The sequence below is a fragment of the Amnibacterium sp. genome, from assembly GCF_025463795.1.
Taxonomy (GTDB): Bacteria; Actinomycetota; Actinomycetes; order Actinomycetales; family Microbacteriaceae; genus Amnibacterium.
The window spans coordinates 1-50466 of record NZ_JAODBE010000026.1; the positions used below are offsets into that span (position 1 = coordinate 1).

Here is a 50466-nt window from a genome sequence, read left to right on the forward strand (position 1 = left end):
TGGTCCGGTTCCCGCTCGCCCCGTTCCTCGGGCTCATCGGGGTCGCCGTCGCCGGCGAGGAACGGGCCCACTCCGTGCCGCCCGGCGCGCACGGCGGCAACCTCGACATCCGCCTCCGCGTGCCCGGCACCCCCCTCTTCCTGCCCGTGCAGGTGCCGGACGCGCTCGTGTATGTGGGCGACCCCCACTTCGCCCAGGGCGACGGCGAGGTCGCCCTCACGGCGATGGAGGCGCCGCTGCGCGCCACGCTCCGCCTCGGCGTGCTGCCGGAGGACGAGGCGCACGCCGAGTTCGGCCGGGTGACCGGTCCCCTGATCCTCACCCCGGACCACCTCGTGCCCACCGGCCTCAGCGAGGACCTCGACGAGGCGGTGCAGCACTGCGTGCGGGCCGCCATCGAGCTGCTCCATGCCCGCTTCGGCATGGACCGCCCCAACGCGCTCGCCTACCTCAGCGCCGCGACGGACTTCCACATCTCGCAGGTCGTGGATCTCGTGAAGGGCGTCCACGCGCGCATCCGTCTCGCCGACTTCGATGCCTGACGCCGCCGTCTGGCGGGTCACGGGCTCGCCGCTCGTCGCCGGGGAGCCCGGGGGACCGCTCACCGGCGTCCGCGTCGCGGTGAAGGACCTCTTCGCCCTGCGGGGCCACCGGATCGGCGCGGGCGTGCCGCGGTACCTGGCGGAGGCGGACGCGGAGGACCGCACCGCGCCGGCCGTGTCGGCGCTGCTCGCGGCCGGGGCGAACGTCGTCGGGATCGCGCAGACCGACGAGTTCGCGTACAGCATCGCGGGCGCCAACCCCCACTACGGGACCCCGCCGAACGCCGCGGTGCCCGGGGCGCTGCCGGGCGGATCGTCGAGCGGGCCGGCGTCGGCCGTGGCTCTCCGCGAGGCGGACGTGGGCCTCGCGACCGACACCGGCGGCTCGATCCGGGTGCCCGCGTCCTACCAGGGCCTCTGGGGGCTCCGCACGACTCACGACCGGGTGCCGCGAGGCGGCCTGCTGGCACTCGCCCCGAGCTTCGACACCGTCGGCTGGCTGACCCGCGACGCGGGGACCCTCGCCGGAGCCTGGTCCGCGACCCGGCCGGGAACGGCCGGCGAGGACACGGCTGCGGCCCCGGCGCTCGCGGTCGATCCCGCGGTCCTCGACCGACTCGACGAGCCCGTGGCGGCGGCGGTCCGGTCCGCGGTCGAACGGCTCGGCGCCGCCGGCCGGCCGGTGGATCAGGTCGACCTCGGCGACCTCGACCGCCTCGCCGCGGCCTTCCGCACCGTGCAGGCCTTCGAGGCGTGGCAGGTGCACGGCCCGTGGCTCGTCACCCATCCGGGCGCCGTCTCGGGCGCGGTGGAGGAGCGCTTCCGGATCGCGCAGGCCGTTTCCGCCGAGGAGGCGGATGCGGCATGCAGCGCCGTCCACGCCGCCGCCGACCGGCTCCGAGCGCTGCTCGAGCAGCGCACGCTGCTGCTGCCGGCCGCAGGGACGCCGGCGCCCGCACGCACCGCGCCCGGGGGCGAGATCGACCGCGTCCGCTCTGCCACCATGCGACTCACCTGCGTCGCGGGTGCTGCCGGGGCGCCGGGTCTCAGCGCACCGCTCCTCGCCGTCGGCGCCACGCCGCTCGGCCTCGGCCTCGTCGGGCGGCCGGGGTCGGATGCGTCGTTGATCGGACTCGGCAGGGAGCTGGCGGCGATCCTCGCCTGAAACACGGGATCGGCTACCGTCCGAGGACACCAGCGCTTCCAGGAGGTCGCCGTGCCCGCCCGTCAGATCGACCCGCCGCCCCGGCTGCTCATGGGGCCCGGCCCCGTGAACGGCGACCCCCGGGTCCTCCGGGCGATGTCCGCGGCCCTGCTCGGGCAGTACGACCCCGCGATGACCGCCCTCATGACGGAGACGCAGGGGCTGTACCGCGACGTGTTCCGCACCGCGAACGATGCGACCCTGCTCGTCGACGGGACGTCGCGCGCCGGGATCGAGGCGGCGCTCGTCTCGCTGATCGTGCCCGGCGACCGGGTGCTCGTGCCGCGCTTCGGCCGGTTCGGCCACCTGCTCGTCGAGATCGCGGAGCGCTGCGGCGCCGAGGTGCACGTCGTCGACGCGGCATGGGGCGAGACCGTCCCGCTCGAGCGCATCGCGGACGCGATCGCGCTGGTGCGGCCGAAGCTCGTCGCCGTGGTGCACGGCGATACGTCCACCACCATCGCGCAGCCGCTCGAGGAGCTCGGCGCGCTGTGCCGCGAGGCGGGCGCGCTGCTCTACGTCGACGCCACCGCGACGCTCGGCGGCAACGAGTTCCGCACCGACGAGTGGGGCGTCGACGTCGTCACGGCCGGGCTGCAGAAGTGCCTCGGCGGCCCGTCCGGGAGCGCCCCCATCACGCTCTCGCGCGCGGCGGTCGCGGTGATCGACTCGCGACGCAGCGTGGAGGCGGGGATCCGGGCCGACGACGAGGAGGCCGCGCCGCCGGCGGAGCGGATCCGGTCGAACTACTTCGATCTCGGCATGATCCTCGACTACTGGGGACCGGCCCGGCTCAACCACCACACCGAGGCCACCTCGATGCTCTACGGGGCTCGGGAGTGCGCGCGCGTGCTGCTCCAGGAAGGGCTCGACGCCGCGATCGCGCGCCACCGGCGGCACGGTCGCGCCATGCTCGCCGGGGTGCAGGGCCTCGGGCTCCGCCCGTTCGGCGACCTCGAGCACCGGATGACGAACATCGTCGCGGTCCACATCCCGGAGGGTGTCGTCGGCGACGCGGTCCGGGCGGCGATGCTCGCGGACTACGGGATCGAGATCGGGACGTCCTTCGGCCCGCTGCACGGCCGGGTCTGGCGGATCGGCACCATGGGCGTGAACGCCCGTCGCGACGCCGTGCTTCTCACCCTGGCGGCGCTCGAGCAGGCGCTGCGCCGGGCCGGCGTCGCCGTGCCCGCCGGCGGCGGCACGGAGGCCGCGCTCGACGTCTACGGCGGGAAGCCGTGACCGGCGCCGCACGGGCGCTCGCCCGCTGCGACGAGCTCGGCCGCATCTCGGCCCGCCAGGACGCGCTCGAGCGCACGCACCTCTCCCCGGAGCATGCGGCGGCGGACGCGGTCGTCGCCGGCTGGATGCGGGAGGCGGGCCTCACCACGCACCTGGATCCGGCAGGCAACCGGATCGGCCGGCGGGAGGGCGCGCGGCCGTCCCTGCCCGCGCTCGTGCTCGGGAGCCACCTCGACACCGTGCCGGACGCGGGCCGGTACGACGGCATGCTCGGCGTGGTGCTCGCGATCGAGGTCGCCGACCGCCTGCGGCACGAATCGCTGCCCTTCGCGATCGAGGTGGTGGGCTTCACCGACGAGGAGGGCACCCGCTTCGGCGACGCCCTCTTCGGATCACGGGCCTTCGCGGGCGGCCTCGAACCGGGTCGGCTCGACGCGAGCGACGCGGAGGGGGTGACCGTGCGGGCGGCGCTCGAGGCGTTCGGGCTCGATCCCGGCCGGGTCGGGGAGGCGGCCCGCCGGCCGGAGGAGCTCGTCGGCTACCTCGAGGTCCACATCGAGCAGGGGCCCGAGCTGCTCGACGCCGGCAGGCCGCTGGCCGTCGTCTCCTCGATCGCGGCAGCGCGGCGGTTCGACCTCGAGGTCACCGGCCGGGCCGCGCACGCTGGCGGCGCGCCCTATGCGCGTCGGCGGGACGCCCTCGTGGGCGCGGCGGAGATCGTCGTCGCCGTCGAGCGGATCGCGAAGGCCACCGGAACGGTCGCGACCGTCGGCCGCATCCGCGCGGAGCCGGGCGGCGTGAACGTCGTACCGGGGCGCGCGCTGCTCTCCCTCGACGTGAGGGCGGAGCGGGACGAGGGCCGCGACGAGGCCGTCGGCCGGATCGACGCGGCCGCGCGGGAGATCTGCGCGGCCAGGCACCTGGGCTGGCACCTCGAGGAGCGCTACCGGGCCGACGCGGTCGTCTGCGACCCGGCGCTCACTGCGGCGGTCGCCGCGGGCGTCGCGGCGGCCACCGGGCAGGAGCCCCCGCGGCTGTTCAGCCGGGCGGGCCACGACGGCATGGCGGTCGCGGCGGTCACGGGCATCGGCATGCTGTTCGTGCGCTGCGGGAACGACGGGGTGAGCCACTCGCCCGACGAGACGGTCGACGAGGGCGACGTCGGGCTCGCGCTCGACGCGTTCGAGGCGGCCGTGCGGCGCCTGGCCGCCGAGCGGGGGTGACCGGGCCGGATCAGGGCCGCAGGACGCCGCGCTCGTCCTGGTCGGCGCCCGAGAAGAGATCCCCGCACTCGATCTCCTGCACGCCGGAGCGCTCGAGGTGGTCGCGGCCGCCGCGGTCGCCGATGAGGGTCGCGAGCAGGGGCGCGACGTGGTCGGCGCCGATCAGCACGGGGTGGCCTGGGCGTCCGTCGTAGACCGCGCGGCGCAACGAGCGCGGTCCCGGAGCGGTACCGAGCACCCGGCGGACGACCTCGGCCGGCAGCCCCGGCAGGTCGACGAGCGTCACGAGCACCGCGGAGGCACCCGTCGCGGCTCGCAGGCCCTCGGCGAGCGACGTGGCCAGTCCGTCCGCCCACCGCTCGGCCACGACGGCCTCGGCACCCACCGGCAGCAGGGGGCGTGCCTCCTCCGCCCCCGCTCCGAGGACCGCGATCACCCGCCCGCAGCCGCCGTCCTGCAGCGCCCTGACGGCCAGCGCCAGCCACGGCTCGCCCTCCGGGGTGCGCGCGAGGGCCTTCGGGCCCCCGAAGCGGCGCCCGGCGCCCGCCGCGAGCACGAGGCCGAGCGGGGCGAGCGGGCTGGTCATGGCGGGCGCCAGCCTAGGGCGACGGCCCCGACGACGGTGGGGCGGACGAAGCGACGGCGATCCTGCAGGATGACGGCGTTCCGGGGCCCTTCGGGCCGTCGTCCCGGCCGGATCGCGGCCCTCCGCCGCCGCCCCGTAGGGTGAGGCGGGAGACGGAGGCGACCGTGATCGATGCCGGCACCGGTGAAGCCCGCGAACGGCTCGAGACCGCGCTCGGCGTGCGCCGATGGGTCGACGAGGTGGCGGCAGGAGGTCCGTACCCGACCCTCGAGGCGCTCACCGCGGCCGTGGACGGCACCGGCGCGACCCTCACCGACGCCGAGCTCGACGAGGCCGTCTCGCACCACCCGCGCATCGGTGCGTCCGAGGTGAACGGCCTCGCCGTCGGGGAGCAGGCGGGGCTCGGCCGCGCGGACGAGGGCGTCGACGCCGCGATCGCCCGCGGCAACGAGGTCTACGAGCAGCGGTTCGGCCGGGTGTTCCTCATCCGGGCGGCGGGGCGCACCCGGCAGGAGGTCCTCGACGAGCTGCAGCGGCGGCTGAAGAACGATCCCGCGGAGGAGACCGTGGAGGCGAAGCAGCAGCTCCGGGAGATCGCGGCGCAGCGGCTGACGGCCCTGTTCGGGGACGCCCGGTGAGCCAGATCACCACCCACGTGCTGGACGCCGCGTTCGGCACGCCCGCCGTCGGGGTGGCCGTCGAGCTCGACCGGCAGGGCCGTGACGGCTGGAGCGAGGTGGCGAGCGGCGCGACCGACGCGGACGGACGTATCGGTGCGCTCGGACCCGACCGGCTGGATGCGGGCGTGTACCGGCTCGTGTTCGCCACCGGGGACTACTTCCAGGCCACGCACCGGCCGGCCTTCTACCCGGAGGTGCAGATCTCGTTCCTCGTGACCGGGAGCGAGCACTACCACGTGCCCCTGCTGCTCAGCCCCTTCGCGTACTCGACCTACCGGGGGTCCTGAGCGACGAGCCCCGGCAGCGCGGCGAGGGATGCGATCTCCGCGTCGGGCACCGGGGCGCCGTCGGGCCGCGGGCGGCCCGTCCGGTTCAGCCACACGGACCGCAGGCCCGCCCCGCTCGCACCGACCACGTCCACCCAGAGGTTGTCGCCCACGAACCAGGTCGTGGCGGGCTCGAGGCCCGCGGCGAGCACCGCGTGGTCGAAGACGGCGCGGTCCGGCTTGCGGGCGCCGACCTCGCTGGAGACGACCACGGGATCGAGCGCTCCGTCGAGGCCGAGCGCCGCGAGCTTGTCCCGCTGCAGCACCGCGGCACCGTTGGTGACGAGGCCGAGCCGGTGGCCCGCCGCCCGGAGGGCGGCGAGTGCAGGGGCGACGTCGGGGTAGGGGCGGACGGCGAGGCGTTCGAGCTCGCGGAAGGTCGCGGAGGCGAGGGACACGAGCGCCTCGTCGCGGATGCGGCACCGCCTGAGCGTGCCGCGCCACGCGCGCTCGTTCAGCTGCTCACCCGGCAGCGTGCCGAGCATCCAGTCGTCCTCGATCTCCGGCCAGAGCTCCTGCCACTCGGCGGTGTTCGCCGCCACGACCTCGGCCGGGTCGACACCCGGCACGCGCTCCGCGATCAGCGCTGCGACGCCGCGGACCGCCAGCGGCAGGTCCGAGCCGTCGACGAGGGTGCCGTCGAGATCGAAGAGCACCGCGGTCATCGCTCGATCCTGGCAGGAGCGCGCGGATCAGTAGTCCGTGCGGCCGCCGTGGGCGAGCCAGGCGTCGAACGGGGTGGTGGCGTTCGACGGCCGCAGCCCCTCGACCACGACGTCCCAGCGGTCGCGCGGCGTCTCGAAGAGCTCGTAGAAGACCCGGTCGTCGAACCCGCCCCGGGCGGCGTCGTGCCGGTCGGCGGCGAAGACGACCCGCTCCACACGCGCCCAGAGCGCCGCGGACAGGCAGAGCGGGCACGGTTCGCACGACGTGTAGAGCGTCGCGCCGCGCAGCGAGAAGTCGCCGATCGCGCGGCAGGCCGCCCGGATCGCCTGCACCTCCGCGTGCGCGGTCGGGTCGCTGTCCCGCGTGACCCGGTTCTGGCCCTCCGCGAGCAAGGCCCCGTCCCGCACCAGGAGCGCCCCGAAGGGGCCGCCGCCGTCCTCGACGTTCGCGAGGGCGAGCTCGACGCTGCGGGCGAGCCAGCGCTCGTCGTCGGTGGCGCTCATGCGAGCCCCGTGAACGACCGCCAGGCGTCGCCCGCCGGAGCGGCGTCGTCGCGGATCGCGCTCGCGTGGATGAGCCCGTACGGCCGGTCGTCCGCGTGGAAGACCTCGTTCGGGTTCGGCTCGTCGAACGGCGTGAAGTCGACGACGAAGTGGTGCTTGTTCGGCGCCTCGAGCCGGATCTCCGCGATCGCCGGATGCGCCTCCAGCACCGCACGGCCCATGTGCCAGAGCGTCTGCTGCAGAGCGAGCGAGTGCAGCTCGGCGAAGCGTGCGACGAGCACGGCCCGCACGGAGGCGGCGAGTGCGTTCCAGTCGGTCTCCGGCGGGTCCGTCAGCCGCCAGCGCACGATGAGGGACGTGGCCATGATGCGGTCGTCCGTCGGCTGCAGCGTCGTCAGCTCGTCGACGAGGAAGTCGCGGAACGCCGACCCGGTGGTCTTCAGCAGCACCAGGTCCTTCAGACCCTGCACGACGTGCACGGCGTCCGGCCCGACCGTGACGGCCGCGGTGCGCACCTCGGGCCCCGAGCGGACGAACGTGTGGCCGTGCGGGGAGCCGCCGACCTCCGCGCGGCTCCAGGCGAACCGCTCGACCTCGACGCGGGCCTCACGCACCGGCTCGACGTCGTCGACGAAGTGCCGGGCGAGCGAGAGCGCCCACGACTCGACCGGGTCCGGCACCAGGCGCCGTGCCCACACGTAGGCGGTGTTCTTCTGCGTGTCGGTCGGCAGCACCGTGCGCTGGTCGCCGTCGAGGTGCGCGGCGTCGAAGTCGCCGCGCAGCGCGGTGGACACATTGAGGTCGACGAGGTCGTGGCGGTCCCCGTCGCGGATCACGCGGACGAGCCGCGTCTCCGCCTTGCCGTACTGGTGGGGCCCGAGCACGATCGCCATGCCGCAACGATCGCAGACGCGCGTTTCAGGGGTGTGAAGCCCGCCACTCGCGTTCGAGCAGCACGTAGTAGAGGGTGTCGACCCACTCGCCCTTGATCCGCTCGGCCTCGATCAGCAGAGCCTCGCGCCGCATCCCCAGCCGTTCGGCGACGCTGGCGGATGCGGCGTTGCCCGGATCCATCCGGGCGACCACGCGGTGCGCCTGCACCTCGTCGAAGGCGAACGCGAGGAGCGCCTCCGCCGCCTCGGCGGCGTAGCCCTGCCCGCGGTGCTCGGCGGCGATGATCCACCCGAGTTCGACGCACTCGTCGGGCCGGCTGCGGACGAACACGATCACGTCCCCCACGAGCGGACCCCCGTGGGGGAGCGCGACACCGAGCGGCACGGAGCTGTCGGGGCTGTCGAGGACCGGCCGCGCGGCGCGGGTGGTGAGGAACCGGTCCACGTCGTCCGCGGTCTGCGGCTCGAACGGCAGGTACCGGCACGTCTCCGGGTCCGACCGATAGCCGAGCATGGCGTCGCGGTCCTCGGGGACGAGGCGTCGCAGCTCGAGACGCCGGGTGCGGATGGGGAGCCGCGGGGTGGTCGATTCACGCACGGGAGAGCAGCCGTCCGCTCGGGGTGCCGGCGGGCTCGGCCGGCAGCCCGGCCCGCCATGCCCGGCGCACGACGCCCGTCAGCTCGTGACCGAGGTAGGCGCTCACGGGGTTCTTGAACCGGAGGTCCGGGACGGTGACCCGGTGGCGCTCCTCCGGCGCGAGCACGACGAGGTCCGCGTCGGCGCCGGCGGCGATCCGGCCCTTGGCGCCGAGGCCGACGAGGTCCGCCGGCCCGGTCGTGAACCACGGCAGCACGCGCTCGAGCGGGACGCCCCGGTCGCGTGCGGCCGTCCAGACGGCCGCGAGGCCGAACTGCAGCCCGGCCACCCCGCCCCACGCGACGTCGAAGTCCCCGTCGCCCGCGAACTTTCGTTCAGCGGTCGAGGGGGAGTGGTCGGAGACGACGGCGTCGATCGTGCCGTCGAGCAGTGCCGCCCAGAGCGCGTCCTGGTTCGCCGCGTCGCGGATCGGGGGGCAGCACTTGTACTCGGTCGCCCCGTCCGGGATGTGCGCCTCGTCGAAGACGAGGTAGTGCGGACACGTCTCGACCGTGAGGGGCAGGCCCTCCGCCTTCGCCGCGGCGAGCATCGGCAGGGCCGCCGCGGCCGACAGGTGCAGGATGTGCGCCCGGGCCCCGGTGCGTCGCACCCCGTCGATCACCGCGCCGATCGCCGCGGTCTCGGCCTCCGGCGGCCGGCTGCCGACGAACCGTCCGTAGTCGCGGCCCACGGGATGCGGGGCGGCGGCGAGCACCTGCGGGTCCTCCGCGTGCACGATGAGCAGCCCGCCGAAAACGGCGACCTCGGCGAGCGCGGCGTGCAGCCGGTCGCGGTCGAGATGCGGGAACTCGTCGACGCCGGAGGGCGCGAGGAACGCCTTGAAGCCGAAGACGCCCTCGTCCCAGAGGGCCTCGAGCCGGCCGAGGGAAGCGGGGACGGCACCGCCCCAGAAGCCGGTGTCGACCGTGACCGCCCCCTCGGCGGCGCGCCGCTTCACGGCGAGGGCGGCCGGATCGACGGTCGGTGGGATCGAGTTGAGCGGCATGTCGACGATGGTCGTCACGCCGCCGGCGAGCGCCGCTCGCGTGGCGCTGGCGAAGCCCTCCCACTCGGTGCGGCCCGGTTCGTTCACGTGCACGTGGGTGTCGACCAGGCCGGGCAGCAGCACCTCGTCCGCGGCGAGCTCGAGGTCCGCGTCCGCGGCGTCGTCGAGCCCGCCGACCCGGAGGATCCGGCCGCCCTCGATCACGACGGTCGCCGGACGCACGGCGCCGTCCACGAACGCGCGAGCGGCGCGCAGCACGAGGTCGGCCATGGCGCTCCCATCGGGCTCGGGTCGGCGCCAACCTATCGAAGGACGGTCACAGCTGGTCCGCGATGCGGTCCTCCCGGGCGTCGGAGAGGTCGAGGATCTCCTGGGCCGTGCGGATGGCGCGGCTGCTGAACGTGCCGACCGAGCGGGCGTCGAGCAGCTCGTCGCGGGCCGCTTGCCGCATCCGGCGGCGCAGCACCAGGAACTGGTCGCGGACGGCGTCGTCGTCCCGGGGCTCGTCGGCGCCGTCGTCCTCGTCCGCGCGGTAGCCGTACCGCTTGCGCAGCGAGTCGACGACGTGGGGATCCGGCTCCGCGCCGTTCACCCGCCGCAGCTCCCGGTCGTCGAGCACCCGCAGGGAGGAGCGGTTGATCTGGTCGAGCAGCTCGCGCACCTCGTCCCGGCGCGCCTGCCGGTCGGTGCCGCGCACGTGGAGGACGCGGATGACGAAGGGCAGGGTGCTGCCGAAGCCGAGCAGCGTGACCACCGCCACGGTGAAGGCCACGAGCACCAGCAGCGGCCGCCCGGGGAAGTCGTCGGGCAGCGACTGCGCTGCGGCCAGCGTCACGACGCCGCGCATCCCCGACCAGGAGACGACGGCCGCGCCGCGCCAGCTGAGCCCGTTCGCCTGCAGGAACGCGAGGTCCGCCCGGCGCTGCGCGAGGTTGCGCTCCGCGCGGTCCTTCCGCTCCGCCTTCCTGTCGTCCTCGGGGTCGTACGCCTCGAGCCGTTCGGCGCGCTGGTCGAGCGCATCCGCGCGGTGCAGGGCCCGCCGTTCCCAGCGCCGCAGCAGCGGCAGCTCCGCCGCGACGTACGCCGCCCGGACCACGAGCAGCCCGAGGACGACGAGCAGCCCCACCCCGACCGCCTGCGTGATCGTGCCCGCGCCGTGCGCGAGGTCGGTCACGAGCGGCTTGAGCTCGAGGCCCATGACGAGGAACACGGCGTGCTCGAGCACGAACTGCACCGTCCGCCAGTTCGTGTGATCGCTCACCCGCTGCGACGCGTCGAAGATCCGTGCACCGCGGGCACCGGTGACCAGGCCGGCCACCACCGTCGCGAGCACGCCGGACGCGCCGAGCCGCTCGGCGGGCACGAACGCGACGAACGGCACGACGAAGGAGATCGTCGTCGTGAGCACCGGATCGGAGAGCCGCGCACGCACCTGCGCGGTGATCCAGCCGGCGACGAGTCCGATCGCGATCGCCAGCAGCACCGAGACCACGAACGAGCCGCCGATGCCGAGCAGATCGACCGTGCCGGCCGTCGCGGCGGCGGTGCAGGCGCGGAGCAGCACGAGCGCGCTCGCGTCGTTGACGAGCGACTCGCCCTCGAGCACCGTCACCGTGCGCTCGGGCAGGCCGAGCCTGCGCGCGATCGCGGTGGCGGCGACCGCGTCCGTGGGGCTCACGATGGCGCCGAGTGCGAAGGCGGCGAAGAGGTCGAGCTCGGGGAACAGCAGCGCGAGCAGTCCGCCGGTCGCGGCGGTGCTCAGGACGACGAGCACGACGGACAGCCCGGTGATGGGCGCGATGTTGCGGCGGAAGTCCGTCGTCGGCAGGTTCACGGCGGTGGCGTAGAGCAGCACCGGCAGCACCCCGTCGAGGATCCACTCGTGCGGCACGGCGACGGGCGGGACGAACGGCAGGAACCCCACGGCCGCACCGACGACCAGCAGGATGAGCGGCGACGCCACCCCCGTCCGCCGGGAGAACGCCGCGACCATCACGATCAGCACGAGCCCCGCGACGACGAGCAGGCTCGCATCGATCACGGGGCCCTCCATCCAGGCGGTTCGGATCCGGGCGCGGTGAGGATGACGCCATGCCTGCCTACGCGCCCGACCTCGACCGCATTCTGTCCCGTGAGCCTGAGCCCGCCGGGGGAACGATCTCGTCGGACGTCGACTACACGGTCGGCGGCACGCCCTGCCGCGGCTACCTCGCGGCGCCGGCCGGCCCGGCGGGGCCGGTGCCCGGCGTGCTGGTGGTGCACGACTGGCTCGGGGTGACCGACAGCGTCCGCATGCGGTGCGACATGCTCGCCCGCCTCGGCTACGCGGCCTTCGCCGCCGACATCTACGGCGCCGACGTGCGGCCGTCGGACGCGGAGGCCGCCAGGGTCGCCGGCGCCTACTACGGCGACCAGGGGCTGTGGCGGCAGCGGGTCGTGGGCGCGTTCGACCGGATGCGCGAGGAGGCGGTCGTCGATCGCGCCCGCACCGCGGCGATCGGCTACTGCTTCGGCGGCTCGACGGCGCTGCAGCTCGCCCGCACCGGCGCCGATCTGCGCGGCGTCGTCAGCTTCCACGGCGCCCTCGCGACGGGCCCGGAGGGAGAGGCGGAGGGGATCCGCGCGGCACTGCTCGTGCTGACCGGCGCGATCGACCCCGTCGTGCCGGCGGAGGACGTGCAGGCGCTCGAGGCCGAGCTGGGGCGCGTGCCGGGGCTGGACTGGACCGTCGTCACCTACTCCGGCGCGATGCACGCCTTCTCGGTGCCCGAGGCGAACGCCCCTGACCACGGCGCCCGGTTCGACCCCCGCGCGGAGGCGCGCAGCTGGATCGCGATGAAGGACTTCTTCGCCGAGGTGCTCTGACCCGGCGTGATCAGCGGGGCCTCGCCTCTGCTGCTCCCGCAACCGCCCTCACCCGAGGAGTGGAGTGACGTGGCGACGCCTCGAAGGCGGGGGACACGCAGACCGCCCCCGGTCCGAGTCGGGCCGGGGGCGGTGCTGTGCGGATGCGGGTCAGGCCGCGGCGTAGACGCCGGCGCGCACCGACTTCATCGCAGCGGACCAGGTCTCGAGCTGGTCGAACATCGTCTCGGCGGCGGTCTCGAACTGCGGGGCCGGGGTGAAGGTCGAGTAGTTCTGGAAGTCCGTGGCGAGCGAGAAGCTGAGCTGCTGGCGCACGTGGGCGATCTGCAGCTCGGAGGCGATCCCACGCAGGTGCTCGACGGCACGGGCGCCGGACAGGGCGCCGTAGCTGACGAACGCGGCGGCCTTGTTGTTCCACTCGCCGTACAGGTAGTCGATCGCGTTCTTGAGCACGCCGGAGGTGGAGTGGTTGTACTCCGGGGTCACGAAGACGAACCCGTCGTACTTCGCGACGGCCTCGGCCCAGCGGCGCGTGTGCTCCCCGGCGTACTGCCCCATCGACGGCGGCATCGCCTCGTCGAGGTGGGGGAGCGGGAAGTCCTTGAGATCGATCAGCTCGTAGTCGGCGCCCTCGCGGGAACCGGCCCGTCCCAGCACCCATTCGGCGACGGCGGCGCCGTTCCTGCCGGGTCGGGTGCTGCCGAGGATGATGGCGATCTTCAGGTCGGCCATGGAGGTCCTTCCGTTCGGGTGGTTGATACGTCAGCAAGTATGCACTACTTCGGTGACACATCAACCTCATGCATGGTAGCCTCTGAGCATGTCGGATCCGTCCGGTCTCGACCCAGCCGACTGGGCCATGTGGCGCGCGTTCACCGGTATGCGTCGCGCGCTCGAGCGCGCTCTCGAGCAGCGGCTGCAGCGCGACGCCGGCATCTCGACCGCGGATTTCGACGTCCTCCGCAGCCTCGCCGAGGCCGACGGCCACCGCCTCCGCGCGGGCGCCCTCGCCGAGTCGATCGACTGGGAGAAGAGCCGCATCTCGCACCAGGTGCGACGCATGGCCGAACGCGGCCTCGTCGAGCGCGCCGAGTGCCCCACCGACGCCCGCGGCACCTGGGTGGTGCTCGCCGATCCCGGCGCCGACGCCTTCGCGGCCGCCTCCTGCGGCTACGTGGAGGTGCTGCAGCAGGCCTTCTTCGACGGGCTCGAGCCGCACCAGAAGCAGGCGCTGCAGGCCGTCTCGCAGCGGGTGGGCGCGGCGCTCGAGCACGTCGCCGAGCACGCGCACTGACGCCCCCTCGGGCCCCGGCGTTCTCGCAGGCTTCACCGGCAGGGTGAGCCCGAAGGAAGGGATGTCCGATGAACCCCATCAAGGCACTGGTCGACGCCGGCTTCAAGAGCGAGTACGCCTACTGGGGCGGCTTCATCTCGATCGGGCTGAGCTTCGCGGCATGGGCCGCGTCCCAGCTGAAGGACTCGAACGACAAGGCGCAGTCGGACCGCTGGGGCATCTTCGTCGGTCACTGGGCGCCGACGTTCTTCGCGCTCGGCATCGCGCTGAAGCTCGAGGAGTAGTCCGTACGACGGATCCGGGAGCCCCGTGCGGCAGGACGTGTGCGGGGCTCCTTCCCGCGCCCCGTCAACCGGGCAGGTGCTCCACGACCCAGTCGGGTCCCTCAGCCCGGTACTCGATCCGATGGCTCGGCCCGTCGGCGTCCGAGCGCCAGAACGTGAGCCGATCCGGCCGGACCAGGTAGCCGGTCCAGCTCGGCGGCGCGGGCAGCGCATCCGGGCGACTCGACTCCCGGAACGCCGCCCATGCCGCGACCCGCTCGTCGCGCTCCCGTTGCGCCAGGGCATGGTCGTTCTGCCACGCCAGCTGCTTCAGGTACGGCGAGCGCTTCGCGTAGCCGTGTGCGACCCGCTCCGGATCGAGCGGCTCGGCCCGGCCACGGATCACGAGCTGCCGGGTGAACCCCGGCCAGAGCACGAGCACCGCGACGTCCGGCCGGCCGGCGAGCTGCACCGACTTGCGCGACCCGGCGTCGGTGTGGAAGACGAAGCCGCGCTCGTCCCATTCCGACAGCAGCACCGTGCGGAGGTCCGGCCTGCCCTCGTCGTCGACGGTCGCGACCTGGATCTGCGGCCGCTCGGGCTCGTCGTTGCCGGGGAGCCAGTCGGCCAGCGTCGCGAGGGCCTCGCCCTGGAGATCGCTCATGCCGGGAGCAGCGGGTAGCGGTCCACCTCGGCCAGCGCCTCCGCGACGAACGCGACGCCGTCGTCGAACAGCCGGGCGCCGGCCTCGGCGGTCGCGCCCGTCGGATCGCCGATCACACCGCTCGGCCCGAAGTCGTTCGACAGCCAGCCGAACGTGACCGGGCGGCCGTTGAAGCCGAGATGCCGGAAGTCGGCGAGGGCGTCCGGCACGTTCCGGGCGTACTCCTCCGGATGCACGAGGTCCGGGGCGAGGTGCAGCACGAGGGACGTCTCGGCCCACCCGGCGTGGATGCCGAAGCCCCGCTCGTCGGGTTCGCCGTCGACGCCCCGCCCCGCCTGCTGCAGCCCCGCGGGCATCGTGAACGGCTGGAGGCCGTACCGCCGCCGCAGCTCCCGGTTCACCACCTGGAGCAGGGCGACGTTGCCGCCGTGCCCGTTCACGAAGACGAGCTTCTTCGCCGGGGTCGCGGCGACCGCTCGGCCGATGTCGCGGAGCACGTCGAGCAGGGTGTCGGCGGACAGCCACAGCGTCCCTGGCGCCCAGGCGTGCTCGTCCGACTTCGACACCGAGAGGGTCGGCAGCTGCCAGACGTCGAGGCCCGCGTCGGCGGCGCGCTCGACGGCGGCCGTGGTCACGGCCTCGGCGACGAGCGCGTCGGTGCGCAGAGGAAGGTGCGGGCCGTGGTGCTCGATCGCGCCGATCGGCTGCACGAGCACGCTGCGCCCGGTCAGGGTGGGTGCGACCCGGCTGCCGGGCAGGTCGGCGAGCAGGCGGCTCATCGGATCGCGCCCTTGCGGGGGCCGTCGTAGTCGGCGTTCAGCTTGCCCGGGTTGAGCAGACCGTGCGGATCCGTCGTCCGCGCGAGATCGAGCGTCCGCTCCACCTCGAAGTCCACGTTCCACTGGTGCGGGTTGTGCACGCCCACCCCGAGGTCGTTCAGGACCCCGATGCCGGCGTAGACCTGCTCCGCCGACTCGTAGCCTCCGGCGAGCATGCCGATCGGGACGCCGTGCCCGGCCTCGATGTGGAGCAGGCCGTGCGGATAGACGGCCTCCACCTCGTCGAGCCGCTCGAAGAGCGCCTCCCCGGAGACCTCCACGTGGAAGGTCGGCTGATCGGTCGACTTCTGGTACCACTCGATCGGATGGTTGTAGCTGAGCATGCTGATCCGCATGCTCGCCTGCGGGCCCTCGCGAACGGCCTCGACCCGGCCGCCCGCGGCCTCGATGATCCGTGTGGCCTCCGCGAGCATGTCCATGGAGAGGATGGCGCGCAGGCTCGTACGGCCGGCGGGCACCGCCTCGTCGGGTGGCAGCGCCGCGGAGATCTCGGGGTTGTCGGCGCTCACGAGCCGCGGCGGGGGCTGCATCCGGCCCACCGTCCGTACGACGGGCAGGGCGGAGGCGAGGTCGGGGAAGCTCGCGTAGAGCCCACGCCAGTCGCGCAGCGGCTCGAGGCGGACGGTGGCCCGGGCGATGATGCCGGCGGTTCCGTAGTTGTGCACGTACGCCTGCGCCGCCCCGCCCTCGACGTGCACGAGTCCGGGGGAGCCGTCCGCATGGACGACGTCGAGGGCGACGACGAAGCCGCGGTCGTTCGAGCCGTGCTCGATCGTGCCGGTGCCGCCGGACCCGCCGGACAGGAACCCGCCGATCGTCGACTGCGCCGTGGACGGGTACATCCAGAGCGCCTGACCCGCGTTGCCCGCAGCCTGCTCGAGCACGACCATCTGCGCTCCGGCCTCGGCGGTGATGAAGCCGTCCCCGACCTCGACCACGGCGCGGGCGCGGGTCGTATCGAGCACGAGGCCGCCGGCCATCGGGATCGCCTGCCCGTAGTTGCCGGTGCCCTTGCCCCGCGGCGTGATCGGCACGCCGCGTCGCACGGCGGCCGCGACCGCCTGGCCGATCTGCTCGGCGCTCGTCGGGAACGCCACCACGTCGGCGAGGCCGAGCGGGAGCTGCTCGACGATGATCGGGGACATCCGGGAGCCGTCGGCGGATGCGCGAGCCCGCACCCGCTCCTCGAGGCTCACGTTGCGATCGCCGAGGAGCTCGCGGAGCTCGGCGGCCAGGTCCGTGACGGCGTCGGGCGAGGCGATCGCGAGGGGGAGCGACATTCGGGTCCTTCCGATGGTTCAGTGGGTCATCATCCCGCCGGTGACGTTGAGCGCCTCACCGGTGAGGTACGAGGCCTCCTCCGAGGCCAGGAAGCAGGCGACGTTCGCGACGTCCTCGGGGCTGGCGAGCCGGCCGAGGGGCGAGCGCGCGGTCCACGCGGCGACGTCGGAGGGGGTGCGCGTCTCGGCGCCCATCTCGGTGAGCACGTAGCCGGGGCAGATCGCGTTCACGGTGATGCCGTGGCAGCCCCACTCGAGCGCGGCGGCGCGGGTGAGCGCCACGACGGCGGCCTTCGACGCGGCGTAGGCGGCCTCGTTCGCACCGCCGTCCTTCGCCGCCATCGAGGAGAGGTTGATGATCCGGCCGCCGACGCCGGCCGCGATCATCGCTCGGGCGGTGGCCTGCATGGTGACGAGCATGGCGCGGGTGTTGATCGCGAACACGGCGTCCCACTCGTCGGGCGTGGTCTCGAGCAGCGGGCCCAGACGCAGCACGCCGGCGGCGTTGACGAGCACGTCGACGCCGCCGAGCAGCGTGATCGCCGATCCGACCGCACGGGCCGCGCCCCCGCAGTCCGTGAGGTCGACGGCGACGAAGGCGCCGCCGAGAGCGTCCGCGGTGGCCCGGCCCCGGTCCTCCAGCAGGTCGAGGACCACGATCCGAGCGCCTTCACCGGCGCAGCGCGTGGCGATGGCCGCGCCGATGCCGCGCGCACCGCCGGTGACCACGACGCGTGCGCCGTCGAGGCGTCGTGTCGTGGTCACCGGCGTGTCCTCACGAAGGATCAGAACGTGACCGACTTGCTGAGGTACGCGTTCGTGTAGAGGTCGCTCGGCGTGATGCCCGACTTCGGGGCGGTGCCGCCCTTGGTGAAGATCGGGGTGTCGATGTCGATGACCTTCTGCACCCGGCTCGAGTCCATCTCACCGATGTAGCCGTCGGTGCCGTTCGACACGAGCTTCAGATCCTTGATCTGCTTCGCGGCGAAGTCCGCGACGCCCTGGTCGTAGACCCAGCCGTTGTTGTACTGCTGCACCAGGTTCACGATGAGCTGGTTCGCGGTCGAGGGGTTCTTGACGTAGTCCACGTCGGCCTGCTGCAGCACCGGCACGAGCTTCTTCAGGCACGGGGCCAGCGTCTGCTCGTCACCGGCGCGGACGCTCATCGCCTCGGGGTAGATCGGGTACCCGGTGTCGTAGACGAGCTGGAACTTGACCGGCTTCTTCCAGGCGCCGACCTCGTTCTGGTAGATGTACGGCTCCGCCGTGGCGAAGCCCTGCTGCGCATCCTTGCCCTGCGCTGCGGCGAACTTCGCCGGGGTGCCGTCGTAGCTGCCGTCGAGCACGCTCGCCGGCAGGATCCCGGCGCCCTGCAGGTAGCTCATGTACGCCGCGCCCTTGAAGTAGCGGATCACGCCGCCCTTCTTGGCGAGGGCCGCCCCGAGGCTCTTGATGTCGGTGACCGACGGGTAGGTCTTCGGGTCCCACATGATCATCTGCGGGGAGATGTTCGTCTCGGCGAACACCGCCTTCGTGGGCAGCTTCACCGAGTTCTGCAGGGCCTCGTCGGTCGAGACGTAGCCGAGCGTGATGCTCTTGTCGGTGTACATCTGCTGCGTCACCGACTGGTAGCCGATCGCCGGGCCGCCGGAGCGGATCTGGATCTTCACGCCGGTCGACTTGCCGCCGACCACGAGGTCACCGGTCACGGTCTTCTTCGCGGCGTCCACGGTGGGGTTGGGCCCGACGAGCTCGTAGAGGTGACCGTGGTCCGCCTCCGGGTTCCAGTCGGTCTGGACGACGACCGTGGCGGGGCAGACGCCGGAGAGCTTCACGGCGCCGGCCGCTGCGGAGGCGCTCGCCGCCCCGCTGCTGCTGGTGCCGCCGCCGCCGCTGCCGCCGCTCGAGCAGGCGGCGAGGGTGACCGCCGCTGCCACGGCCAGTCCGGCTGCCGTGAGGCGCTTGGGGTTCGAACGCATGGATCTCCTTAGGTGGGGTGCGGGAGGGAGGTCGAGTGGCGCCGCGAGGTGCTGTGAGCGGCGGCTCAACCGAGGTCGAACCACTTGCCGACGGCGAGCCGTCCGAGCAGTCCGAAGACGAGGAACACCGCGATGCCGAAGAGCGACGCGATGAGGATGGACGCGAAGGCCTCGGGGCCCTGCGTGCGCGAGGCGAACACGGTGATCGCGGTGCCGAGGCCGGGGCTGCCCTGCCCCAGCAGCTGGTCGCCGACGATCGCGCCGATGACGGAGAGGCCGGCGGCGTTCCGCAGCCCGACGAAGATCGACGGCATCGCGGCGGGGAACTGCAGCTTCACGAGCGTCGTGAGCCGCGAGGCGCCCTGCAGCTGGAACAGCTCCCGCTGCGCGCGGTCGGCCGCCTGCAGACCGAACAGGGTGTTGGCGATCATCGGGAACAGCGAGATCAGCAGGGTGACGACCACCTTGCCGGCGAAGTTGTAGCCGAAGATCGTGCCGATCAGGGGGGCGACCGCGAGGATCGGCAGGCACTGCAGGATCACGGCGTACGGGAAGAACGACCGCTCGATCCAGCGGGCCTGCACCATCACGGTGGCGGCACCGATGCCGAGCACGACCGCGCAGGCGAGCCCCGTGAGGGCGACGAGGGCGGAGTTGAGCAGCGCGGGGTAGATCTGCACGACCGCCGCCGGCTCGGCCACCGCGGCGTAGAGCACCTCGTGCGGATAGGGCCAGAGGAAGCCGCGGCCCTGCAGCGCGAAGACTCCGGCGATCCCGTAGCCGAGCCCGACGAGGGCGACGAACACGAGCGCCGGCTGCCACCAGGTGCTTCCGGTGACGCGGAAGCGTCTGCCGCGGGCTCGCGCCGTGCCCTTCTCGCCGCTCGCCTCCGCCGCCGGATCGAGCACCGTCACGTTGATCACCATCAGCGGTGCCCCTCGCGCAGCGCGTGCGAGACCTCGCCGACGAGGTCGGCGAACTCGGCGGAGTACCGGATGTCGGGGTCCCTCGGCATCGGGAACGGCACGTCGAACGCCTTCACGATCCGGCCGGGGCGGCCGGACATGACGACCACCTTCGTGGACAGGTAGACGGCCTCGGACACGGAGTGGGTGATGAACAGCCCGGCGAACTGCTGCTCCGTGAAGAGGCGCAGCAGCTCGTCGTTCAGCCGCTCCCTGGTGATCTCGTCGAGGGCCCCGAAGGGCTCGTCGAAGAGGAACAGCTCGGGGTCGAGGGTGAGCGAGCGCGCGAGGGACGTGCGCATCCGCATGCCGCCGGAGAGCTGCTTCGGCAGGTTCTTCTCGAAGCCGGTGAGCCCGACAAGCTCGATGGCCGCGGCGGCCTTCCTGCGGCGCTCGTCCGAGCTCTCGCCGTGCAGCTCGGCGAGCAGCTCGACGTTGCGCTGCACGGTGCGCCACGGCAGCAGCGTCGCGTCCTGGAACACGTAGCCGATGCGCTTCGTGCTGACCGAGGCGGTGCCGGCGGTCGCGGTCTCGAGGCCCGACGCGATGCGCAGCAGGGTGCTCTTCCCGCAGCCGGACGGACCGACGACGGTCACGAACTCGCCGCGGCGGACGGTGAGGTCGACGCCCTCGAGGGCGACCGTGCCCGTGTCGAAGCGCATGGCGACGTCGGAGAAGTCGAGCAGGGTGGCGGCACCGACGCCGGCGGACGTCGGCGGGCTCGCGGTGAGGGTCATGCGGCTCCCGGGTCGGTGGCGGTGAGGACGACGTCGCGGACGGGTTCGGCGACCCGGCTGTCGAGGACGGATGCGGCGACGAGCCGGCCGGCGTGCAGCACGAAGCGGTCGGCGGAGGCGAAGGCGATCGCCTCCGTGGCCGTCTCGGCGCGCACGGCGAGGAGATCGGCGACCGCCCCGGTGCGCGGGCCCGCGGCCGGCAGGCCGAGCACGTCGCGGGCGCCGTCGCCGACGAGGTGCAACGCCTCCGCCGGGCTGAGATGTCCGGCCGCGACGAGCAGCATCGCCGTCTCGAGCGGGTCGCAGCGGCCCAGCGGGTTGAACGGGTCGCGCACGTTGTCCGCGCCGGCCGCGACGCGGACCCCCGCGTCGATCAGCGCCCGGAACGCGGTGAGCCCGCGCGGGGTCGCGACGGGCTGCTCCCATCCCTGCAGGTACAGGTTCGTGATCGGCAGGCCGATGATCCCGATGTCGGCGGCACGCACGGCGTCGACGAGCACGGCGAGCTCGTCCTCCGGCAGCATGCCGAGCCGCACGCAGTGCCCGGCGCTGCGGCCGACCGACCAGCCGCGCGCACGCTCGGCGAAGCGGGCGAGCGTGACGGGGCCGTCGAGCGACTCGTCCGCGTGCAGGTCGGCGCCGACGCCGAGGGCCTCGGCGAGGTCGAGCAGGTGATCGGTGCCCGCGATGGGGTCCGGCCAGAGGTGCGGCGCCCCGCCGACCAGGTCCGCACCGAGCGCGAAGGCGTCCTCGTGCACGTCGTCCGGGGTGTCCTCGGCGGGCAGCGTGACGATCTGCAGGTCGACCAGCCCGGCGAACTCGCGCCGGACGGTCGCGAGAGCGCGGTAGCCGGCGAGCGCATCGGGGCCGGGGGAGAAGTTCACGTGCGTGCGCACGGCGGTCACGCCGTTGGCGAGCATCCGGCCGAGGGTGCGACGGGCCCGGTCGGCGATGTCGTGCTCGTCCGCCGTGATCGCGTAGGTGTGGAACGAGGCGATGGCGCTCGGCAGGTCGCCGAGGGGCGGGGCGATCTCGTCGAACGTGAGCGCCTTGTCGAGGTGCGCGTGCGGTTCGGCTGGGGCCGTGAGGAGCACGAAGCCGTCGAGGTCCAGCTCCAGTCCCGCGCCGTGCGCCGTGGTGCCGGGTGGTTCGACCGCGACGACGAGCGGTCCGTCGAGCCGCACGTCGGCCACCGTCCCGTCGGCCAGACGCGCGTTGCGCAGCGCAGCGACGGGCACCGGGAGGGCGGGGATCATGCCTGGTGCACCTCCGATGTGGCATCGACCGGGCCTGCAGGGATGCAGAGCCGTGACGGCGTCGTCGGGGCCGCGATGGATCGCCGATCCGAGCGGTGCCTTCACTGTACGGACGCCCGGTTTCGGTCATGTAACGCCCCCGTTTCGGGGGGCATCGGATGGGCGGCGGCGCCGTTGGCGACTCCGCCGCGCGGCTATCGTCGGGCCCATGACCGGCGAGATGCGGTTGGCCGTGCAGGCCGTGACGCGGGGTGCCGCCGGTGTCGCGCTGATCGATCTCGTCCGGCCCGACGGCGGCGCCATGCCGCGCTGGTCGCCCGGCGCCCACATCGACGTCGTGCTGCCCGGCGGTCTCGGCGAGCGCCAGTACTCGCTCTGCGGGGACCCGGCCGACGCCGGCAGGTGGCGGATCGGCGTGCTGCGGGAGGACGACGGCCGCGGCGGCTCGGTCTGGCTGCACGAGCGCGCCGCCGGTGACCCCGTCACGGTCCGCGGGCCCGCCAACCACTTCGCCTTCGAGCCCTTCCCCGGCCGCGAGTACCTGTTCGTCGCCGGCGGCATCGGGATCACGCCGATCGCCGCCATGATCCGCGCGGCGGAGGGGGCGGGCGTGCCGTGGCGCCTGGTCTACGCCGGCCGCTCCCGAGGCACGATGGCGTTCCTCGACGAGTTGATCGGCCGGCACGGCGACCGCGTGCAAGTGTTCGCCTCGGACGAGGGCGTGCGGGCGGACGTCCCGGCCCTGCTGGCCGAGGCGCCGGACGCGGTCGTCTACTGCTGCGGCCCCGCGCGCCTGCTCGGGGCGGTCGAGGAGGCGTGCGCGGGGCGGCCGCCGGGCCGTCTCCACCTCGAGCGGTTCGAGGCGAAGATGCTCGGGGCTCCCGTCCTCGACGAGCCGTTCGAGGTGGAGCTGCTGCTGTCGGGCATCACGGTGACGGTCCCACCCGAGCGGTCGATCCTCGAGGTGGTCGAGGACGCCGGTGTGCTCGCGCTCTCGTCCTGCCGGGTCGGCACCTGCGGCACGTGCGAGACCCCGATCGTCGAGGGGGAGGTCGATCACCGGGACTCCGTGCTGAGCCCCGAGGAGCAGGACGACAACTTCGCGATGATGATCTGCGTCTCCCGCGCCGCCTGCCCGAGGATCACGATCGAGCTCTGAGGTGCGCGCGGATGCGCGCACCTGATCGCCCGAGTCAAGAGCGCACGGTCCGCTCAGGCTCCGGGGAGCGAGGATGGGGCGGTGCTCGAGCTCACCGACCGCCTGCTGCCTCTGCTGCGCCGCGGCGAGCGGGTGGCGGTCGCGACCGCGATCGACGTGATCGGCAGCTCGCCGCAGGCGCTCGGCTCCTCGATGGTCGTGGCGCCGGACGGCACGGTGATCGGCAGCGTCTCCGGCGGCTGCGTGGAGGCCGCCGCCCTCGAGGGGTGCAGGCGGCTGCTCGACGGCGGATCGCCGTCCGCGGAGCGGTTCGGGTTCGGCGACGCCGAGGCCGCGCTCGCCGGTCTCGCCTGCGGGGGCGAGCTCGACGTGCTGCTGCACATGCTCGACGGGGCATGCGTCGTCGCGGAGCTCGAGGCGTCCGCTGCGGGGGGCACCGCCCTGCTCGCCCTCGTGACGGCGGGACCCGTCGAGCTGATCGGGGCGATGGTCGCCGGGGGAGCAGGGGCCGGACTGCCCGGTGAGGCGGACGAGCACGCGCTGCGCGCCCTCGGACTCGACCTCGGGGCGGTGCGTCGTGCGGTCGTGGCCGCGAGTCGCACCGGCATGGTCGAGGTCGAGTGCGAGGGCGTGCTGCGGCTCTTCGTCGAGGTGGGCCGAGCGCAGCCGGTCTTCGCGATCGTGGGCGCGACCGACCTCGGGCGCGAGCTCGCGGCGGCCGCGGCCGCGATCGGCTACCGGGTGGTCGTCTGCGATCCACGGCCGGTGTTCGGCACCGCCGCGCGCGTGCCGGCCGCCGAGTCGGTGACGGTCGACGCCCCGCACCGCTGGCTCGCCGGGCTTCCCCTCGACGAGCGCTGCGCGGTCGCGCTCCTCACCCACGACGAGGACCTCGATCCCCTCGCCCTCGCCGTCGCCCTCGACGGCCCGGCGGGCTTCGTCGGGGCCCTCGGCTCGCGCAGCACCGCCGCGCGACGCACCGACCGGCTCCGCGCGCTCGGCGTGACGGAGGGGCGGATCGGGCGGCTCCGCAGCCCGATGGGACTCGACCTCGGCGGCAGCAGCGCCGCGGAGACCGCCCTGTCCATCCTCGCCGAGGTGCTGCTCGTGCGCACCCGTGCGACCGGCGCCCCGCTGGTCGATCGATCCGGGCCCATCCATGCGGCACGCATCCCGTGAGCGCGGTGGCCCGGCATCCCGCCCGGTGCGGTTGAGTGGAGTCGTGACCGGACCGATGCTCGAGCCCGTGCTGCTCGAAGGACCGACCGTGCGGCTCGAGCCGCTCCACCCGCGCCACGCGGACGACCTCGCGCGGGCAGCGGGCGACGGCGACGTGTGGCGCAAGTGGACGACCAGGATCCCGGCCCCCGACGAGGTGCCCGCGGAGATCGAGGCGCGGCTCGCCGCGCAGGCCGCCGGGCGCATCGTGGCCTGGGCGGTCGTCACCGGCGGCCGGGCCGTCGGGATGACGACGTACTGGGCGGTCGACGAGGGGAACCGGCGCCTGGAGATCGGTGCGACCTGGCTCGGCGCCTCCGCCCAGGGCACGGGCACGAACGCCGAGGCGAAGCTGCTGCTGCTCACGCGGGCCTTCGAGGTGCTCGGCTGCATCGCCGTCGAGTTCCGCACCCACTGGCACAACCGGCAGTCGCGCGAGGCCATCGAACGGCTCGGCGCCAAGCTCGACGGCGTGCTCCGCAACCACTCGATCGGCCGGGAGGGCACCCTCCGCGACACGGTCGTCTACTCGATCATCGCGTCGGAGTGGCCCACCGTCCGGCTCGGGCTTCTCGAGCGCCTTCGAGCGCGCCACCAGTAGGCTCGGCGGCGGTTTCCAGCGCGAGAAGAGGTGGCATGACGGGCATCGCGGTGCGGCCGACCCGGCTGGCGGACGGGCGCGAGCTGATCTACTTCGACGACCGCGGCTCGTCGCTGCCCGAGCAGCGTCGCCCCGACGAGCGGGAGCTCGATCCTCGGCCGCCCACGGCGACGATGCGGCTCGACCTGCTCACCGGCGACTGGGTGTCGATCGCATCGGCACGGCAGAACCGCGCCTTCCTGCCCCCGCCCGAGGCGGATCCGCTCGCGCCGCAGTCCGCGACGAACCCGTCGGAGATCCCCGACCGCTACGACGTCGCCGTGTTCGAGAACCGGTCGCCGTCGTTCGGCCCCGCCATCGGCGAGGCGCCGAACGCGCCCGAGGGCCTCGGCGACCTCACGACGCTCGGCGTGGGCCGCACCCGCACATCGGTCGGGCGGTGCGAGGTCGTCTGCTTCAGCCCCGAGACGACCGGCTCCTTCGCGACGCTCGGCGAGAACCGCGTGCGCACCGTGATCGAGGCGTGGGCCCATCGCACCGCGGCGCTGTCGGCGCTGCCCGGCGTGCAGCAGGTGTTCCCCTTCGAGAACCGGGGCGAGGCGATCGGCGTCACCCTGCACCACCCGCACGGGCAGATCTACGCCTACCCCTACGTCACCCCGCGCACGAGCCGGCTGCTCGACTCGATCGACCGGTACGACGGCGACCTCTTCGCCGACGTGCTCGCATCCGAGCAGGCGGGGGAGCGGGTCGTGCTCCGCTCCGACTCGTTCACCGCGTTCGTGCCCTTCGCCGCGCGCTGGCCGGTCGAGCTGCACCTGCTGCCGCACCGCCACGTGCCCGACTTCGCAGCGCTCACCGAGGCGGAGAAGGACGAGCTCGCCTCCGTGGTGCTGCGGATCGTGCGCGCGGTCGACGCCCTCTACGACACTCCCACGCCGTACATCGCGGCCTGGCATCAGGCGCCCGTGCACACCCACCGCGACTCGGTGCGGCTCATGCTGCAGATCACCTCCCCACGCCGCGGCCCCGACCGGCTCAAGTACCTCGCGGGCAGCGAGTCGGCGATGGGCGCCTGGATCGGCGACCTGGTGCCCGAGCAGACCGCCGATCGGCTGCGCGACGCCCTCGCCCGAGCGGATGCGGAGCCGGCACGATGACGGAGGACGCCGCGGCCGGCCTGTTCCGGGAGCGGTTCGGCGGCGAGCCCGACGGCCTCTGGCGGGCGCCCGGCCGGGTGAACCTCATCGGCGAGCACACCGACTACAACGACGGCTACGTGCTGCCGTTCGCGATCGACCGCGCCTCCCGCGTGGCCGTCGGCCTGCGCGACGACCGTCGCGTGCGGATCGCCTCCACCTTCGAGGGCGGCGACCCCGTGGAGACGACGCTCGACGAGATCGCGGAGCGCCGGTTCTCGGGCTGGTCCGCGTATCCGTTCGGCGTCGTCTGGGCCTTCGGTGAGGCGGGCACCGATCTGGCGGCCGTCCGCGGGTTCGACCTGGCCGTCGACTCCGACGTGCCCGTCGGCGCGGGCCTGTCGTCCTCCGCGGCGATCGAGATGGCCACCGCCGTCGCCCTGAACGACCTCTGGGCCGTCGGTGCCGACCGGGCGGCGCTCGCGAGGATCGGGCGGCGGGCGGAGAACGTCGCCGTCGGCGCCCCGACCGGGATCATGGACCAGGCCGCGAGCGTCTTCGGTGAGACGGACGCGGCGGTCTTCCTCGACTGCCGCAGCCTCGCGGTCGAGCAGGTGCCGCTCGGTTTCACCGCCGCCGGCCTCGCCCTGCTCGTCGTCGACACGAAGGTCGAGCATGCCCACGCGACCGGCGGGTACCGCGACCGCCGGGAGGCGTGCGAACGGGCGGCGAAGGAGCTCGGCGTGCGGGCGCTCCGCGACGTGGCCGTCGAGGACCTGCCCGGCGCGGAGCAGCGCCTCGACCCCGTCACGTTCCGGCGCGTGAAGCACATCGTGACCGAGGACGCCCGCGTGCTCGAGAGCGTCGCCGCGCTGAAGGCGCACGACACGGCCGCGTTCGGTGAGCTCATGTACGCCAGCCACGCGTCCATGCGCGACGACTTCGAGATCAGCGTGCCCGAGCTCGACACCGTGGTGGAGGTCGCCCGCGCGCGCGGCGCGATCGGTGCCCGGATGACGGGCGGCGGCTTCGGAGGGTCCGCCATCGCGCTCCTGCCCGCGGACGACGCCGACGCGCTCGCGGACGCGGTCGCGGCCGCCTTCGCCGACCGCGGCTACCGGGAGCCCGCCGCGTTCCGGGTCACGCCCGCTCAGGGCGCCGGCCGCCTTCCCTGACCCCTCGCCTTCCGCCGTATTCAGGATCCGCCACCGCGATCCAGGAGGATCCGGCGTCCGGCGCGGCGAGTCGTGCGGGATGTCCTGAGCACGGCGGGCGGGTGGCGGCCGACCCATCCCCCGCCCAGCCGCGGGAGGGCACACTGAGGGCATGCGTTACAGGACACTCGGCAACAGCGGCACCGTCGTCTCGGTGCAGTGCCTCGGCACCATGACCTTCGGGGACGAGGCCGACGAGGAGACCTCGGGCCGGATCATCGAGGCCTACATCGAGGCCGGCGGCAACTTCCTCGACACGGCGGACGTCTACTCCAAGGGGATCTCGGAGCAGATCATCGGTCGCTGGCTCGCCTCCCACCCGACCGACTCCGAGCAGCTGGTGATCGCCACCAAGGGTCGCTTCCCGATGGGCCCCGGCGGCAACGACTACGGCGCCTCCCGCCGCCATCTCCGCGACGCCCTCGACTCGAGCCTCGCCCGCCTCGGCGTCGACTTCGTCGACCTGTACCAGATCCACGCGTTCGACGCCCTGACGCCGCTGGAGGAGACCCTCCGGTTCCTGAACGACGCCGTCTCGGCCGGCAAGATCGGGTCGTACGGCTTCTCGAACTTCACGGGCTGGCAGCTCACGAAGGCCGCCTGGATCGCGAAGGTGCACGGCTGGGCGCCCCCCGTCACCCTGCAGCCGCAGTACAGCCTCCTCGTCCGCGGCATCGAGCACGAGATCGTGCCGGCCGCGCTCGACCAGGCCGTCGGGCTGCTGCCCTGGTCGCCGCTCGCAGGCGGATGGCTGTCCGGCAAGTACCAGCGCGACACGGTGCCGACGGGTGCGACCCGGCTCGGCGCGAACCCCGAGCGGGGCATGGAGGCATACGGTCCCCGCAACGAGGACGAGCACACCTGGCGGGTGCTCGACGCGCTGAAGTCGGTCGCGGACGCCACCGGCTCGGCCCAGGCCGCCGTCGCGCTCGCCTGGCTCGACGCCCAGCCTGCGGTGACGAGCACGATCCTCGGTGCCCGCACGATCGAGCAGCTGCAGCAGAACCTCGCCGCGGTCGACCTGCGGCTCGACGCCGACCAGCTCGCGACCCTCACCGAGGCGAGCACCCCGCGCACGGAGGTGTACCCGTACGGACCGCAGGCGGTCCAGCAGCGGCACCGGCCGATCGTCCCGGAAGCCTGACCTCCGTGGCCGCGCATCCGTTCCGTCAGGTCGACGTCTTCCCCGGCAGCCCGCTCGGCGGCAACCCGGTCGCCGTCGTGCTCGACGCGGACGACCTCGACGACGCGACGATGCGCGAGTTCGCCCGCTGGACCAACCTCTCGGAGACCACGTTCGTGCTGCGTCCGGTGAACGAGCGCGCCGACTACCGGCTGCGCATCTTCACGCCCGCCGAGGAGCTGCCGTTCGCCGGGCATCCCACGCTCGGCTCGGCGTCCGCCTGGGCGGACCACACAGGCTTCCAGGGAGACCGGCTCGTCCAGGAGTGCGGCGTGGGGCTCGTCGACCTGCGCCGCACCCAGGACGGCTTCGCGCTCGCGGCTCCGCCCCTGATCCGCTCGGGCGCGCCGACCGCTGAGGACCTCGCGGCGGCCGTCGCCTCCCTGCGCATCGAGCCAGGCGGTGTGGTCGACGCGCAGTGGACCGACAACGGCCCCGGTTGGCTCGCCATCCGCCTGCCGGATGCGGCGGCCGTGCTCGCCGTCGTGCCCGACTTCGAGCACATGCCGTACCCGATCGGCCTCGTCGGCCCGCACCCCGGGGACGGTCCCGCCGACTTCGAGGTCCGCGCCTTCGTGCCCGGGCTCGGGGTGCCGGAGGACCCGGTGACGGGCAGCCTCAACGCGGGCATCGGCACCTGGTTCTTCGGCGCCGGGATCGTCGACGCCGGCTACACGGTGCGGCAGGGCACGGTGCTCGGCGGCAACGGGTTGGTGCGGATCGATCGGGATGCCGAGGGCGTCTGGGTCAGCGGGGCCTGCACGACGCTCGTCTCCGGATCCGTCGCCCTCTAGTCCCGATCAGGCGGTGCTCGGCTCCGGCCGACGGCGCCCGCGCGCCGCGACCGCGCCGGTGATCACGGTGCCGACGCAGAGCGCGGCGGCGCTCCAGGTGAGGGCGGCGCCGACGCCCACCACGGCACCGAACAGTCCGACGGTCACGCCGCTGCCCAGCCGGAGGCCGTTCGCGGCGACGCCGTACAGCCCGATGACGCGGCCCCGCTCCGCGGGCGGCGCGAGCAGCTGCACGACGGTCTGGGAGATCGACATCGAGGCGAGGTTCGCGACGCCCGCGAGGAAGAGCAGCACGAGCGCGAGCCCGAACGATCCCGTCATGGCGAAGCCGAGGATGCCGATCCCGTAGACGAGCGTGCTCACCACCGCGGCGCGGATGGTCGGTTTCGGCCATCCCGTCGCCTCGAGCAGGAGCCCGCCGAGCACGCCGCCCGCACCCGTCGCGAAGAGCAGGGCGCTGTATGCGGCGTCGCCCGTGCCCGCGCCGAGCCTCCCCGCGAAGGCGGGCATCACGCTCTGCAGCGACGCGCCGACGAAGAACGAGCCGAGGCCCGCGAGCACCATCATCGACACGAGCGTGCGGTCCCCGGCGACGAACCGCGCGATGCGGACGAGGTCGCGGAAGCCGAAGCGGACGCGGTCGCCGACGGCGTCGCGGGAGTGCCCGGTCACCCGGGTGCGCAGCAGGAACAGCACCAGCGGGGCGTAGAAGACGGCGTTCACGAAGATCCCCGCCTCCGCGCCCAGGCCGACGAGCAGCACGCCGCCGACCACCGGGCCGAAGAGGATGCCGAGGCTGCGGAAGGTGGAGTTGAGCCGCACGGCGCTCGGCAGCTCCGCCGGCCCGACGAAGTCGTGCAGCATCAGCTGCTCCGCCGGGCCCCAGAGCGCGCCGGCGGTGCCGTGCAGCACGAGCAGCACGCACGCCGCCTGCACGGTCAGGGTGTTCGTGGCGAAGAGCACGCCCCACGCGATGGAGACGGCGGCGAACAGCAGCTGGCCGGCCTGGATCACCCGGCGGCAGTCGAACCGGTCGGCGAGCGCCCCGAACGGCACGGACAGCAGCAGGAACGGCAGCCAGTGGCTGAACACCTCGAACCCGGCGAGCACCGGGGAGTGGTAGCGCTGCCACAGCACCCAGTAGGTGATGACGTGCTCGATGTTGTCCGCCATCATCGCGAGCGCGCCGCCGATCAGATACGTGCGGCAGTCGGCGACGCGGAGCGCCGCGAACCGCCGGGGCGGGGGCGCGGGGGACGACGTCACCCCTCCATTCTCGTGGCAGTCCGCTGACGTCCGCCGGACCGGCTCCGTTCACCGGCCGGACACCGCCGCGCTCATCGGGCGCTCATCGGGATGTCTAGACCGGATCCGTGCGTCCCACCCGGGATGCGGACAAGGGGATGCCGATGCCTCGGCGCAAGGTTCTACTCGCCGGCGGTCTCGCCGCCGGTCTCGTCGTCGCGATGGCGGCGCAGGGGGCCCCGGCCCTCGCCAACGGCCGTCCCGCGCCCGCGAAGCACGTGCTGCTGCTCTCGGCCGACGGCATGCATCAGGCCGACCTCACCTGGTACGTGCGGCAGCACCCGCACTCCGCCCTCGCCGCCCTCGTGCACACGGGCCGCGACTACACGAACGCCTCCACGACCTTCCCGTCGGACTCCTTCCCGGGCATGGTCGCGCAGCTGACCGGAGCCGACCCGGGGACCAGCGGTGTCTACTACGACGACACCTTCAACCACGCGCTGCTGCCTGCCGGGACCACCGACTGCGGCACGGCGGCGACGGGTGCGGAGGTCGCGTTGACGGAGGCGGCCGACCGGTCCCAGAACCCGATCACCCTCGACGCGGGCCAAGGCATCCCGTCTTCCGCGCTGGGCGGGCTGCCGACGAACAGCCTGGCGCAGACCCTCGCGGCGAAGCGCGCGCTCACCGCCGCGATCCTGAGGATGACCCCGAAGCCGGCCGCGCTGCTGAGCCCCGCCGCGCTCCCCGTCGACCCGTCGACCTGCACGGCGGTGGTGCCGCACCAGTACATCCGCACGAACACGGTGTTCGAGGTCGCGAAGCAGGCGGGCCTGCGGACCGCCTGGTCGGACAAGCACCCCGCGTACGAGATCCTGAACGGCCCGTCCGGATCGGGCGTCGACGACCTCTTCACGCCGGAGATCAACAGCGTCGCGGACGCGGCCGGGGACGACTGGACCACCGACAACGCGCTGACCGCGGAGTACGACTCCTTCAAGGTCGCGGCGGTCGTGAACGAGATCCGTGGCTACGACCACTCGGGCATGAAGAGGGTCGGGACCCCCGCGATCCTCGGCATGAACCTCCAGACCGTCTCGACGGCGCAGAAGCTCCCCGCATCCGACGGACTGCAGGGCGGCTACACCGCCGCGGGCACGCCCGGCCCGCTGCTGCAGCGGGCGCTGGCCTTCGTGAACGGCGAGGTGTCCCGGATGGTGACGGCGATCCACGAGCGTCACCTGCAGGGCACCACCACCATCGTCCTCTCCGCCAAGCACGGCCAGTCGCCGATCGATCCCGCGGCGCTCCGCCGCGTCGACGACGCGGCGATCATCGACGCGATCGACGCCGGCTGGGCCTCCGGTCACCCCGGCACGAAGCCGCTCGTCACCTTCTCGGTGGACGACGACGTCATGCTCCTGTGGTTGTCGGACCGCTCGACGGCGGCGCGCTCGTACGCGTCGCACTTCCTGCTGAGCCACTCGGCGCCCGCGAACAGGATCACGGACGCGAAGGGCACGACCTCGACCACCGTGGCCTCGTCGGGGCTCACGCGCGTGCTCACCGGGAAGGACGCGGACCGCTTCGTGGGCGCGCGCGCCGGGGACCCGCACGCGCCGGACCTGATCGGCCTCGTGCGCTACGGCGTCGTCTACACCGGCGGCGTGAAGAAGATCGCGGAGCACGGCGGCGATGCGACGGCCGACCGGCACGTGCCGCTCGTCGTGTCCGGTGCAGGCGTCCGGCACGGCTCGGTCCGCGGTGCGGTGGAGACCACGCAGATCGCACCGACGATCCTCGCGCTGCTCGGCCTCGACCCGCGGTCGCTGAAGGCCGTGCGGATCGACCACACGGCGGTGCTGGCCGGTGTGATCCGGCACTGAACCGGCGGTCGGAGGCCCGGCTCGTGGTTCGCCACGGGCCGGGCCCTTCCCGTTCCGGCACCTACGGCCGGGGCTGGTGGACGCGCCCGGCTCAGCCGGCCGGATGCAGGAGCCGCCAGACGCGGTCCCGGGACATCGGCAGCTCGTGCGGCCGCACCCCGATCGCGTCCCGGATCGCGTTGGCGAGCGCCGGCGCGACGGGGTTGTACGGCGCCTCGCTCATCGACTTCGCGCCGAACGGGCCGTTCGGGTCGATCGTGTCCGCGAACAGCACCTCGGTGTCGGGCAGGTCCGCCATCTGCGGCACGTGGTAGTTGCGGAAGACCCGCGTCAGCACCTGCCCGCCCTCGACCCGCACCTCCTCGTACAGGGCGCTGCCGATCGCCTGCGCCGTGCCGCCCTCGACCTGGCCCCGCAGCTGCTCGGGGTTCAGCACCCGCCCGGCGTCGACCGCCTGCACGGATCGGAGGATCCGCACCTCGCCCGTCGTCGCCGAGACGGCGACGCGGAAGGCGTGCACGTTGAAGGCGAGCCCACGCGGGGTGCCGTTCGCCGATCCGACGGCCGCGAGAGGCGCGAACGCCGACAGCGGCAGCACCGAGCCGCCGACCGTGACGCCGTGCGGGCCCAGCTCCGCGCCGGGGCCCGCCTCCGCGACCAGCGCCTCGCGAAGGGCGAGCGCCGCGCGATGCACAGCGGCGCCGGCGACGAGCGTGCCGGCCGAGCCGAAGGCACCCGTGTCGTAGCGGGCACCGTCGGTGTCCGAGGAGCGGATGCGGATCCGCTCGACCGGCACCGCGAGCACCTCCGCGACGAGCTGGGCGTGCACGGTGGTCGTGCCGTTGCCGAACTCCGCCGTCCCGACCTCGAGCAGCACACCCCCGTCGGCCTCGAGGGCGAGCCGCACGTCGCTGAAGTGACCCCGCGGCGGCATCGTCGCGATCATCGCCGCCGCCATTCCCTCGCCGACGAGCCACGGCCCGCCCGCCTCCGGCACCGGCTCGCCGGCTTCGCGCAGCCCCGCCTCCGCGAGGTCGAGCGCCTGGTCGAGCCCGTACCCGCCGAACTGCAGGTCGGTGGTCTCGTCCGCATCCGTCACGACGATCGGGTCGCCCGGGACGATCACGTTGCGGCGGCGCAGCTCGAAGGGGTCGATGCCGAGGCGTCGAGCGAGCTCGTCCATCGCCGACTCGACCGCGAACATCACCTGCCCGAGTCCGTACCCGCGGAAGGCGCCCGACGGCGGGTTGTTCGTGTACACCGACTCGGCGCGCACCCGGCGGTTCGGGACCCGGTAGACGCTCACCGACTCGTGGCTGCCGTGGAAGAGCACCCCCGGCGCGTGGTTGCCGTACGCGCCGGTGTCCGCGAGCACGTCGAGGTCCATCGCGGTGAGCACGCCGTCGGAGGTCGCGCCGAGCGTCACGGACACCCGCTTCGGATGCCGCATCGGGGCGATCGTGAACTCGTCCTCACGCGTGAACTCGTACTGCACCGGCCGGCCCGTCGCGAGCACGGCGAGCGTGACGAGATCCTCCGTCAGCAGCTCCTGCTTGCCGCCGAAGCCGCCGCCGACCCGCGCGGTGATCACCCGGATGGCCTCGGGGGCCAGCCCGAAGACGCGGCACAGCTCGTCGCGCACGAGGTACGGCACCTGGGAGCTCGTGCGCAGCACGAGCCTGCCCTCGGCGTCGAGCCAGCCGCGGGTCGCATGCGTCTCGAGTGCGGCATGGGCGACGCGGGCGGTGCGCCAGGTGCCGGACACGACCGCATCCGACGCGGCCAGCGCTGCGTCGACGTCGCCCATCTCGCCGTGTTTGACGGCGGCGAGGTTGCGGGCCGGTTCGGCGATCCGCGTCGCCGCGGCATCCTTCTCGCCGTGCAGCAGCGGGGCGCCGGGCGTCCTCGCCGCCTCCGGATCGAAGACCGCCGGCAGCACCTCGTAGTCGACCTCGATCGCCGCGAGGGCGGCCTGCGCCTGCGCGAGCGACTCGGCCACGACGGCGGCCACCCGCTGCCCGGCGAAGCGCAGCACGGGGTCGAGCACCCGGGTGTCGTCGGGATCCTCGAGGCGGTTCTGGTGCCGGCCGGTCGAGAACAGCATGTCGGGGGCGTCTGCCGCGGTCAGGACCGTGAGCACGCCCGGCATCGCGCGGGCCGCCGCGGTGTCGAGCCGGCGGATCCGCGCGTGCGGATGGGGACTGCCGAGCACCGCGAGGTGCGTGAGCCCCGTGGTGCGGAGGTCGAGCGTGAACGGCTCGGCGCCGGCGACGATCCGCGAGGCCGCGGGCGCCCGCACCGAGCGCCCGACCGCCCCGGTCGTGGTGTCGCCGACCGTGCCGCCGACGCCGCGGAGGGCGTCGCGGATGCTGCGGTAGCCGGTGCAGCGGCAGAGGTTGCCCTTGAAGAGGCGGGCGAGATCGGCGTCCTCCGCTGCCCGCACCTCGTCGGTGGCGGCGGTCACGACCATGCCGGCCGTGCAGAAGCCGCACTGGAAGGCACCCGCCTCGACGAAGCGCCGCTGCACCTCACCGAGCGCGTGCTCGTCGCCGAGGCCCGCAGCCGTGGTCACCGCCCGGCCGTCCGCGCGGTGGGCCGGCACGATGCACGAGTGCACGGGTCGCCCGTCGAGCAGCACGGTGCAGGCGCCGCAGTCGCCGGCGTCGCACCCCTTCTTCACCGCGACGTGCCCGGCCTCCCGGAGCACCGTGCGCAGGCACTGGCCCGCGGCGGGCTCGGCCTCCGCGGGGACGCCGTCGACCGTGAACCTCATGCCGCGAGCTCCGCCCGCACGTCCTCCGCGAGCACCCGCGTCATCGCGGCGCGCCAGTCCGCGGCGCCGTGCGCGTCCGTGAACCAGGTGCGGATGCCGTCCACCGCCGCGACGACGTGGTCCGGCCCGGGCGGCTCGGGGAAGCGCAGCACCTCGGGCCGCGCCGTGCCGCCGGTGATGCTGAGCACCGTGGTCCCGTCGGCGTCCCGCCGCCCCGCGACGACGGTCCCGGCCCGCCCGAGGGGCGAGAGCGCGATGCGCCGGAACGCGGTGCGGGCCGCCATCGCCCCGGCGGGAAGCTCGATGGACCGGAGGACCTCGCCGGCGGCCAGCGTCGTCGCCCGCTGCCCGAGCACGAAGCGCTCGACGGCCGATCGGCGCTCGCCGTCGTCCGGGGTCCAGATCACGAGCTCGGCGTCGAGGGCGGCGGTCACGCCGATGAGCGCACCGGCGGCCAGCGCCGTGACGAGGTTGCCCCCGATCGTGGCGGTGTTCCAGACCTTGAACGACTGGAGGAGCGACTCGGCTCCCGCCCGGAAGAGGGCGGCCGCCGGCCGGCCGGCCGCGGGGATGCGCACGAGCTCGGCGACGGTGCAGGTCGCGGCGATCGAGAGCCCCCCGTCGTTCCGCGTGGTCCAGGCCGGCCAGCCGAGCTCCATGAGGTCGACGAGCCCGGTCAGGTGCGCCTGCGGCTCCGAGTACAGCCAGGTGCCGCCCGCGAGCGGCGCCTCGCCCGACGAGAGGACCAGGTCGGAGCGATGCCGCGCGACCCGCACGCGGGCGAGGTTCGGCAGGTCCATCCCGCCATCTTCCCCGCCGCTCGGCCGGCACGCCGCTCCGCGGCGAGCCGGAACCGGCTTCGTGGGCCCAGCGCACCGCCGTTGTGCCTACGGACCAGGGAGGGATCGTCGCTGCCGATGCGCGGCGAACCGGGTGCAGCCCGTCCTCGTCGGGACCGGCGAGAATGCGCTGCGAGGGGGAGGAGGGCGGCATGCGGGCGCAGTCCCTGGTCGCCGCGGCGGCGGTCGCCTACACCGCGAACATGGCGCTCGGCGTCGCGACGGCGACACGGATCCTCGACACGTCGCGGTTCCGCTGGGTGCATCACGCGCTCTACGTCGTCACGGCGTCCCTCACCGTCGTCGCGGTGGCCGGCACGATCGGCGGCCCGGCCGGCCGCCGTCTCGCTCCGGCCCTGCTGCCCCTCGCCGTCATCCCGTACGCCGGCACCCGCGGCGTCAGGCACCCCGCCGTCGCCGCATCCGCCGCCCCGTTCTACGCGCTCGCCGCGCTCGTCAGGAGCTGACCCGATGGACCTGCTCGACGCCATCCGCCGCCGCCGCACCACCAACGGGCCGCTGCTGCCCGACCCCGTGTCGGAGGAGCACCAGCGCCTGCTCATGGAGGTCGCGAGCCGCGCGCCGTCGCAGCTGAACAGCCAGCCGTGGCGGTTCGTGCTGGTGGAGCGCCGGGAGACGATCGACGCGATCGCCGACATCAGCGGCGCGAGCATGACCGAGGCGATGGGCAACGGCACGTTCTTCGAGCGCTACAAGCCGTACTTCCGGTTCAGCCGGGCGGAGATGGAGCGGCGGCGCGACGGGATGCTGTTCGACCGGCTGCCGGCGCCGCTCCGGCCGTTCACCGGCCAGGTCTTCACCTCGCGCGGGCAGAAGCTCATGAACGCGATGCGGGTGCCGCAGACACTCGGCGCGGAGAACCGGCGGCTCGTCGCCGGTTCTCCGCTGCTGCTGGCCGTGCTTCTCGACCGCTCGGAGTACCGGCCGGGCGAGCTCTCGTCGTTCTACTCCGTGTTCAGCATGGGTGCGGCGATGGAGAACGTGTGGCTCACCACCACGGAGCTCGGGATGGGCATCCAGTTCGTGTCCTTCCCGATGGAGGTGCCCGGGCAGTGGGCGCGCATCGAGGCGCTGCTGCACGTGCCGGCCGACCTCGAGCTCATGGCCGTCTACCGGCTCGGCTACCTGCCCGAGCAGGACCGCCGGCCTGCGATCGACTGGACGAGCGCGGAGCGCAAGCGGCCCTCCCAGTACGTGTTCCGCGAGACCTGCGGGACGCCGCAGCAGGGCTGGGACGACGTCGCGGCGCCCGACCGGCGCTGAGGCCGGTGCGCACTGCTCGTCGAGGATGCGCGTTCGCGCGTCGTCGCGCCCCGCGGGGCTGATCGTGCCGTTCGCCTCGAGCGTGCCCGCCGCAGCGTAGCCGGGGAGCGTCTCCTGGGCGAGGGGTCCGCACGAGCAGGGTCCGCGGACCCGCGCTCCGGGAGAATGGCCCGGCCATGCGCATCACCTCCCTGAACCTCCAGGGCTTCGCCGACTGGGAAGCCCGCATGCCGCGCGTCGTCGCCTACCTGCAGCAGGCGGCGCCCGACGTGATCCTGTTCCAGGAGGTGGTCTGGCTGCCCGAGATCTCGCCGGTGACGCAGGTCGATCTGCTCGGCCGGGCACTCGGCTTCCCCTACCGGCACGAGTCCGTGACCCGGCTGCAGCGCGGCCGGGTGGTCGAGGACTACCGCGAGGGCCTCGGCCTGCTCAGCCGGCATCCGGTGCCCGCCACCGAGGCGCTCGTGCTGCACCACGAGCAGGGCGACCCGCACCAGCGCATCGTGCAGCTCGCCGATGTGGACGTCGGCGGCGCGATCTGGCCCCTGATGAACGTGCACCTCTCGGTGCGCGACGACTTCGCGCTGCACAACCTGGAGGAGGTGCTGCGGATGCAGGAGTCGCGAGGGGAGCGCCGCATCCTCGGTGGCGACTTCAACGTCGACCACCTCGAACGGCACGCGGAGCTGTGGCGGGGCTGGGGCCGGCTCACCTCGGAGGGGCGCGACTACATGTCCCGGCCCCTCTCCCACGAGAACGACGACTACTTCCTCGTGCCCGACCGCTACGCGATCGAGTCCGTGCGGATCTCGGGCGACGACCTCTCCGACCACCGCGCCTTGACGGTCGATCTGCGGCCTGCCTCCTGAGCCCGTCGCGCAGCGGACGCCGGGGCACCGCTCAGACGATGCCGCGTAGCCTTCCGGCATGGCTACGACGACGGCGGTCCCCACGATCACGCTGAACAACGGGGTGGAGATCCCCCAGCTCGGCTTCGGTGTCTTCCAGATCGAGCCCGAGCAGACCCGCGAGGCCACCCTCGCGGCCCTCGAGGTCGGCTACCGCCACATCGACACGGCGGAGATGTACGGCAACGAGAAGGAGGTCGGTGAGGCGGTCCGCGAGTCCGGCATCGACCGTGGCGAGATCTTCGTCACCAGCAAGCTGAACAACGGCTTCCACGATCCGGAGGAGGCCGCCCGCGCCTTCCAGCAGTCGCTCGACGTGCTCGACATCGACTACATCGACCTCTTCCTCATGCACTGGCCGCTGCCCGGCGTCCTCGACTTCGTCGAGACGTGGAAGGCGATGGAGCGGATGTACGAGGGCGGCACGGTGCGCGCCATCGGCGTCTCGAACTTCAAGCAGCACCACCTGAATCGGCTCCTCGCGGAGACCACGGTCGTGCCGGCCGTCAACCAGATCGAGATCCACCCGTACCTCACGCAGGAGGACATGCGCGAGTACGACCGGGAGCACCAGATCGCGACCGAGGCCTGGTCGCCGATCGCGCAGGGCAACGTGCTGAAGGACCCGGTGCTCGTGCGGATCGCGAACCGGCTCGAGCGGTCGACCGCGCAGGTGACGCTCCGCTGGCATCTCCAGCGCGGCGACATCGTCTTCCCGAAGTCCGTCACCCGCGCGCGCGTGCAGGAGAACTTCGAACTCTTCGACTTCGAGCTGAGCGACGCCGACATGGGCGACATCACGAGCCTGAACCGGGACGAGCGCACCGGGCCCGACCCGGACACGTTCAACTACATCCCGAGCTGAGCGCGCCGCGACGCACGCGTGCCGGGTTCCGACCCCGAACGGCCCGGATGAGGCCGGAAGGCGCAGGTCCGCGCTTGGATGGACGCATGGTGTCGCTCGACGGGCGCGTGTTCGACATGGTCTCCTCCACCGCGAGCCGGGTCGATCCGGATGCGCCTACGCGTTTCGTCTACCACGAGGCCGACGGCGTGCTCTGGGGTGAGTACACCGGCGACACGGTGGCGACGGGCCGCTTCGTCGGCACCCGCTCCGGATCGATCATCGCGGTGCGCTTCGTGCACGCACTGGTCTCCGGCGGCGAGCCGGTCGCCGGCGGAGCGAGCTCCCGCATCGAGCAGGACCACGACGGCCGCCTGCGCCTCGTCGAGGACTTCGACGTCGACGGCGTCCCGCATCTCAGCGTCTGCGCGGAGGTCCACCCCTCCTAGACGGTCGCCACTTCTTGCGGGAACGGGGTCGTTCTTCCCGCAGGATTTGGCAACCGTCAGGATCGGACGGGGGGACGGTCCGCATCCGCTACACTTGACGACGCCGAAGACCGCCGGTCGTCGCTGCGCCCCCGGGTGCGGTGGCCGAAGGTCCGGACCCGTGAGGGTCCGGCGACCTGCGCAGGTGTCATGAGAAGGACGTCCGCTCTGCGGGCGGAACCGCCCCGTGCGCCTCGCGCCGGGGCTTTTTGTTTGCCCAGGAGGGGCCCGAGGCACCGAAGGACGACCGAACCCGAATCAGCCGAACGCTCCTGGTGAGCCGATTCCGGGAACGGGAGGCTCGGCCCCGCGCGGGGCGAGCCGGACCAGCCAACGACGCCGTCACACCGCTCGCGGTGTGACGACCATCAAGACAGGAGGTGCACATGGCGACGAAGGAAGCCACTGTGGCCGAGCTGACCGACGGGTTCAAGAACTCGAACGCGGCTCTGCTCACCGAGTACCGCGGCCTGACCGTGGCGCAGCTGAAGCAGCTGCGGTCGTCGATCCGTGAGCACGCCACGTTCGCCGTGGTGAAGAACACGCTCACGAAGATCGCGGCGAACAACGCGGGCATCACCGCGTTCGACGCCGAGCTCGCGGGCCCGTCGGCCATCGCGTTCGTGCACGGCGACACGGTCGCCGTCGCGAAGGCGCTCCGCGACTTCAGCCGCACGAACCCGCTGCTCGTCGTGAAGAGCGGCTACTTCGACGGTGCCCCGCTCAGCGCGGCCGAGGTCACGCGGCTCGCCGACCTCGAGTCCCGCGAGGTGCTGCTCGCCCGCGCGGCGGGCGGCTTCAAGGCGTCCCTCACCCGGGCCGCCTACGCGTTCAACGCGCCGCTGTCGAAGGCCGTCCGCACGGTCGACGCACTGCGGGAGAAGCAGGCGGCTTGACCGACTGCTTCTGACGAGTTCAGCGCAGGCGGCTTGACCGACTGCTTCTGACGAGTTCAGCGCAGGCGCGCAATCCGCTCCCATCCGTCCGGCCGGATCCACCGCGCCGGGTAACCGACCCAGTCATCCATCCCTAGGAGGCACATATGGCCAAGCTCAGCACCGACGATCTCCTCGACGCGTTCAAGGAGCTCTCCCTCATCGAACTGTCCGAGTTCGTCAAGAAGTTCGAGGAGACGTTCGACGTCACCGCCGCCGCGCCCGTCGCGGTGGCCGCTGCGGGTGGCGGCGCTGCCGCTCCCGCGGAAGAGGTCGAGGAGAAGGATTCCTTCGACGTCATCCTCGAGTCGGTCGGCGACAAGAAGATCCAGGTGATCAAGGAGGTCCGTGCGCTGACCTCCCTCGGCCTCGGCGAGGCGAAGGCGCTGGTCGACGGCGCCCCGAAGCCCGTCCTCGAGGGCGCGAACAAGGAGACCGCCGACAAGGCCAAGGCTCAGCTCGAGTCGGCCGGCGCGACCGTCACCCTGAAGTAAGTCGTCGTCCGCGGACGAACACGAAGGGCGCCACCCCGCTGGGGTGGCGCCCTTCGGCGTCCGTCCCTGGTCGGGGCGTCAGGTGTGCTCGAGCACAGCCAGCGGTCGGTGCAGCGTCGCCGCGGGCTCGCCCTGCGGAAGCGGGGGAGCGGTCGTGCGGCGCAGTACGAGCGAGCACTCGGCTCGCACCGTCCGCGGGCGGGCGTGGATGCCCTGCAGCTCGTCGAGCACGATGCGGGCGGCCGTCGCGCCCTGCACCTGCGGATGCTGGCGCACGGTCGTCAGCCCGAAGGCGTCGCTCCAGGCGTGGTCATCGATGCCGATGACCGAGACGTCCTCGGGGACGCGCAGGCCGAGCTCACCGGCGGCGAGGAGGACCCCGAAGGCCATCTCGTCGGAACCGGCGAACACGGCCGTCGGCCGGTCGGGTCCGGACAGCAGCGCACGGGCGGCGAGCTTCGCGGGCGGCATCTGGAACCCGGCCGAGATGAACCAGTCTTCTCGGACCGCGATCCCGTGGGTCTGCAGCGCCGCCCGCCAGGCGTCGCGACGCGCAAGGGCGACGGTGTAGTCCATCCCGTAGTCGTTCTCGCCCCCGATGTGGGCGATCCGGCTGTGGCCGAGGGAGACGAGGTGCTCCATCGCGAGCGCGGTGGCGACCGAGTCGTCGATGCCGACGCTGCGAAGCCCGCGGACGGGAGCGCCGACGACGATCGCCGGCATCTGCAGCGACCGCAGCTCCCGGCGCTCCTCCTTCGAGAAGTCGATGCCGAGCGCGATCACCGCGTCAGCGCGCTTGCGCAGCAGCGCGTTGTGGAAGAGCCGCTCGCGCTCCCCCGGCCCCGCCCCGAGGTTCACGAGGAAGGCGTCGTAGCCCTCACGCCGGAGCACGCTGTCGACACCCTCGACGACCTCCGTGTAGAACCAGCGGCCCATGTAGGGGATGACGACGCCGACCGCGTGATGCCGCCCGCTGGAGAGCCCGGCCGCCGAGGGGGAGGGCACGTAGCCCAGTTCCGCCGCCGCGGCCTGCACGGCCTGGCGGGTGCGCGGCGACACGTTCGGCAGGCCTCGCAGGGCCCGGGAGACGGTCGCGGTGGACACCCCGGTGTACCGCGCGACGTCGTGGATGCTGGTCACGGTCCCACCTCCACGACTGGATGCATCAGGAGCCGTCGGGTCCCTCGGGGCGATTCAGCACGCTCCGACGGAGCAACCAGAGGCCGACTTCGAACAGGATCAGGACGAGCGCGGTCAGCGCGGACACGAGCGCGTCCTTCTTGGTGATCTCGAGCCACAGGGTGATGCCGACGAAGGCGACGGCGAAGAACCCGATGAAGCCGAGACCGAGGTCGAAGGTCTCCTTCAGGTCCCGCCGCCGCCTTCCGTCCATCAGCCCTTGACGCCGCCGGCGGTGAGACCGGCGACGATGCGCCGCTGGAAGATCAGCACGAGGATGATCAGCGGCACGGTCACGACCACCCCGGCCGCCATGGTGGCCGTGTACGGCACCTGGTGGGGCTGGCTGCCCGTGAACTGCCCGATGACCGTCGTCACCGTCTGCGTCTGGTTGCTGTGCAGCACCGAGGCGAGCAGGTACTCGTTCCAGCTGGCGATGAACGCGAGGATCGCGGTCGTGAACACCGCGGGCGCCGCCAGCGGGAGGATCACGATCCGGAAGGCCTGCGCCGCCGTGCAGCCGTCGATCCGAGCCGCCTCCTCGAGCTCCCACGGCATCTCGCGGAAGAACGAGTTCAGCGTGTACACCGTGAGCGGCAGCGCGCCGGAGATGTAGGGGATGATCAGCGCCTGGTACGTGCCCGCCCACCCGATGTCCGTGAACAGGCCGAACAGCGGGGTGAGCAGCGCGACGCCCGGGAACATCGAGGCGCCGAGCACGAAGCCCATGACGAACCCCTTGCCGGGGAACGTGAGCCGGGCGAGCGCATAGGCCGCGAAGACGCCGACCACGAGCGCGATGATCGTGACCGTCGTGCCGATGAAGAGGCTGTTCGCGAGGCCGAGGCCGAGCTGGTTGTTGGCCGGATCGAACGCGGTGGCGAAGTTGTTCAACGTCACGTGATCGGGCAGCGGGTTCGCTTCGAACGTGTACCCGACGTCGCGGAACGCGGTGACGATCATCCAGTAGAACGGCAGCAGGCACCAGATCACGATCAGCGCCGCCTGGATGGCGGTGCGGGCGGCGGATCCGGCCGCCCGACGGCGCCGGGCCCGCGTCTTCGCGAGCGTCAGCTCGCTGAAGACCGGCCGTTCCGCGGTCGCGCTGGCGGGACCAGCGACAGAGGTCGAGCTCATACTTCCTTCGCCACCTTCCTGGCCTTCTTCTCGCTGCCGGTGATGTTCGCGCCGAGGAGGCGTATGAAGATGAACGCGACAACGAAGATGATGATGAACGTGATGGTCGAGAGGGCCGACGCCGAGTTCAGGCCCGACTTCACCTGATCGACCACGAGGATCGAGAGGGTGGTCGTCGCGTCACCGCGACCGCCGCCGCCCCCGGTGAGGATCTGCGGCAGGTCGTACATGCGCAGCGCGTCGAGGGTGCGGAAGAGGATCGCGACCACGAGCGCGGGTCGCAGCAGCGGCAGCGTGATGCGGAAGAACTGCTGCACGGTCGTCGCGCCGTCCATGCGTGCGGCCTCGTAGACGTCCTCCGGGATGAGCTGGAGGCCGGCGAGGATGAGCAGCGCCATGAACGGGGTGGTCTTCCACGTGTCCGCGATCACGATCGCGAACCGGGAGGCCCAGAGGTCGGAGCCCCAGATGATGTTCGCGTTGAGGATCGTGTTCGCGATGCCGCCGTTCGCGAAGATGAAGTACCAGAGCTTCGCGGTCACGGCCGTGGGGATGGCCCACGGCACGAGCACGGCCGCGCGGAGGATGCCGCGGCCCCGGAAGTTGCGGTTCATGATGATCGCCATCCAGAGGCCGAAGATGGTCTCGAGCACGACGGTCACGACCGCGAAGAAGAACGTGACGAAGACGGAATTCCAGAAGCTGGCGGCGAGGGTGCCCGAGGCGCAGGCGACGTGAGTGCCGGTCGCGGTCGCGCACTGCTGCAGGAGCCAGTGGGTGTAGTTCTCGAGCCCCACGAAGCCGCCCGTCACGGCGAATCCGGTGTTGGGGTCGATGTGGCTGTCGGCCTGGAACGAGTTGAACACCGACAGGATGATCGGATACCCGACGACGACGGCCATCACGACGATCGTGGGCAGCAGCAGCAGGTATGCGTTTCGGACCTCTCGGCGCCGGTTGGCGTCGAGGCTGTCGCGCCCCGGTCGCCGTCCGTCACCGGGGGACGTTGCTATCGCGGTCGTGGGATCCGCGGTGGTCATGATGCCTCCTTGCACGTGTGACCGGGGGGAGATGCGAGAGGGCCCGGGTGCCGACCGGGTGGTCGGCACCCGGGCCCTCTCGAGTGCAGCGGGATCAGCCGCCGTTGGCGGCCTGGGTGATCGCCGTGGACATGTCACTCAGCGCCGCGTCCACCGTCTTCGAGCCCTTGAGGGCCGCGTAGGCGTTGTTCTGGATCGCGGTGGTGACCGCCTGGTAGTACGGCGTCGCCGGGCGCGCCACCGCGTTGTCCAGCGAGGCCTTCAGGGTCGGCAGGTACTTGTACTTGCCCGTCAGCGTCGAGTCCGAGTACAGCGAGCTCAGCACCGGGGCCGCGGACGACTTCTCGATGGCGAACTTCTGGACCGCGGGGCTCTGGAACCACTTCAGGAACTGCAGCGCGGTGCCCTTGTGCTTCGAGTAGTTGCTGATCGCCCAGTTGTGGCCGCCCAGGCTCGACTTGCCGGGGAAGCCGGCGATGCCGAGCGCCGACGGCTTCTTCTTGGCGAAGGACGTCGGGTCGTTCTGGGTGAGGCTGTAGGCGTACGGCCAGTTCGTGTAGAAGAGGTACTTGCCGGACTCGAACGCGGCGCGGCCCTGCTCCTCCTGGAACGTGATCGCGTCGGCCGGGATGTCGCCGTTCTTGAACGCGGTGACCAGCGTCTGCAGACCCTGCTTCGCCTGCGGCGTGTTGAGGGTCGGCTTACCCGAGGCGTCGACCACCGTGCCGCCAGCCGAGTTGACCGCCTCCGAGAAGTTCACGGTGAGGCCCTCGTACTTGGCGAACTGACCGGTGTAGCAGCCGATGTTCTTCGCCTTGGCGATCGAGCAGTCCGCGAACAGCTCCGCGAACGTCGTGGGCACGGGCTTCGAGCCGAGCAGGTCCTTGCGGTAGTAGAGGATCTGCGAGTCGGTCGCCTGCGGCGCCGCGTACTGCACGTTGTGGTACATCGACGTGGCGAGGACGGCCGGGACGATCGCGGACTGGTCGAGCTTGTAGGCGCCGGTGAGGGGCTGGAGGTACTGGTTCGACGCGAGCTGCTGGGTCCACACCACGTCGGACGAGATGACGTCGTAGTCCGACGACTTCTGCTGGAAGTGCAGCAGGTCGTCCTGCAGCTGCTGGTCGGCCTGGTCCGACTGCTGCTTGAAGGTGACCGGCGTCTTGGGGTACGCCTTGTCCCACATGGCCTTCAGCAGCGGGAGGGTGCCGTTGTTGTCCTTGCCCTGCACGACCGTGATGGGGCCGTACTGCGAGCTGTCGATCTTCGTGCCACTGCTGCTTCCGCCGCCGGGGCTGGAGGACGTGCTGGAGCACGCGACCAGTCCGATGGTGGTGAGTGCGAGCGTCGCGCCTGCTGCGGCGACGCGCATCGCTTTTCTCATTGGACTCCTCTTTGAGTTCGGGAACACAGACTGCTGTGTCTGAGCGCTGGTGCGCGCCCCTGCGTCACCGTAGACGATGGCCTATGCAGTGGCAAGGCGCAGTGCAAGCGTTTGCAGCAACCGTTGCGATCCTGATCCCGAGCGGTTACCGCCCCCCGTTCAGGTGATGCGGTTCAGTCGTCCGCCGCCGGTGCTCGGCCCTCGGGGACCGGGTACCCGGAGGCGCCCGCGGGCACCGCGCAGGACCGACCCCGCGCCGACCTACCCTTGGCGGTTGTGAGCATGGTGCGCGGCGGTCCCCGGGGCGGGATGGGCGGGCGCGACGCGGCCGCCGCCCGCGACGAGATCGCGAAGGCGCCGAAGGTCCCGGATCTCGGCCGGCGCATCGCCCACCTGTTCCGCCCGCACCGCGCGCGGCTCGCCGTCACGATCACCCTCGTGCTCATCACGGCGGCGCTCACCGTGGTGCCGCCGCTGCTCACGCAGCGCGCCTTCGACGACGGCCTCTTCCCGAGGACCGGGCATCCGGACCTGCCCGTGCTCACGGCCATCGTCGGCGCCATCGTGGTCGTCTGGGCGATCTCCCAAGCGCTCGGCGTGTGGCAGACCTACCTCACCGCGACCGTCGGGAACAGCGTGACGGCCGCGCTGCGGGTGCGGCTGTTCTCGCGCCTGCAGGACATGGAGCTCGGCTTCTTCACCCGCACCCGCACCGGCGTGATCCAGTCGCGGCTCGCCAACGACGTGGGCGGCGTCTCGAACGTGCTGTCCAACACCGTCTCGAGCGTCGTCGGCAACACCGTCACGGTGCTCGCCGCCTTCGTGGCGATGGTGCTGCTCAGCTGGCAGCTCACGATCATCGCCCTGCTGCTCCTGCCGCTGCTCGTCGTGGTGCAGCGCCGGGTCGGGCAGCGGCGGGCGCGCATCGCGACGAAGACCCAGGAGTCGTTGTCCGAGCTGTCCGCGATCACGCAGGAGGCGCTGAGCGTCTCCGGCATCCTGCTCGCCAAGGCGTTCACCCGGCAGGGGAGCGAGACCTCCCGCTACGCCGCCGAGAGCGAGCGGCAGCTGCGCCTGCAGATCCGGCAGGAGATGACCGGGCAGGGGTTCTTCGCGATCCTGCAGGTGTTCCTGCTCGTCGTGCCCGCGCTCGTCTACCTGGTCTCCGGGATGCTGCTCGCGAACGGGGCGCCGATCACGGCCGGCACGATCGTCGCCTTCACCACCGTCCAGTCCCGGCTCACGTTCCCGCTGCTCGGCCTGCTCCGCGTCGCGCTCGACCTGCAGACCTCGACGGCGCTGTTCGCGCGGATCTTCGAGTACCTCGATCTGAAGCCCGCCATCCGTGACGCCCCCGACGCCATCGACGTGCCGGCCGGGAACCGGGTCGGGCTCGTCGAGTTCGACCACGTCTCCTTCGCCTACCCGCCGGCGCCCGGCGAGCGCGAGCCGGTTCGGATCCTCGACGACGTGAGCTTCACCGTCGCCCCGGGACGCTTCACCGCCCTCGTCGGCCCCTCGGGTGCGGGCAAGACGACGATCGGCTACCTGCTGCCCCGCCTGTACGACGTGACCGGCGGAGGGGTGCGTTTCGCCGGCGTCGACGTGCGGCGCCTGAAGCAGTCGTCGCTGCTGTCCCGCATCGGCATCGTGAGTCAGGAGACGTATCTCTTCCACGCGACCATCCGCGACAACCTCCGCTACGCCAAGGACGACGCCACGGACGAGCAGATCGAGGCGGCGGCACGCGGCGCGAACATCCACGAGACGATCGCGCGCTTCCCGGACGGCTACGACACCGTGGTGGGGGAGCGTGGCTACCGGCTGTCCGGGGGCGAGAAGCAGCGGGTCGCGATCGCGCGGGTGCTGCTGAAGAACCCGCCCGTGGTGCTGCTGGACGAAGCGACGAGCGCGCTCGACTCCGTCTCGGAGCGGATCGTGCAGGAGGCGCTCGACGCGGCCTCGAGCGGTCGGACGACGCTCGCGATCGCGCACCGGCTCTCGACCGTGCTCGGCGCCGACGAGATCCTCGTGATCGACGGCGGGCGGATCGTCGAGCGCGGCACGCACAGCGACCTCGTCCGCCTCGGCGGGCTCTACGCGGAGCTGGCCGCGGAGCAGGGGGTCGAGCCCGTCGATCCGGTCGAGCCGGTCGACCCGGCCCTCGACGCGGCGCCCGCCTGACGCCCTTCCGTGCGACCTGCAGGACCGTGAGCGGTGCGCAGGATCGGCGGCCCGGATCCGTCCTGCACCGCGCACGGGATCCTGCAGGCCGCACGTCCGTCTGCGCTTCATCGAGGCGTCATAGGCGGGCCATAGGGCGCCCGCTCACGATCCTCCTCATGAACCTCTGGAGCGAGCGCGTCGACGTCGAGATCGTCGTGCCGGTGTACAACGAGGAGCGGGTGCTGCAGGAGAGCATCTGGCGACTCCACCGCTACCTCTCGCTCCATCTGGCGGTCGACTGGCGCATCACGATCGTCGACAACGCGAGCACCGACCGCACGCTCACGATCGCCGAGGGGCTCGCCGGTTCGCTCTCGGACGTCGGGGTGCTGCACCTGGACGCGAAGGGCCGCGGGCGTGCGCTCAAGGCGGCGTGGGGCTCCTCGAACGCCCGGGTCCTCGCGTACCTCGACGTCGACCTCTCCACCGACCTCGCCGGACTGGCCCCGCTCGTCGCGCCGCTGCTCTCCGGCCACTCCGACGTCGCCATCGGCACCCGGCTCACCCGCACCAGCCGGGTGATCCGCGGCACGAAGCGCGAGTTCATCTCCCGCTCCTACAACGGTCTCGTCCGCACCGTGCTCTCGGCGTCGTTCAGCGACGCCCAGTGCGGGTTCAAGGCGATCACCCGTGAGGCCGCGGCCCGGCTGCTGCCGCTCGTGCAGGACGACAGCTGGTTCTTCGACACGGAGCTGCTCGTGCTCGCGGAGCGCTCGGGCCTTCGGATCCACGAGGTGCCGGTCGACTGGACGGACGATCCGGACAGCCGGGTCGACCTGAGGCGCACCGCGATCGACGACCTGAAGGGCATCTGGCGGCTGCTGAACGACCTCGGGCGGCACCGCATCCCGGTCGAGGCGATCGCCGAGGAACTCGGCCGCGGGCCGATCGGCCCGACCACTCCGCCGCGCTTCCTCTCGCAGGTGCTGCGCTTCGGGATCGTGGGCGTGCTGTCGACCCTCGCCTTCGCGCTCCTCTTCCTCGTGCTGCGACCGCTGTTCGGCGAGCAGGCCGCGAACTTCCTCGCGCTGCTGCTCACGGCCGTCGCGAACACGGGCGTGAACCGCTGGTTCACCTTCGGCGTCACGGGGCGCGTCGGCGCGGTGCGGCACCAGATCCAGGGCCTCGTCGTCTTCGGGCTCGCCTGGTGCATCACGAGCGGCTCGCTCGTCACACTGCACGACGTGATCCCGCACGCGTCGCCTGCCGAGGAGATCCTCGTGCTCACCGGCGCGAACCTCGTCGCCACCGTGCTCCGCTTCGTGCTGCTGCGCGCCTGGGTGTTCCGCACCCACCGCGCGGCTCCGCAGCGGCGCCCCGCACCGGTGCCCGCGCCGCCGGCCACGACCGAATCCCCTGAGACCCTGGAGGCCGCGCAGTGACCTCGACCCTCTCCGGATCCGACTCCGCCGGCACCGCGACGCCCGCGACGCCTGCCCGGATCGGCCCCCGGGCCGCCCGCCTCGCCCGTGCCGCCTGGCGCGGACGCGAGTCCGACGCCGCCTGGGTGCGCCCGGGGTTCCTCGGCCTGCTCGCGCTCGCCGCCGTGCTCTACGTGTGGGACCTGGCCGCGAGCGGCTGGGCGAACGCGTTCTACTCCGCGGCCGTGCAGGCCGGGGCCACGAACTGGGAGGCCTTCCTCTACGGCTCCTCCGACGCGGGCAACTCGATCACGGTCGACAAGCCGCCCGCCTCGCTCTGGGTGATGGCGCTCTCGGTGCGGATCTTCGGCTTGAGCACCTGGAGCATCCTGCTGCCCGAGGCCCTGATGGGCGTCGCGACGGTCGCGCTCGTCTACCTGATCGTGCGGCGCCGGTTCTCGCCGGGCGCGGCGCTCATCGCGGGGGCGGCGACGGCGATCACGCCGGTGGCGGTGCTCATGTTCCGGTTCAACAACCCGGACGCCCTGCTCGTGCTCCTCGTCACGCTCGCGACGTACCTCACGCTCCGCGGCATCGAGGACGGCCGGGCGCGGTGGGTCCTCTGGGCGGGGGTCGCGATCGGGTTCGGCTTCCTGACCAAGCAGCTCCAGGCCTTCCTCGTCGTGCCGGTGCTCGGCGGCGTCTACCTGTTCGCCGCTCCGCGCCGGATCGGCGTGCGGCTGGCCCACCTCGCCGGGGCGCTCGGCACCCTCGTGCTGGCGGCCGGCTGGTGGGTGGCGATCGTGGAGCTGGTGCCCGCGAACCTGCGGCCCTTCATCGGCGGCTCCCAGACGAACGACTTCCTGGAGCTGACCTTCGGGTACAACGGCTTCGGCCGCCTCACAGGCCAGGAGACCGGGTCCGTCACCGGTGGCGGTGGCGGGAGGGCGACGGGCGGCATGTGGGGCCCGACCGGCCTGCTGCGGCTGTTCGGCTCGGACTTCGCGAGCCAGATCAGCTGGCTGCTCCCCGCCGCGCTCGGCATGCTCGTGCTCGGGCTCGTCATCACCTGGCGACGGCCGCGGGTCGACGCCGGCCGAGCCGCCGTGCTGCTGCTCGGCGGCACGCTCGTCGTGACCGGCCTCGCCTTCAGTCTGGGTGCGGGGATCATCCACCCCTACTACTCGGTGGCGCTCGCACCCGCGATCGGCGGTCTCGTGGGCGTCGGCGCGGCGCAGCTGTGGCAGCGCCGCGACGCGCTGTGGGCCCGGATCGTCGCCGCGGCGCTCGTGGTCCTCACCACGGTGTGGGCGGTGGTGCTGCTGTCCGCCGCCCAGAACTTCCTGCCGTGGCTGCCGCCCGTCGTCGGAGCCGCGGGCCTGCTCGGCGCGGCCGCGCTGATCGTGCTGCCCCGGCTGGCCGTCGCCGCGCCGATCGCCATCGCGGCATCGCTCGTCGCGGCGCTCGCCGGCCCGGCCGCCTTCG

General features: G+C 72.9%; 51 protein-coding genes. 27 read left to right on the forward strand and 24 right to left on the reverse strand.

All coding sequences use genetic code 11. The features are described 5' to 3' along the window. From JWQ92_RS01970 to JWQ92_RS01985, 4 genes are all read left to right on the forward strand, one after another. Positions 1 to 542 (forward strand): acetamidase/formamidase family protein (locus tag JWQ92_RS01970; RefSeq protein WP_297342775.1); only part of this gene is annotated, 542 nt, incomplete at its 5' end. After that, positions 535 to 1707, forward strand: a complete 1173-nt coding sequence (locus JWQ92_RS01975; RefSeq protein WP_297342776.1) for an amidase family protein — start codon at positions 535 to 537, stop codon at positions 1705 to 1707. The genes JWQ92_RS01970 and JWQ92_RS01975, both read left to right, overlap by 8 nt. A gap of 90 nt (positions 1708 to 1797) precedes the next feature. Continuing rightward, a complete protein-coding gene (locus JWQ92_RS01980; protein ID WP_297342823.1) occupies positions 1798 to 2988 on the forward strand; it encodes an alanine--glyoxylate aminotransferase family protein in 1191 nt (396 codons plus the stop codon). Then, complete coding sequence (locus JWQ92_RS01985; RefSeq protein WP_297342777.1) at positions 2985 to 4211, forward strand: allantoate amidohydrolase; 1227 nt, start codon at positions 2985 to 2987, stop codon at positions 4209 to 4211. The genes JWQ92_RS01980 and JWQ92_RS01985 overlap by 4 nt, the downstream gene beginning before the upstream one ends. A gap of 10 nt (positions 4212 to 4221) precedes the next feature. Here the strand turns inward: JWQ92_RS01985 and JWQ92_RS01990 are convergent, their stop codons facing one another. Next, the gene (locus JWQ92_RS01990) at positions 4222 to 4797 is read right to left on the reverse strand and encodes a nucleotidyltransferase family protein (RefSeq protein ID WP_297342778.1); all 576 of its coding nucleotides are present in this window, start codon (positions 4795 to 4797) and stop codon (positions 4222 to 4224) included. A 164-nt stretch (positions 4798 to 4961) separates the two neighbouring features. Between JWQ92_RS01990 and JWQ92_RS01995 the strand changes: the two genes are divergently transcribed. Together JWQ92_RS01995 and uraH are read left to right on the forward strand one after the other, a co-directional pair. Next, positions 4962 to 5435: a 2-oxo-4-hydroxy-4-carboxy-5-ureidoimidazoline decarboxylase gene (locus JWQ92_RS01995; protein ID WP_297342779.1), complete on the forward strand. Its 474-nt coding sequence runs from the start codon at positions 4962 to 4964 to the stop codon at positions 5433 to 5435. Next, entirely contained in the window at positions 5432 to 5764 is a 333-nt protein-coding gene (gene uraH, locus JWQ92_RS02000) for a hydroxyisourate hydrolase (protein ID WP_297342780.1), read from the forward strand. Before JWQ92_RS01995 ends, uraH begins: the two co-directional genes overlap by 4 nt. On the opposite strand, the gene JWQ92_RS02005 is transcribed toward uraH, so the two are convergent. From JWQ92_RS02005 to JWQ92_RS02030, 6 genes are read right to left on the reverse strand one after another with little or no spacing between them, the layout of a single operon-like run. Beyond that, positions 5749 to 6468 carry an HAD family hydrolase gene (locus tag JWQ92_RS02005; protein ID WP_297342781.1) on the reverse strand — a complete coding sequence of 240 codons (720 nt, stop codon included), beginning with the start codon at positions 6466 to 6468 and terminating at the stop codon, positions 5749 to 5751. The genes uraH and JWQ92_RS02005 overlap by 16 nt on opposite strands. A 27-nt stretch (positions 6469 to 6495) precedes the next feature. Next, on the reverse strand, positions 6496 to 6972 hold the full coding sequence (locus JWQ92_RS02010) for a nucleoside deaminase (RefSeq protein ID WP_297342782.1): 477 nt from the start codon (positions 6970 to 6972) through the stop codon (positions 6496 to 6498). Then, a complete protein-coding gene (gene pucL, locus JWQ92_RS02015) occupies positions 6969 to 7865 on the reverse strand; it encodes a factor-independent urate hydroxylase (protein ID WP_297342783.1) in 897 nt (298 codons plus the stop codon). The genes JWQ92_RS02010 and pucL overlap by 4 nt, the downstream gene beginning before the upstream one ends. Positions 7866 to 7890: 25 nt before the next feature. After that, on the reverse strand, positions 7891 to 8463 hold the full coding sequence (locus tag JWQ92_RS02020; RefSeq protein ID WP_297342784.1) for a GNAT family N-acetyltransferase: 573 nt from the start codon (positions 8461 to 8463) through the stop codon (positions 7891 to 7893). Beyond that, positions 8456 to 9778, reverse strand: coding sequence for an allantoinase AllB (allB, locus tag JWQ92_RS02025; protein WP_297342785.1), 1323 nt, complete (start codon positions 9776 to 9778; stop codon positions 8456 to 8458). Before allB ends, JWQ92_RS02020 begins: the two co-directional genes overlap by 8 nt. A 46-nt stretch (positions 9779 to 9824) precedes the next feature. Further along, complete coding sequence (locus tag JWQ92_RS02030; RefSeq protein ID WP_297342786.1) at positions 9825 to 11549, reverse strand: sodium:proton antiporter; 1725 nt, start codon at positions 11547 to 11549, stop codon at positions 9825 to 9827. A gap of 50 nt (positions 11550 to 11599) precedes the next feature. Here JWQ92_RS02030 and JWQ92_RS02035 point away from each other — a divergent pair, with 50 nt between their 5' ends. Further along, entirely contained in the window at positions 11600 to 12373 is a 774-nt protein-coding gene (locus tag JWQ92_RS02035) for a dienelactone hydrolase family protein (protein WP_297342787.1), read from the forward strand. A 150-nt stretch (positions 12374 to 12523) separates the two neighbouring features. On the opposite strand, the gene JWQ92_RS02040 is transcribed toward JWQ92_RS02035, so the two are convergent. Beyond that, positions 12524 to 13105, reverse strand: coding sequence for an NADPH-dependent FMN reductase (locus JWQ92_RS02040; protein WP_297342788.1), 582 nt, complete (start codon positions 13103 to 13105; stop codon positions 12524 to 12526). Positions 13106 to 13193: 88 nt separating this feature from the next. Here JWQ92_RS02040 and JWQ92_RS02045 point away from each other — a divergent pair, with 88 nt between their 5' ends. Together JWQ92_RS02045 and JWQ92_RS02050 are read left to right on the forward strand one after the other, a co-directional pair. After that, complete coding sequence (locus JWQ92_RS02045; RefSeq protein WP_297342789.1) at positions 13194 to 13667, forward strand: MarR family winged helix-turn-helix transcriptional regulator; 474 nt, start codon at positions 13194 to 13196, stop codon at positions 13665 to 13667. A gap of 68 nt (positions 13668 to 13735) precedes the next feature. Beyond that, complete coding sequence (locus tag JWQ92_RS02050) at positions 13736 to 13951, forward strand: hypothetical protein (RefSeq protein ID WP_297342790.1); 216 nt, start codon at positions 13736 to 13738, stop codon at positions 13949 to 13951. A gap of 64 nt (positions 13952 to 14015) precedes the next feature. Here the strand turns inward: JWQ92_RS02050 and JWQ92_RS02055 are convergent, their stop codons facing one another. The 8 genes from JWQ92_RS02055 to JWQ92_RS02090 form a co-directional block, all read right to left on the reverse strand. Further along, positions 14016 to 14594 carry a pyridoxal 5'-phosphate synthase gene (locus tag JWQ92_RS02055; RefSeq protein WP_297342791.1) on the reverse strand — a complete coding sequence of 193 codons (579 nt, stop codon included), beginning with the start codon at positions 14592 to 14594 and terminating at the stop codon, positions 14016 to 14018. After that, positions 14591 to 15373 (reverse strand): creatininase family protein, encoded by a 783-nt coding sequence (locus JWQ92_RS02060; RefSeq protein ID WP_297342792.1) that lies wholly within the window; start codon positions 15371 to 15373, stop codon positions 14591 to 14593. The genes JWQ92_RS02055 and JWQ92_RS02060 overlap by 4 nt, the downstream gene beginning before the upstream one ends. Next, positions 15370 to 16713, reverse strand: a complete 1344-nt coding sequence (locus tag JWQ92_RS02065; protein ID WP_297342793.1) for an FAD-binding oxidoreductase — start codon at positions 16711 to 16713, stop codon at positions 15370 to 15372. Before JWQ92_RS02065 ends, JWQ92_RS02060 begins: the two co-directional genes overlap by 4 nt. Before the next feature lie 18 nt (positions 16714 to 16731). Next, positions 16732 to 17478 (reverse strand): SDR family NAD(P)-dependent oxidoreductase, encoded by a 747-nt coding sequence (locus tag JWQ92_RS02070; protein ID WP_297342794.1) that lies wholly within the window; start codon positions 17476 to 17478, stop codon positions 16732 to 16734. Positions 17479 to 17498: 20 nt separating this feature from the next. Continuing rightward, positions 17499 to 18692: an ABC transporter substrate-binding protein gene (locus JWQ92_RS02075; RefSeq protein WP_297342795.1), complete on the reverse strand. Its 1194-nt coding sequence runs from the start codon at positions 18690 to 18692 to the stop codon at positions 17499 to 17501. Between the two features lie 65 nt (positions 18693 to 18757). Then, on the reverse strand, positions 18758 to 19618 hold the full coding sequence (locus JWQ92_RS02080; protein WP_297342796.1) for an ABC transporter permease: 861 nt from the start codon (positions 19616 to 19618) through the stop codon (positions 18758 to 18760). Continuing rightward, the gene (locus tag JWQ92_RS02085; protein WP_297342797.1) at positions 19618 to 20394 is read right to left on the reverse strand and encodes an ABC transporter ATP-binding protein; all 777 of its coding nucleotides are present in this window, start codon (positions 20392 to 20394) and stop codon (positions 19618 to 19620) included. Before JWQ92_RS02085 ends, JWQ92_RS02080 begins: the two co-directional genes overlap by 1 nt. After that, positions 20391 to 21650: an amidohydrolase family protein gene (locus JWQ92_RS02090; protein WP_297342798.1), complete on the reverse strand. Its 1260-nt coding sequence runs from the start codon at positions 21648 to 21650 to the stop codon at positions 20391 to 20393. The genes JWQ92_RS02085 and JWQ92_RS02090 overlap by 4 nt, the downstream gene beginning before the upstream one ends. A gap of 208 nt (positions 21651 to 21858) precedes the next feature. On the opposite strand from JWQ92_RS02090, the gene JWQ92_RS02095 reads away from it, so the two are divergent. The 7 genes from JWQ92_RS02095 (at position 21859) to JWQ92_RS02125 (ending at position 28958) form a co-directional block, all read left to right on the forward strand. Beyond that, the gene (locus JWQ92_RS02095) at positions 21859 to 22809 is read left to right on the forward strand and encodes a PDR/VanB family oxidoreductase (protein ID WP_297342799.1); all 951 of its coding nucleotides are present in this window, start codon (positions 21859 to 21861) and stop codon (positions 22807 to 22809) included. Between the two features lie 81 nt (positions 22810 to 22890). Then, a complete protein-coding gene (locus tag JWQ92_RS02100) occupies positions 22891 to 23988 on the forward strand; it encodes an XdhC family protein (protein WP_297342800.1) in 1098 nt (365 codons plus the stop codon). A gap of 55 nt (positions 23989 to 24043) precedes the next feature. Continuing rightward, the gene (locus JWQ92_RS02105; RefSeq protein WP_297342824.1) at positions 24044 to 24628 is read left to right on the forward strand and encodes a GNAT family protein; all 585 of its coding nucleotides are present in this window, start codon (positions 24044 to 24046) and stop codon (positions 24626 to 24628) included. Positions 24629 to 24663: 35 nt separating this feature from the next. Next, the gene (gene galT / locus JWQ92_RS02110) at positions 24664 to 25788 is read left to right on the forward strand and encodes a galactose-1-phosphate uridylyltransferase (RefSeq protein ID WP_297342801.1); all 1125 of its coding nucleotides are present in this window, start codon (positions 24664 to 24666) and stop codon (positions 25786 to 25788) included. After that, entirely contained in the window at positions 25785 to 26942 is a 1158-nt protein-coding gene (galK, locus tag JWQ92_RS02115) for a galactokinase (protein WP_297342802.1), read from the forward strand. Before galT ends, galK begins: the two co-directional genes overlap by 4 nt. Positions 26943 to 27093: 151 nt before the next feature. After that, positions 27094 to 28125: an aldo/keto reductase gene (locus tag JWQ92_RS02120; protein WP_297342803.1), complete on the forward strand. Its 1032-nt coding sequence runs from the start codon at positions 27094 to 27096 to the stop codon at positions 28123 to 28125. Positions 28126 to 28130: 5 nt separating this feature from the next. Further along, the gene (locus tag JWQ92_RS02125; RefSeq protein ID WP_297342804.1) at positions 28131 to 28958 is read left to right on the forward strand and encodes a PhzF family phenazine biosynthesis protein; all 828 of its coding nucleotides are present in this window, start codon (positions 28131 to 28133) and stop codon (positions 28956 to 28958) included. A gap of 6 nt (positions 28959 to 28964) precedes the next feature. On the opposite strand, the gene JWQ92_RS02130 is transcribed toward JWQ92_RS02125, so the two are convergent. Next, positions 28965 to 30224: an MFS transporter gene (locus tag JWQ92_RS02130; RefSeq protein WP_297342805.1), complete on the reverse strand. Its 1260-nt coding sequence runs from the start codon at positions 30222 to 30224 to the stop codon at positions 28965 to 28967. A gap of 143 nt (positions 30225 to 30367) precedes the next feature. Here JWQ92_RS02130 and JWQ92_RS02135 point away from each other — a divergent pair, with 143 nt between their 5' ends. Next, on the forward strand, positions 30368 to 32089 hold the full coding sequence (locus tag JWQ92_RS02135) for an alkaline phosphatase family protein (RefSeq protein WP_297342806.1): 1722 nt from the start codon (positions 30368 to 30370) through the stop codon (positions 32087 to 32089). Positions 32090 to 32180: 91 nt separating this feature from the next. Here JWQ92_RS02135 and JWQ92_RS02140 read toward each other — a convergent pair whose 3' ends face one another. Together JWQ92_RS02140 and JWQ92_RS02145 are read right to left on the reverse strand one after the other, a co-directional pair. Next, complete coding sequence (locus JWQ92_RS02140) at positions 32181 to 34862, reverse strand: molybdopterin cofactor-binding domain-containing protein (RefSeq protein WP_297342807.1); 2682 nt, start codon at positions 34860 to 34862, stop codon at positions 32181 to 32183. Next, positions 34859 to 35662, reverse strand: coding sequence for an FAD binding domain-containing protein (locus JWQ92_RS02145; protein WP_297342808.1), 804 nt, complete (start codon positions 35660 to 35662; stop codon positions 34859 to 34861). The genes JWQ92_RS02140 and JWQ92_RS02145 overlap by 4 nt, the downstream gene beginning before the upstream one ends. Positions 35663 to 35853: 191 nt before the next feature. Between JWQ92_RS02145 and JWQ92_RS02150 the strand changes: the two genes are divergently transcribed. From JWQ92_RS02150 to rplL, 7 genes are all read left to right on the forward strand, one after another. Next, complete coding sequence (locus JWQ92_RS02150) at positions 35854 to 36168, forward strand: hypothetical protein (RefSeq protein ID WP_297342809.1); 315 nt, start codon at positions 35854 to 35856, stop codon at positions 36166 to 36168. Between the two features lie 4 nt (positions 36169 to 36172). Continuing rightward, positions 36173 to 36985, forward strand: a complete 813-nt coding sequence (locus JWQ92_RS02155) for a nitroreductase family protein (protein WP_297342810.1) — start codon at positions 36173 to 36175, stop codon at positions 36983 to 36985. Positions 36986 to 37161: 176 nt separating this feature from the next. After that, on the forward strand, positions 37162 to 37854 hold the full coding sequence (locus JWQ92_RS02160) for an endonuclease/exonuclease/phosphatase family protein (protein WP_297342811.1): 693 nt from the start codon (positions 37162 to 37164) through the stop codon (positions 37852 to 37854). Positions 37855 to 37912: 58 nt separating this feature from the next. Then, positions 37913 to 38758 (forward strand): aldo/keto reductase, encoded by an 846-nt coding sequence (locus JWQ92_RS02165; protein WP_297342812.1) that lies wholly within the window; start codon positions 37913 to 37915, stop codon positions 38756 to 38758. Between the two features lie 86 nt (positions 38759 to 38844). Next, positions 38845 to 39186, forward strand: a complete 342-nt coding sequence (locus JWQ92_RS02170) for a hypothetical protein (protein ID WP_297342813.1) — start codon at positions 38845 to 38847, stop codon at positions 39184 to 39186. A gap of 425 nt (positions 39187 to 39611) precedes the next feature. Next, positions 39612 to 40121, forward strand: a complete 510-nt coding sequence (gene rplJ, locus JWQ92_RS02175) for a 50S ribosomal protein L10 (RefSeq protein ID WP_297342814.1) — start codon at positions 39612 to 39614, stop codon at positions 40119 to 40121. A gap of 146 nt (positions 40122 to 40267) precedes the next feature. Then, positions 40268 to 40654 (forward strand): 50S ribosomal protein L7/L12, encoded by a 387-nt coding sequence (rplL, locus tag JWQ92_RS02180; protein ID WP_297342815.1) that lies wholly within the window; start codon positions 40268 to 40270, stop codon positions 40652 to 40654. A gap of 78 nt (positions 40655 to 40732) precedes the next feature. Here the strand turns inward: rplL and JWQ92_RS02185 are convergent, their stop codons facing one another. The 5 genes from JWQ92_RS02185 to JWQ92_RS02205 form a co-directional block, all read right to left on the reverse strand. After that, a complete protein-coding gene (locus JWQ92_RS02185) occupies positions 40733 to 41794 on the reverse strand; it encodes a LacI family DNA-binding transcriptional regulator (RefSeq protein ID WP_297342816.1) in 1062 nt (353 codons plus the stop codon). Between the two features lie 25 nt (positions 41795 to 41819). Further along, positions 41820 to 42047, reverse strand: coding sequence for a hypothetical protein (locus JWQ92_RS02190; protein WP_297342817.1), 228 nt, complete (start codon positions 42045 to 42047; stop codon positions 41820 to 41822). Further along, entirely contained in the window at positions 42047 to 42970 is a 924-nt protein-coding gene (locus tag JWQ92_RS02195; protein WP_297342818.1) for a carbohydrate ABC transporter permease, read from the reverse strand. The genes JWQ92_RS02190 and JWQ92_RS02195 overlap by 1 nt, the downstream gene beginning before the upstream one ends. Then, a complete protein-coding gene (locus tag JWQ92_RS02200; protein WP_297342819.1) occupies positions 42967 to 44010 on the reverse strand; it encodes a carbohydrate ABC transporter permease in 1044 nt (347 codons plus the stop codon). The genes JWQ92_RS02195 and JWQ92_RS02200 overlap by 4 nt, the downstream gene beginning before the upstream one ends. Before the next feature lie 94 nt (positions 44011 to 44104). Beyond that, positions 44105 to 45394 carry an extracellular solute-binding protein gene (locus JWQ92_RS02205; protein WP_297342820.1) on the reverse strand — a complete coding sequence of 430 codons (1290 nt, stop codon included), beginning with the start codon at positions 45392 to 45394 and terminating at the stop codon, positions 44105 to 44107. A 309-nt stretch (positions 45395 to 45703) separates the two neighbouring features. Here JWQ92_RS02205 and JWQ92_RS02210 point away from each other — a divergent pair, with 309 nt between their 5' ends. The 3 genes from JWQ92_RS02210 to JWQ92_RS02220 all read left to right on the forward strand — a co-directional run. Continuing rightward, positions 45704 to 47578, forward strand: a complete 1875-nt coding sequence (locus JWQ92_RS02210; protein ID WP_297342825.1) for an ABC transporter ATP-binding protein — start codon at positions 45704 to 45706, stop codon at positions 47576 to 47578. 158 nt (positions 47579 to 47736) lie between these two features. Continuing rightward, entirely contained in the window at positions 47737 to 49002 is a 1266-nt protein-coding gene (locus tag JWQ92_RS02215; RefSeq protein ID WP_297342821.1) for a bifunctional glycosyltransferase family 2/GtrA family protein, read from the forward strand. Further along, positions 48999 to 50466 (forward strand): glycosyltransferase family 39 protein (locus tag JWQ92_RS02220; RefSeq protein WP_297342822.1); only part of this gene is annotated, 1468 nt, incomplete at its 3' end. The genes JWQ92_RS02215 and JWQ92_RS02220, both read left to right, overlap by 4 nt.

Bases quoted from the DNA above. Each gene is read 5' to 3' on its own strand.
- JWQ92_RS02075 (WP_297342795.1), bottom strand. From the start codon at position 18,692: ATGCGTTCGAACCCCAAGCGCCTCACGGCAGCCGGACTGGCCGTGGCA.
- JWQ92_RS02165 (WP_297342812.1), top strand. From the start codon at position 37,913: ATGGCTACGACGACGGCGGTCCCCACGATCACGCTGAACAACGGGGTG.
- JWQ92_RS02215 (WP_297342821.1), top strand. From the start codon at position 47,737: ATGAACCTCTGGAGCGAGCGCGTCGACGTCGAGATCGTCGTGCCGGTG.
- JWQ92_RS02135 (WP_297342806.1), top strand. From the start codon at position 30,368: ATGCCTCGGCGCAAGGTTCTACTCGCCGGCGGTCTCGCCGCCGGTCTC.
- JWQ92_RS02195 (WP_297342818.1), bottom strand. From the start codon at position 42,970: ATGAGCTCGACCTCTGTCGCTGGTCCCGCCAGCGCGACCGCGGAACGG.
- JWQ92_RS01990 (WP_297342778.1), bottom strand. From the start codon at position 4,797: ATGACCAGCCCGCTCGCCCCGCTCGGCCTCGTGCTCGCGGCGGGCGCC.
- JWQ92_RS01975 (WP_297342776.1), top strand. From the start codon at position 535: ATGCCTGACGCCGCCGTCTGGCGGGTCACGGGCTCGCCGCTCGTCGCC.
- JWQ92_RS02200 (WP_297342819.1), bottom strand. From the start codon at position 44,010: ATGACCACCGCGGATCCCACGACCGCGATAGCAACGTCCCCCGGTGAC.
- JWQ92_RS02005 (WP_297342781.1), bottom strand. From the start codon at position 6,468: ATGACCGCGGTGCTCTTCGATCTCGACGGCACCCTCGTCGACGGCTCG.
- rplJ (WP_297342814.1), top strand. From the start codon at position 39,612: ATGGCGACGAAGGAAGCCACTGTGGCCGAGCTGACCGACGGGTTCAAG.
- JWQ92_RS02045 (WP_297342789.1), top strand. From the start codon at position 13,194: ATGTCGGATCCGTCCGGTCTCGACCCAGCCGACTGGGCCATGTGGCGC.
- rplL (WP_297342815.1), top strand. From the start codon at position 40,268: ATGGCCAAGCTCAGCACCGACGATCTCCTCGACGCGTTCAAGGAGCTC.
- JWQ92_RS02140 (WP_297342807.1), bottom strand. From the start codon at position 34,862: ATGAGGTTCACGGTCGACGGCGTCCCCGCGGAGGCCGAGCCCGCCGCG.
- JWQ92_RS02205 (WP_297342820.1), bottom strand. From the start codon at position 45,394: ATGAGAAAAGCGATGCGCGTCGCCGCAGCAGGCGCGACGCTCGCACTC.
- JWQ92_RS02095 (WP_297342799.1), top strand. From the start codon at position 21,859: ATGACCGGCGAGATGCGGTTGGCCGTGCAGGCCGTGACGCGGGGTGCC.
- JWQ92_RS02120 (WP_297342803.1), top strand. From the start codon at position 27,094: ATGCGTTACAGGACACTCGGCAACAGCGGCACCGTCGTCTCGGTGCAG.
- JWQ92_RS02170 (WP_297342813.1), top strand. From the start codon at position 38,845: ATGGTGTCGCTCGACGGGCGCGTGTTCGACATGGTCTCCTCCACCGCG.
- JWQ92_RS02085 (WP_297342797.1), bottom strand. From the start codon at position 20,394: ATGACCCTCACCGCGAGCCCGCCGACGTCCGCCGGCGTCGGTGCCGCC.
- pucL (WP_297342783.1), bottom strand. From the start codon at position 7,865: ATGGCGATCGTGCTCGGGCCCCACCAGTACGGCAAGGCGGAGACGCGG.
- JWQ92_RS02040 (WP_297342788.1), bottom strand. From the start codon at position 13,105: ATGGCCGACCTGAAGATCGCCATCATCCTCGGCAGCACCCGACCCGGC.
- JWQ92_RS02035 (WP_297342787.1), top strand. From the start codon at position 11,600: ATGCCTGCCTACGCGCCCGACCTCGACCGCATTCTGTCCCGTGAGCCT.
- JWQ92_RS02160 (WP_297342811.1), top strand. From the start codon at position 37,162: ATGCGCATCACCTCCCTGAACCTCCAGGGCTTCGCCGACTGGGAAGCC.
- JWQ92_RS02145 (WP_297342808.1), bottom strand. From the start codon at position 35,662: ATGGACCTGCCGAACCTCGCCCGCGTGCGGGTCGCGCGGCATCGCTCC.
- JWQ92_RS02060 (WP_297342792.1), bottom strand. From the start codon at position 15,373: ATGAGCCGCCTGCTCGCCGACCTGCCCGGCAGCCGGGTCGCACCCACC.
- JWQ92_RS02080 (WP_297342796.1), bottom strand. From the start codon at position 19,618: ATGGTGATCAACGTGACGGTGCTCGATCCGGCGGCGGAGGCGAGCGGC.
- JWQ92_RS02155 (WP_297342810.1), top strand. From the start codon at position 36,173: ATGGACCTGCTCGACGCCATCCGCCGCCGCCGCACCACCAACGGGCCG.
- JWQ92_RS02010 (WP_297342782.1), bottom strand. From the start codon at position 6,972: ATGAGCGCCACCGACGACGAGCGCTGGCTCGCCCGCAGCGTCGAGCTC.
- JWQ92_RS02090 (WP_297342798.1), bottom strand. From the start codon at position 21,650: ATGATCCCCGCCCTCCCGGTGCCCGTCGCTGCGCTGCGCAACGCGCGT.
- JWQ92_RS02055 (WP_297342791.1), bottom strand. From the start codon at position 14,594: ATGAGCGATCTCCAGGGCGAGGCCCTCGCGACGCTGGCCGACTGGCTC.
- JWQ92_RS02050 (WP_297342790.1), top strand. From the start codon at position 13,736: ATGAACCCCATCAAGGCACTGGTCGACGCCGGCTTCAAGAGCGAGTAC.
- JWQ92_RS02190 (WP_297342817.1), bottom strand. From the start codon at position 42,047: ATGGACGGAAGGCGGCGGCGGGACCTGAAGGAGACCTTCGACCTCGGT.
- JWQ92_RS02210 (WP_297342825.1), top strand. From the start codon at position 45,704: ATGGGCGGGCGCGACGCGGCCGCCGCCCGCGACGAGATCGCGAAGGCG.
- allB (WP_297342785.1), bottom strand. From the start codon at position 9,778: ATGGCCGACCTCGTGCTGCGCGCCGCTCGCGCGTTCGTGGACGGCGCC.
- galK (WP_297342802.1), top strand. From the start codon at position 25,785: ATGACGGAGGACGCCGCGGCCGGCCTGTTCCGGGAGCGGTTCGGCGGC.
- JWQ92_RS02065 (WP_297342793.1), bottom strand. From the start codon at position 16,713: ATGTCGCTCCCCCTCGCGATCGCCTCGCCCGACGCCGTCACGGACCTG.
- JWQ92_RS02105 (WP_297342824.1), top strand. From the start codon at position 24,044: ATGCTCGAGCCCGTGCTGCTCGAAGGACCGACCGTGCGGCTCGAGCCG.
- JWQ92_RS01980 (WP_297342823.1), top strand. From the start codon at position 1,798: ATGGGGCCCGGCCCCGTGAACGGCGACCCCCGGGTCCTCCGGGCGATG.
- JWQ92_RS02150 (WP_297342809.1), top strand. From the start codon at position 35,854: ATGCGGGCGCAGTCCCTGGTCGCCGCGGCGGCGGTCGCCTACACCGCG.
- galT (WP_297342801.1), top strand. From the start codon at position 24,664: ATGACGGGCATCGCGGTGCGGCCGACCCGGCTGGCGGACGGGCGCGAG.